A 55,455-nucleotide genomic window follows, 5' to 3' on the forward strand; every position below is an offset into this window, starting at 1 on the left:
CGCCCGCTGGGCAGGGGCCGCCACATCCTTCAAAGAGTCAGACCATCTGGTCCACGAAATCCATAGTGAAGAGCCCCATGCCGATCATGGCCGGGATGAGCCAGGCCCACTCGCGGATCCCGCGGGAGAGGACGGCGGTCAGGACGAGGGGTCCCAGGAACTCGATGGCCACGGCCGGGCCGAGGGGCACCGTGGAGATGCCCCAGTAGAAGAAGCCGTTCATTCCGGCCAGGGCGGCACCGAAGGCGGCGGTCGCGAGCCACTGTGAACGGGTCCACGAACGCACGCGCGGGCGCACCACGAGTAGCAACACGATGGCCGCGAGGCCGAGCCGCAGGGTGGTCATGCCCCACGCGCCCACGGCGGGGAAGAGCTGGTACGCGAGGGCGGCGCCGAATTGAAGCGAGAGGCAGGAGCCGAGGACGAGCAACGCGGCGGTGGCCGTGGCGCGTCTGGGGTCCCTGGCAGGGGGGAGCGGGGTCATAGCTTCAAGTTTGGTTGACCAAAACCATCCAGTCCACTTACGGTGCTTTCAGTTTTTCTGTTAGCTACGCTTAAGAATCGTGGCCCGCCCGGTCGCGTTCGACAGGAAGGCCGTCGTGTTTCAGCTCTCGCACCTCATCGCCCTGGCGGAGCTCCACCGCACGGGCACCGTCACGGCCGCCGCGCAGGCCCTCAATTTCACCTCGTCGGCCCTCTCCCAGCAGCTCGCGCGCCTCGAGGCCGAGGCCGGAGCCCCCGTGCTCGAGCGCGTCGGCCGCGGGGTGCGGCTCACCCCCGAGGGGCTCGTGCTGGTGCGCCACGCCCAACAGATCCAGGCCGAGCTGGAGCTCGCCCGCGCCGAGGTCGCCGCCGTGCGCGGCGAGGTGGCCGGCGTCCTGCGGGTGGCGTCCTTCCAGACCCTGCTCCTCGACGTGGTGCCCCGCACCGTACAGGCGCTTGCGGAGAGCCACCCCGCCCTGCGCATCGACCTGGTCCACCGCGAGGTCCTGCCAGCCATCCACGGCCTGTTGGCCCACGAATTCGACCTCATCGTCGGCGAGGAGTTTCCCGGCGCGCCGGCGGCGGTCGTGGACGGGACCTCCCGCGAGGACTTTCTCCTCGACCCCCTCCGGCTGGCGGTGGCTCCGGCCGAGGCCGAGGCGCTCGACGGCGCCCGTCTCGCCGAGCTCGCCGCTCACCGCTGGGTCCTCGACCCGGCGGGCAGCCCCATGGGGCAGTGGGCCCGCTCGCACTGCCGCGACGCCGGCTTCGAGCCGGTCTCCGGCTTCGAGGTGACGGATCCGCTCCTGCAGGTCCAGCTCGCCAGGACGGGCCTCTCGCCGGCGTTCCTGCCCGGGCTCGTGGGCGCCGAGCACCTCAATGGCGTCTCGCTCCTCGAGCTACCCGGCCGCCCCCACCGCCGGCTCTACTCGCTCGTGCGCCAAGCCTCGGCCGAGGCGCCGGCCATCCTCGCCTTCCGCACGGCCATGCACGCCTCGGCGCGGCAGCTGCGCCCGCCCGTCGCCGTGGGCGCGGTCCTGGGCTGAGTGCCCGACGGCGCCCGGCCCGCCGGGCCGGCTCAGTCGTCGTCGGGCAGGTCACCCGCGGCGGGCGAGCCCGCCGTGTGTTCCGGGCCGTGCTCTGGCCCCAGGCGGGAGCCGTCGCGGCGCTGCAGCGTCGTGACGTGCTCGAAGCTCGGGCGGCCGGGCAACACGGGTCCCTGGCCGTCCAGCTCCACACGCAGCATGGGGTTCTCCTGGGTGAGCGAGTACTCCGTGCCGCGCACCTCGAAGCTCACGGGAGCGCCCTCTCCGGGGTCGGCGATGCTGGCCTCCAGGCTCTCGGCCGTGAGCGTGAAGCGCACACGCGTGCCGCGCCAGGTCAGGCAGAAGCTCAGCGAGGGCCAGGAGGCCGGCAGGCGGGGGTCGAAGCTCCACGAGCCCTGATCGTCCCGCAGGCCGCCGAAGCCGTTGACGAGCGCCGCCCACACGCCGCCCGTGCTGGCCACGTGGACGCCGTCCGAGGTGTTGCCGTGGAGGTTGTCCAGGTCCACGTGCAGGGCGTGCTCGAAGTACTCGAGGGCGAGCTCGGCGTAGCCCACCTCGGCGGCCACGATGGACTGCACCGTGGCGGAGAGCGTGGAGTCGCCCGTGGTCAGCGGGTCGTAGTACTCGAAGTCGGCGCGCTTCTGCCCGGCCGTGAAGCGCGAGGAGTGAAGCCACAGGGCCAACACGGAGTCGGCCTGCTTGAGCACCTGGAAGCGGTAGAGCACGAGGGGGTGGAAGTGCAGCAGGAGCGGGTGCTTCTCGCGCGGCGTGCCGGGGACGTCCCAGACCTCCTTGTCGAGGAAGTCCGCGTCCTGCGCGTGCACGCCGAGCGACTCGTCGAAGCCGATGTGCATGCCCTGCGCCGCGCCGAGCCACGCCTCGGGTTCGCCGGGCAGGATGCCGAGTTCCGCCACGAGCGCCGCGTGGGCCGCCGGTTCCTCGCGTTCGAGGAGCGCGAGCGCCTTGGCGGCGACCTCGAGGTTAAAGGCGGCGGAGACGTTCGTGTAGAGGTTGTCGTTCACGAGCGCCGTGTACTCGTCCGGTCCTGTGACGCCGTGCAGGTGGAAGGCCCGGCCGGCCGCGTTGGAGCGCCAGAAGCCAAGCGACATCCAGAGCCGGGCGGTCTCCACGAGGATCTGCGCGCCGCCGCGCGTGAGGAAGCCACGGTCCTTCGTGGCCATGAGGTAGTGGAAGACGGCCGAGGAAATGTCGGCGTTGATGTGGTACTGCGCCGTGCCGGCGGGGAAGTAGGCGCTCGCCTCGTCGCCGTTGATGGTGCGCCAGGCGAAGAGCGCCCCCTCCTCGTTGAGGACGCGCGCCCGCTCGCGGGCCTTGGGGAGCATGGTCACGCGCGCCCGGAGGGCGTTCCTGGCCCACTGCGGGGTGGTGTAGTTCAGGAAGGGGACCACGAACACCTCGGTGTCCCAGAAGTAGTGGCCGGAATAGCCGTTGCCGGAGACGCCCTTGGCGGAGATCCCCAGGCCGTCGGCGCGCGCGGCGGCCTGGGCCAGCTGCCAGAGGTTCCAGCGCACGGCGCGCTGGAGGCCGGGCTGGGTGGGGGAGAGTACGACGTCGCTGCGGTCCCAGAAGCGCTCGGCCCACCCTTGCTGGGCGGTCACGATGCGGTCGTAACCGAGGGAGAGCGCGGTGCCCACCGAGCGCTGAGCGCGCTCGATCATCTCCTCGACGGGCTGGCGCCGGCTCGAGTGGTACGTGACGTACTTGCTCACCCGCAGGGCCTCGCCTGGCTCCAGGTCGACGTTCACGCTCGTGTAAGCGCCCTCGCCGTTGCTGTGCGTCACCTCGCCGCGCTCGCTCGCGCCCTCGGGAAAACGCACCACGTGGGCCGTTCCCACTCCGAGGGTCATGCCGGAGTCCTTCACCCGGAACCCCAGGGTGTAGGTGCCCTCGCCCGCGCGGGACCGGACGGGTTGGAGGGCGTCTGTCGCCACGGCGTCGGACTTGCGCGGATCGTCGATGGGGGCGGTGGCGGCGTCCGACTCCTCCGGGGTGGGGACCTGGTCGCCTCCGTGCGGGGCCGCCACCCCGGAGACGAGGTGGATCGTGGCCCGCGAGTCAAGGGGGCGGACCTGGTAGTCGAGGACAGCCAGGTGGCGCTCCTCGAAGGAGACGAGCTGGCGCACGCGGACCTCCACGCGGGAGCCCTGCGCCGTCCGCCAGACGACGTGGGAGGTGAGCGTGCCGTCGCGGAAGTCGAGGCGCGTGTGCGAGTGGTCAACCTCGGTGCGGCCGAGCTCGAGGGCCTCCTCGTCCACGTAGAGGCGGAAGGCCCGGGCGTCGGGTGCCGCGATCATGCTTTGCCCGGCCTCGGCCTGCCCGTAGGAGTTCTCTGGGTAGGTGATGGGCCAGGTTTCGTGGAGGCCGTTGACAAACGTTCCCTCGCCCGGGGCCACGGCACCAGGGCCCTGCCAGCGCAGGCCGACGAAGCCGTTGCCGAGGGAGTAGACGGTGGCGTCCTCCTCGGTGGGGGCTGCCTCCCCGGCCGTGGTCAGGGACCAGGCGTCCTCGGGGGCTCCGGAGAGGTCGAGGTCGATGTCGCCGAGGTCGTCGACGGCCGCCGTGGCGCCGGCGTCGAGGAGGGCCTGCCGCGGCTGGTCGCGGGCCACGCCCAGGACGAGGCCAAAGCCGCCCGCCGCGCCGGAGGCGACGCCGCTGAGCGCGTCCTCCACGACCGCGCACTGCGAGGGAAGCCAGCCCAGTTCGGCCGCGGCGGCGAGGTAGGTGTCGGGGGCCGGCTTGCCCGGCAGGGAACGGCGGGCGGCCGCCTCGCCGTCCAGCACGAGCGAGAAGCGGTGGGAGAGCCCAGCGGCGCGCAGCACGGCCGGGGCGTTGCGCGAGGAGGAGACCACGGCCACCTCGAGGCCGGCATCGACCACGGCGTCGAGGAAGGCGACGCTGCCGGGATACGGGGCCACGCCGTCGCGCTCGAGGATGGTGGTGAAGGCGCGGTTCTTGACGTTGCCGATCGCGCACACGGTGTCCCAGCCCGGCGCATCCTCCGGCGTGCCGAGCGGAAGTGACAGCCCCCTGTCATCCAGGACGGAGGCGACGCCGTCGTAGCGCGGCTTGCCGTCGACGAGGCGCAGGTAGTCGTCCCCGCTCAGGGCGTCGTCGCGGCCGATCGCCGCGAAGAAGCCCACGAAGGTCTCGCGCCAGGCCGCCTGGTGCACCTCGGCCGTGGGCGTCAGGACGCCGTCGAGATCGAAGAGCACGGCGCGCAGGTCGCGCCAACGCTCGGGGGCCACGCCTGACAGGGCGGTGGTGGGGGAGTGGCTCACGGATCCTCCGATACACGGCTTCATCGGCGCACGGCGCCGGGGACAGGGAGGCGACGCTGCCTTCCCTCCACGCTAGGGAGGCCCGGTGGAGCGGGTCAAGGGTTCCGCCTTGGCGTCGGCGGCTCGTGGTGGAGGCCGGTGCCGGGTGCGCCGCCCGCCCGCCCGCGCCGGGAGCGCGAACCGACCCCGGCCCCGCCACGCCCGTAGACTGGGGACCATGCTCGATTGGGACACCGCCTCGCCGGCGGTCAAGGCCACCCTGCTCGGTGCCGTGTCGTGTTTTGGCGCCGGCATCCTGCTGGCCATCATCGGCGTGGCCACCAACCTGAAGTGGCTGATGTTTTTCGCGATCGGCCTCCTGGCCCTCGGCGTCATCTGCCATCTGGTCGGCTTCGGCGTGCGGATGGCGGATCAGCGCCGCCGCCTGCGCGAGGCCGCAGCTCGCGACGCGGCGAAGGCCGCGAAGAAAGGGAAGAAGTGAGCGTCAACGCAGCCCTGCAGGGCACCAGCTATCCGCCAGCCCCGGCCTACGCCGTGGGGCGGGAGAAGATTCGGGAGTTCGCGCTCGCCGTCAAGGCCACGCACCCCGTGCATCTTGACGTGGACGCGGCGCGCGCCGCCGGCCACGCCGACCTGGTGGCCCCGCCGACCTTCGCCGTGGTGATCGCGCAGAAGGCCGAGGCGGCCTACATCCAGGACCCCGCCTCCGGCATCGACTTCTCCCGCGTGGTGCACGCCGACGAGCGCTTCACGCACCACCGCCCCATCGTGGCCGGCGACGAGATCACCGCGACCGTCACGGTGGACCGCGCCCGCGCCGCCGGGACCGGCGGCATGGTCACCACCCGCACCGAGCTCGTCGACGCGGCGGGCGAGCCCGTCACGACCGTCCTCTCCACCCTGCTGGTCCGAGGCGAGGAGTAAAGCCATGGCCGTCACCTTCACCGACCTCAGCGTGGGCCAGGAGCTCGCCTCCACCACGCTGCGCCTGAACCGCGCCGACCTCGTGCGCTACGCCGGGGCCTCGGGCGACCTGAACCCCATCCACTGGAACGATCGCTTCGCCACCGACGTGGGCCTGCCGGGAGTCATCGCCCACGGCATGCTCACGATGGGTGCGGCCGTGCAGCTCGTGACCGAGTGGATCGGCGACCCCACGGCGATCCTCGACTACCAGACGCGCTTCGCCGCGATGGTGCCCGTCCCGGACCCGGCCGGCAGCAACCCGGCCGAGGCCGAGGGCGCCGAACTCTCCATCGTCGCGACGGTCGGCAAGCTGGACGAGGCGGCCTCCACGGCCCGCGTCGACCTGACCGTCACCCTGGGCGAGGAGAAGGTCCTCACGAAGGCCCAGGCGCTCGTGCGTGTGGCTGCCGCGTGAGCGAGACCAACCTTTCCGCTCTGACCACGCTCGGCGTGGGCGGCCCCGCCGGGACGCTCGTCGCCGGCACCACGCGCGAGGAGATCGTCGAGGCCGTCCGCACGGCGGACGCCAACGGCTCCGAGCTGCTCATCCTGAGCGGCGGATCCAACCTCTTGGTGGACGACGCCGGGTGGGCGGGTACGGTGCTCGGCATCGGCACGCACGGGATCACCGTGGAGGACGGCGCCACGGCCGCCGGGGCGCGCCTCGTCACGGTCGAGGCCGGCCACCACTGGGACGACGTGGTGGCGCACACCGTCGGGGCCGGCCTCTCCGGCCTGGAGGCGCTGTCCGGCATCCCGGGCCTGGCCGGGGCCACCCCCGTACAGAACGTCGGTGCCTACGGCTCCGACGTGGCGCAGAGCCTCGTCCGCGTGGACGTCTACGACCGAGAGGCCCAGCAGCTCAAGGAGTTCGGCGTGGGCGATCTGCGCCTGGGCTACCGCGACTCGCTGATCAAGCGCTCCACGGTCAACGGCTCCCCGCGCTACGTGGTGCTCGGCGCGACCTTTGCCCTTTACGAGGACGAGGGCCGCCCCGTGGCCTATCAGCAGCTCGCCGGCGCCCTCGGCGTGAGCGTGGGGGACCGCGTCCCCGCCGCCCGCGTCCGCGAGGCCGTCCTGGAGCTGCGTGCCTCCAAGGGCATGGTGCTTGACCGCAAGGACCCGGACACCCGCTCGGCGGGCTCCTTCTTCACGAACCCCATCGTGGACGAGGCCGTCGCCGCTACGCTCCCGGAGGACGCCCCGCGCTACGCGGGCCAGGGCGAGGGCAAGATCAAGCTGTCCGCCGCCTGGCTCATCGACCACGCCGGCTTCCACAAGGGCTACGGCCTGCCTGGGACCCCGGGCGAGTCGGTGGCCGGCGGGCGCGCCTCGCTCTCCACGAAGCACGCCCTCGCGCTGACCAACCGCGGCAACGCGAGCAGCGCCGACCTGCTGGCCCTGGCCCGCCACGTGCAGGCCGGCGTCCGCGACGCCTGGGGTCTCACCCTGGAGCACGAGCCGCTGCTCATCAACTGCTCCCTCTGACGCTCCGCCCTGGCCGGTTTTCATCCGCTCCTTGGTTCTGCACCCGCTCCGGCGGGGTGCAGAACCAGGGAGCGGAGGCATTTTGGGGCCCGCGGGGCCATTGCGCGCGTCGCCGGGCGGGCACAGGATGAACCATGACGCAGATCCCGAACCCCAAAGACGTCACCCCGGCCGAAGGAGCCGCCATCGCGGCCCTGCGTGAGGCCCAGGACAGATCGGCCGCCGCGCGGGCCGAGGGCGCCCCGGAAGCGCGCCTCGACGAGCTTTCGCGCCAGGAGGAGCTGGCCCTGCAGGAGCTTCAGCGCCTGCGCGGGCTCAACCCCGGCACCGACTAGGCACCGGCGGAGCCCCGTCGCGCGCTAGCGCCCCAGCGTGCCGCCATGCGCCCCAGCGCGCACGGGTGGGCCGGAGCACCCATGACAAAAAGGCGGGTGGCCGGGTCTCAAGACCCGGCCACCCGCCGTCGTGCATCAAGCGGTGGGAAACCCCTAGAGGCGACCCAGCGCGATGAGCAGCATGCGGCGCAGCGGCTCGGCCGCGCCCCACAGCAGCTGGTCGCCCACCGTGAAGGCGGAGAGGTACTGCGGGCCCATCTCGAGCTTGCGCAGGCGGCCCACGGGGACCGTGAGCGTGCCGGAGGCCGCCACCGGGGTCAGATCCCGCATTGAATCCTCCTTGGTGTTCGGCACCACCTTTGACCACTCGTTGTCCTCGTCGAGGATGCGGGAGATCTCCTCGATGGAGAGGTCCTCGGTGAGCTTGATGGTCAGCGCCTGCGAGTGCGAGCGCATGGCGCCGATGCGCACGCAGAGGCCGTCCACCACGATGGAGTCCTCACCGGAGCGGCCGAGGATCTTGTTGGTCTCGACCCCGGCCTTCCACTCCTCCTTGGACTGGCCGTTGCCGAGGTCGGCGTCGATCCACGGGATGAGGTTGCCGGCCAGCGGCACGCCGAACTGGCTGGAATCCAGCGCATCACCGCGCTGGGCGGCCAGGATCTTGCGGTCGATCTCGAGGATCGCGGAGGCCGGATCGGCCAGCTCGGGCGCCACGGCGGCATTGAGGTCGCCGAACTGGGTCAGGAGCTCGCGCATGTGGCGCGCGCCGCCGCCGGAGGCCGCCTGGTAGGTCATGGACGTGGCCCATTCGACGAGCCCGTTCTTGAAGAGGCCGCCGAGGCCCATGAGCATGCAGGACACGGTGCAGTTGCCGCCGATGTAGTCCTTGATGCCGGAGGCCAGGCCGGCGTCGATGACATCGCGGTTGACGGGGTCAAGCACGATGATCGAGGAGTCCTTGACGCGCAGCGTGGAGGCCGCGTCGATCCACAGGCCGTCCCAGCCGCGCTCGCGCAGCTTGGGGTGCACGGCGGAGGTGTAGTCGCCGCCCTGCGCCGTGACGATGATCGGCAGCTTGGCCAGCTCATCGAGATCGTAGGCGTCCTTCAGGGCGGGGGCACCCGCGGCGAAGGAGGGCGCGGCGGCGCCGGCCTGGGACGTGGAGAAGAAGACGGGGTCGAGGTGGGCAAAGTCGCCCTCGTCCACCATGCGCTGCATGAGGACCGAGCCGACCATGCCCCGGTATCCGACAAAACCGACGGCCTGGGGAGTCATGCCCTCCATGCTACGGAGGCCCGGGCGCGGCGGCGCTGTCTGTGACGAAGGCCCCGCCCTCCCCTTGATGGGGTGGGCGGGGCCTTGATGCACGACGGCGGGTGGCCGGGGGAGGCGCTAGTCCTTGGCCTGGGTGCCGTCCTCGTTGCGCTCGGCGGGCTGCGTGGTGGGCTGCTCGGCGGCGGCGGCGCGTGCGGCCGCAGCGCACTCGCGGGCCTCGATCTCGAGGGCCTCGCGGGCGTTGAAGGCGTTGATCGCCTCCTCGTCGCTCATGGAGGCGTCGATGGTGCCCTCGAGTTCCTCGAGGAGGCGCTTGCGCTTGCCGATCATCCAGACGGCGCCCCACACGAAGAGCTGGGTCACGACCACGATGAGGATGATCCCCAGGATCTTGTTGCCGATGATGACGCTCCACACGCCCGCCGCGACGCTCACGAGGGCGAGCAGCGGCAGGAGCATGTAGCCGAAGAGGAAGAGCGTCTCGGGACGGCGGGTCAGGTCCTTCATGGTTCAGGCGGCCTTTCGTTTCCAGGCCTCGAAGCGGTAGCCGGGCCCGGAGGGGGAGGGGTGGAAGGTGTCTGGGGAGGGGGAGGCGGAGTGCAGCTCGTAGCCCGGGCCCAGCTCGGGCGCGCGGGTGTCGCCGTCCGGCACCTCGAGGTCGAGGACCGTCACGAGCACCACATCGGGCAGCTGCGCGGCCAGGGCCTGGGCGTAGACGGCGCCGCCGCCTGTGATCCAGGTCAGCTCGCCGCCCTCGCGCGTCGCCGCGTCCTCGAGCGCCTCGGCCAGCGTGGCGTGCGCCGTGGCGCCCTGGTCCGTGAGTGCCGCGGCGCGGGCCGGGTCGCCCGTGAGCACGAGGTTGCTGCGCCCGGGGAAGGGGCGGAAGCGGGCCGGGATGGACTCCCACGTGCCGCGGCCCATGATCACGGGGTGGCCCCACGTGCTGGCCTTGAAATGGGCAAGATCCTCCGGGGCGTGCCAGGGCATGTCGCCGTCGCGCCCGATCACGCCGTCGCGCGAACGGGCCCAGATGGCGCCGACGGCGCGCGGGGGCAGATCAGGCAGCTGAAGGTCCTGGCTCATCAGACGGCGATGGGGGCCTTGATGCCCGGGTGGTGCCGGTAGCCGACGACCTCGAAGTCCTCGAAGTCGTACTCGAAGAGGCTCTCCGGGGTGCGGGCGAGCTTGAGCGTGGGGAAGGGGTAGACCTCGCGCGAGAGCTGCTCCTTGGCCTGCTCCACGTGGTTGTCGTAGAGGTGCACGTCCCCGCCGGTCCACACGAACTCGCCGGCCTTGAGGCCCGTCTGCTCGGCGACCATGCGCGTGAGCAGGGCGTAGGAGGCGATGTTGAAGGGCACCCCGAGGAACAGGTCGGCGCTGCGCTGGTAGAGCTGGCAGGAGAGCGTGCCGTCGGCCACGTAGAACTGGAACATGGCGTGGCACGGGGGCAACGCCATCTCGTCGACCTCGGCCGGGTTCCAGGCCGAGACGATGTGGCGGCGCGAATCCGGGTTGGAGCGGATCTGCTCCACGACCTTGGCGATCTGGTCGATGTGCTCGCCCTCCGGCGTGGGCCACGAACGCCACTGCACGCCGTAGACCGGGCCCAGGTCGCCGTTCTGGTCAGCCCACTCGTCCCAGATGGACACGCCGCGTTCCTGCAACCAGCGCACGTTCGAGTCGCCGCGCAGGAACCACAGCAGCTCCAGCGCCACGGACTTGAAGTGCACACGCTTGGTGGTGATGAGCGGGAACTCCTCGTCCGCCAGCGAGAAGCGCAACTGACGGCCGAACACGCTGCGCGTGCCCGTCCCCGTGCGATCGCTCTTGTGCGTTCCGTTTTCGAGGACGTCGCGCAGGAGGTCCTCGTACTGGGTGTTCACGCTCATGCGCACCAGTCTAGGCGTCGGCCGGGGGCCGCCGCGCGAGGCGTGGTCAGCCCCGCCCGGCCCCGCCGTTCAGGCGGCGTGGCGCCCCTGCGGCGCCGCGCCGTCGTCGTCCTGCCCGGCCACGAGCCACTGATACTGCGAGAAGCGATCGAGGTATTGGGCCACGTAGGAGCACGTGGGGATGACGCGCTTGTCGAGGGCCCACACGCGTTCAAGCACGATCGTCACGAGCGCCCGCGCATAGCCGTGGCGCGAGAACTCCTCCTTGATGATCGTGTGCTGCAGATCCAGCACGCCGTCCTCCTCGACGTAGCCGAGGAAGCCGATGTACTCCTCGCCGTCGAAGAGCGAAAAGCGCCCCTGCTCGGCGTCCAGGAGCACGCGCAGCTTCTCGTGGGCGATGAGCGGTGTCTGCGACATGGGAGCCTCCTGATGAGCGGTCGGTGAGGGAAAACGAGCGTAGCGCGCCGGGCGCGCGGGCGTCAGTCGTCGAAGGGCTCGTGGATCTCCACGGAGACGATCTTGTCCGAGCGGTCGAGCGGGCGCTGCACCACGATGACGGCGCCGGGGCGCAGGTACGGATCGCGCGTGGGCAGCGCGACGGCGGCCCCCGCCGTTGAACGCGAACGCAGCACGGAGAGCAACACGGGCAGCACCGGGCGGTGCGTGCACACGAGCGTGGCCTTCGCCTTCCCCAGCTGCTTCTCCAACACCTTGGCTGCCTTGGCCGGCTGCCGCGCCGCCGCGTGCTCCGTGAGCGCCGGGGCCGTGCGGATCTGCAGCTCGCGCAGGGCGGCGTAGGGGCGCACGGTCTGCAGGCAGCGCAGCCACGGGCTGCTGACCACGCGCTCGGGGCGCCAGGCCATGAGCATGGCGGCGAGGGCCGAGGCCTGGCGCTTGCCGGAGGTTGCGAGCGGGCGCTCGCCCTCCTCGCGGGTCCAGCCGGCGCGCGGCTTGGCCTTGGCGTGCCGGGCCAGCACGAGCGGCACGGTGTCCAAGCGGCCGGCCGCGAAGGCCTCCTCGAGGGCGTCGAGCGGGACGCGGTCCACCGCATTGCTGAGCAGGGCGCGGGCGTCCGCCACGCTGAGCCACTCGAGCGAGTCCACCTCGCCGCCGTCGGCCACGGCCTCGGAGGAGACCTTGGCCGCCCAGTAGAAAACGACCTTGGTGCCCTTGGCCACCTCGTAGCTCACCGCGGGCAACGGGATGCCGAGCGAGATGCGCAGCCCCACCTCCTCGCGGACCTCGCGCACGGCGCATTCGGCCACGGACTCGCCGAGGTCCAGCTTGCCCTTGGGGAAGGAGTAGTCGTCGTACTTGGGGCGGTGGATGACCAGCACCTCGAGCCGCCCCTTGCGGCGGCGCCACGGAAGGGCGCCGCCGGCCACGACGGCAAAGGTCACCTTGGCGAGTTCCGGCTCGTCGCAGGAACGCACCGGGAGTACTGCATCCGTGCTCATGCGCGGTGCGACCCCGTGGAGCGCTCGCGGGAGCGCAGCAGGTACTCCTGGATGTCCAGCAGCGGCTCGCCCTCCGGCCCGTGGGCGTGACGCGTCCAGGCGCCCTCGGCGTCGAGGTGCCAGGACGAGGTGCCCTCGTCGAGGTAGCGATCCATGAGGGTCACGAGATCGCTCTTCTCCTCGGGGTCGCTGAGGGAGACGAGGGCCTCCACGCGGCGGTCGAGGTTGCGGTGCATCATGTCGGCCGAGCCGATGTACACGGCGGCGTCCCCGCCGTTGCCGAAGCAGAACACGCGCGAGTGCTCAAGGAAGCGTCCAAGGATGGAGCGCACCCGGATGTTCTCGCTCAGGCCGGGCACGCCCGGGCGGATGGCGCAGATGCCGCGCACGATGACGTCGACCTTCACGCCGGCCTGCGAGGCGCGGTAGAGGGCGTCGATGATCGCCTCGTCCACCATCGAGTTGACCTTGATGATGACGCGGCCGGGCAGGCCGGCGCGCACGTGGGCGATCTCCCGCTCGATCAGGTCGATGAGGCCGGAGCGCAGCGAGCGCGGCGCCACGAGCAGGCGCTTGAAGGTCGTCTTGGGCGCGTAGCCGGAGAGCTGGTTGAAGAGCTTCGAGACGTCCTCGCCGACCTGCGGATCGCAGGTCAGCAGGCCCAGGTCCTCGTAGTAACGGGCCGTGCGCGGGTGGTAGTTGCCCGTGCCGATGTGCACGTAGCGGCGCAGGGTGTCGCCCTCGCGGCGCACCACGAGCGAGAGCTTCGAGTGCGTCTTGAGGCCAACGATGCCGTAGACCACGTGCACGCCGGCCTGCTCGAGCTTGCGGGCCCAGGAGATGTTGGCCTGCTCGTCGAAGCGGGCCTTGATCTCCACGAGGGCCAGGACCTGCTTGCCCGCCTCGGCGGCGTCGATCAGGGCGTCCACGATGGGGGAGTCGCCCGAGGTGCGGTACAGCGTCTGCTTGATCGCCTGCACCTTGGGGTCGGCCGCCGCCTGCTCCAGAAATGCCTGCACGCTCGTGGAGAAGGAGTCGTAGGGGTGGTGCAGCAGGATGTCGCGGCGGCGCACGGCGGCAAAGACGTTCGCGGCCTTGGAGGTCTCGGACTCGTTGAGGTAGCGCGAGGTGCGGGCCAGGTGCTTGGGGTAGTGCAGCGCCGGGCGATCGATCGAGGCGATCGCTCCGAGGCCGCGCAGATCCAGCGGGGAGGGGAGCGAGAAGACCTCGTCCTCCTCGACACCGAGCTCGCGGACCAGCAGCTGGTACACCGACGAGGAGATATCGTCGGCGATCTCGAGGCGGACCGGCGGGCCGAAGCGGCGGCGCAGCAGCTCCTTCTCGAGGGCCTGTAGGAGGTTCTCGGCGTCGTCCTCCTCGACCTCGAGGTCCTCGTTGCGGGTCACGCGGAAGGTGTGGTGCTCCACGACCTCCATGCCGGGGAAGAGCAGGTCGAGGTGCTCGGCGATGACGTCTTCGAGCGAGATGAAGCGCGCGGGGCTCTCGGCGCTGTGGCCGGCGCGCGGTCCGTCCACCGACACGAGGCGCGGCAGCACGTCCGGCACCTTGACCCTCGCGAAGAGCTGCTTGCCCGTGAGCGGATTGCGCACCAGGACGGCGAGGTTGAGGGAGAGGCCCGAGATGTACGGGAAGGGGTGCGCGGGGTCCACGGCCAGCGGCGTCAGGATCGGGAAGACCTGGTCGCGGAACCACGTGTGCAGGCGCTCCTGCGTGGCGGCATCGAGCTGATCCCAGCGCAGGAGGGAGATGTTCTCCTCGGCCAGGCGCGGGCGCACGAGCTCGGAGAAGGCGGCGGCGTGGCGGACCTGAAGCTCGTGGGCGCGCTGCAGGATCTGCTCGAGCTGATCCAGCGGGTTCACGCCGGCGGCGCTCGGCACGGCGATGCCGGCCGCGATGCGGCGCTTCAGGCCGGCCACGCGGACCATGAAGAACTCGTCGAGGTTGGAGGCGAAAATGGAGAGGAAGTTGACCCGCTCCAGCAGGTACAGCTCGGGGTCCTCGGCGAGCTCGAGGACGCGCGCGTTGAAGTCGAGCCAGCTCATCTCCCGATCGAGGAAGCGATCGAGGGAGAAACCGCCCTCCGGCTCGGCCGCCGGCGCGAACTCTGGGAGCTCGATGCGGTCGACGGTGGCCTTGGACGGGGTGACGTCGCGGTCGCCATAGTCTGGCGACGACGGGGTCTGGGTGGCTTCCACGTGGCCTCTCCTTGAGGTGGTGCGTCTGGCGCGGTTCGTGATGAAAGCATGGCTGACCACGTCGTCGGCTGTGCTGTCTCTCACCTTAGTCACAAGGGCATGCGCCTCACAGAACCTACGGCTCGACGTCGGGGCGCGGCTTGGCGTACATGACGTCGCCGTCCCAGCGTTCAAAGCCGAGCGAACGGTACAGGCGCACGGCTGCCTCGTTGTCGGCGTCGACGTAGAGCATGACCGAGCCCAGGCCGGCGTCGGCCAGGTACCGCAGGCCGGCGAGGGTGACGGCGCGGCCGAGGCCGCGACCCTGGGAGGCCGGGGAGATCCCGACGACGTAGACCTCGCCCACGGCGGGATGCTGGGCGCCCCTGGCATCGGTGGAGGCGGGGTGCACCTTGGTCCAGTGGAAGCCGAGCAGCGTGCCATCGGCGTCCTCGGCGAGGAGGAATCCGGCCGGGTCGAACCAGGGGGAGCGCTCGCGCTCGCGCAGATCGGCGAGGGTGAGGGCGCCCTGTTCGGGGTGGTGGGCAAAGGCCGCGGCGTTGAGCGCGAGCCAGGCTTCCTCGTCGGCGTCCGGCTCGAAGGCGCGCAGCCGCACGCCCTCCGGCAGCGTCGGCGCGGGCCACGCGGTGCTCTTGGCCCGCAGCCGCCAGAGCTGGCGGACCGGGGCGTAGCCGTGGAGCGCGGCGAGGCTGGCCGCCGCCTCCGAGTCGCCGTGGGACCACGCCGTGAGCTCCTCGTCCCCGTTCGCCTCGGCGACGGCGGCGGCGAGCTGGTCACCCACGCCGTGGCCGCGTTCCTCAGGGCGCACCACGAGCTCGAGCACGGACGGCTGGCCCGGGCCGCGCGTGATGATGGCGGCGCCGATGATCTCGTCGTCGTCGTGCTCTGGGCCCGCGCTCAAGAGCGCAATGTGACCCGAGATGACGGCGGCATCGTCCCCGCTGCGCAGGGCGCTCCAGGTTTGATCGTTAAACGGGGGAGTCCCGTCCGCCTCCTCGGCGGCGGCCGCCAGCTGGCCAAGGGCCGACATCGTGGCGGGGGTGGGGCGGCCGCTGAAGCGGCGCAGGTTCCACTCGGGGCGGGGGTCGGTGCTCATGCCACCACGGTAGACGGGCCGGTGCCGCTGGGCGAGACCGGGAAGCGGACCGGTGCGCTCAGGCGCTCGCGGTTCCCTCGCCGTCGGCGCTGAAGCGGTAGCCAACATTGCGCACCGTGCCGATGAGCTGCTCGTGATCGGGGCCGAGCTTGGCGCGCAGGCGGCGCACGTGGACGTCGACGGTGCGGGTGCCTCCGAAGTAGTCGTAGCCCCAGACCTCCTGCAGCAGGATCTCGCGCGTGAACACGCGGCCCGGGTGAGCTGCGAGGTGCTTGAGGAGCTCGAACTCCTTGAAGGTGAGGTTCAGGGGCCGGCCTGCGACCTTGGCCGTGTACGAGTCCTCGTCGATGACGACGCCGTGGACCTTGATGCGCGCCGGCGCCGGCTCGGGTTCGGCGCTGCGCCGGGCCGCGAGGCGCAGGCGCGCCTCGACCTCGGCGGGGCCGGCGGTCGCGAGGATGACGTCGTCCGCGCCCCAGGCGGGGCCGACGACGGCCATGCCGCCCTCGGTCAGGGCCAACAAGACGGGGGTGCTCAGGCGCAGGGCGCGGGCCGATTGGCACAGGGCGCGGGCGCCGACCAGATCGCTGCGGGCGTCCACGAGCAAGACGTCGGCCTGGGCGCCGCGGACGAGCGAGGCGTTCTCGGCCGGGGCGGCGACGACCTCGTGCCCCAGCAGCTGGAGGGAGGGCAACACGGAGTCCGGTTCGGATGCAGCCGTCAACAGCAGGACCTGGGCCACCTGTCGCCTCCTCATGAGAAAGGGTGTTCTTGCGCCGCGAGAACCGGTGTGTCTGGGGTATCTCAGGCGCTGGTCAGTCTACGCACGCCCATGTGACGGGCATGTTGCGTGCGCAACATGCGACGACGGTGGTCCGCCTCGGGCGCGCGGCCGGGCGCATGCGGCAGGATGAGGGGGTGCGTATCCCCAGCCTGCTCTTGACCATGGTGGCCGCCGCGGCCGTGCTGCTGGTGCCGACCGTGGTGCCAGCCGAGGCCGCCACCGCGGCGTCCGCCGTCGCGCTCGGGCTCCTCGTGGGCATCGTGGCCGGAGCGTGGCCGCGCGTCACGGGGCTGCGCCCGGCGCTGGCCTCCTCCGCCGTGCTGGCGCTCAGCGGCGGCGCCGCGCTCGCCACCTCCCTCGCCCTCCCGCTGGACGTCGCGCTCGCGTGGTGGCCCGCGTGCCTGGCGGTGGGTCTCCTCCTGACCTTTGTGGTGCAGCTCCTGCGCGGGCACGAGGCCCAGGGCAAGGTCGGCGCGCTCTCCGCCGGCGCGGCCGGCCTGCTCGTCGTCGTGTCCTCCGCCGGCTGGGGCGTGTGGTTGCGCCAGGCCGGCTCGCTCTCTGAGGTGTCGGTCGGCGCCCTCTGGGCCGCGGGCGGAAGCGTCCTCGCCCTGGGCCTCGTCGCCGCCGCGCTCCTGCGCTCCGTGACGAACGGCTGGGGGGCCGAGAGCCCCGCCGCGCCGGGCGAGGCGCGCCGCCTGGGCCGCCTGGCATGGATCGCAGCGGGGCTCGCGTGTGTGCTGGCCGCCGGCCTGCCCGCCGCCCTGATCTCGCAACTCGTGGCGTAGGCCCGCGACACCGACGCGGCGGCGTCGCTCAGAGCGGCTAGTATGGGCCGCATGCATGGTGAATTCATGGGTCTCGAAATCTTCTTCTACTGCCTGCTGGGCGTCGCTGGCCTGGCCATGGCGGGCTTTGCCGGTCTGGTGATCGCAAAGCTGTTCAAGGGCCAGAAGTAGGTCCTGCGCCGTGCCGATGGAACTTCCCGTCGACCTGACGCCCGAACTCGTGCCCCTCTCTTGGCTGCTCGGCAGCTGGGAGGGCTACGGCATGCTGGGCGAGGGCGAAGACGGAGATCAGCACATCTTCCAGCGCGCCACCTTCACTGACACCGGCCTGCCGGTCGTGGAGTACCGCGCCGAGACGTGGCTGGCCGATCCGGACGGCACGGTCATCCGCCCCCTCAGCGTGGAGAACGGCTTCTGGCAGCTGCACCGCCCCCTCACGGAGGCGGACGGCGGTCCCGGCCTCATCCCGGGCGATGTCGTGCCCGCGCTGCGCAACGCCGACGCCGTCGAGGAGCTGCGCAACGAAGCGGACGGCTTCGATCTGCAGGTGAGCATCTCGCACCCGCGCGGCGTCTCGGAGCTGTACCTGGGGCACATTAAGGGCCCGCAGATCACGCTCGCCACCGACTACGTGCTGCGCGGCGAGCACTCCCGCGAGTACGCCTCCGCCACGCGCATCTTCGGCCTCGTGGGCGGAGATCTGCTGTGGCGCTGGGACGTCTCCACGGGCGAGGGCCTCAAGGCTCACGCCTCGGCGGCGCTCAAGCGCCTCCCCGAACGCAAGGGCCGCCATCACGGCGGCGACGTCGTGCCCCCTCTCGAGGGCACGGACACCCCGGCCACCGAGCCGCAGGCGGACGAGCAGGACCAGGGTCCCGCCGCCTCCTGAACCTCCTCAAAGGAGCACAGCATGACCGAGGGCTTCGAGCCCCACGAGCAGGCCGCCGCGGAAGAACCGTCGGCGGCTTTGCCGTCCCCGGAGCGTTCCCCGCTGCTCGAGCTGCCCGGCGCCGTTGAGGCGGCCGGCACGGGCGTGGCGGATCACTACGGATCCCCGCTCATCGAGGGCCGCGAGCTGGATGCCGGCCGCGCCTTCGTCGACCTCTCGCACTGGGGCGTCGTCACGGTGAGCGGCCCCGATCGCCGCTCGTGGCTGCATTCGCTCACCTCGCAGGCCCTCGACCGCCTGGCGCCCGGTGCTCCGACCCGCACGCTCTTCCTCGATCTGCAGGGGCGCATCGAGTTCGACGCCCGCGTCGTTGACGACGGCGAAAGCACCTTCCTGCTCGTGGAGCCGGGCTTCGCCGAACCGCTGCGTGAGTGGCTTCACAAGATGCGCTTCATGCTGCGCGTCGAGGTCGCCGACGCGAGTGCGGCGTGGGCCGTGCTTGGCTCCAACGCCGATCTGCCCGTCGCCGTTCAGGGCGCGGGCCCGCGCTGGATCGATCCGTGGCCGGACGTCCAGGCCGGCGGGTACCCGTACGCCGTGTTCGAAGGCCACCCCGGCTCCGAGAACGACTGGCGCCTCGACCTCATCCCGCGGGCCGCGCTCGGCGCGGTGGCGCGGGAGCTCCTGGCGGCCGGCTGGCGCGCCGCCGGGCTGATGGCAGCGGAGCAGCTGCGCATCGCGGCGTGGGAACCGAGCCAGGCGGCCGAGGTCGACTCGCGCAGCATCCCGCACGAGTTGGATCTCCTGCGCACCGCCGTGCACCTGGCCAAGGGCTGCTACAAGGGCCAGGAGACCGTGGCCCGCACGCACAACCTGGGCCACCCGCCGCGGCGCCTCGTGTTCCTCGACCTGGACGGCATGGAGCACACGGTGCCGGCCGCCGGCGCCGAGGTGCAGCTCGACGGGCGCAAGGTCGGCACCATCACCTCCTCCGCCCTGCACCACGAGGCCGGGCCCATCGCCCTGGCGATCGTCCGGCGCAACACCGATCCGGCGGCCCTGCTCACCGTCGTGGACGGGGAGACGCGGTACGCCGCGGCGCAGACCACCATCGTCGTGCCGGACGCCGGAAGCGTCGTCGGACGCCCCGAGGGGATCCGCCGGCTCTGAGGCCCGGCCCGCCGTGCGGGCCGGGCCTCAGAGTGAACGACGGCGTGGGGCAGGTTTCGCACGAAACCCGCCCCACGCCGTCGTGCTGTGTCTTTCCCGCCTAGCCGAAGAGGATGGCGGCCTCGTCGTAGCGGTGCTGCGGCACGGTCTTGAGCGACTGGAGGGCGGCCTCGAGCGGGACGCGCTCGATGTCGGTGCCCTTGAGGGCCACCATGCGGCCCCACTCGCCGTCGGCCACGAGGTCGGCGGCGCCCATGCCCATGCGCGTCGCGAGGACGCGGTCGAAGGCCGTGGGCGTGCCGCCGCGCTGGATGTGCCCCAGCGTCGTGGCGCGCGTCTCGATGCCCGTCATCTCCTCGATGATGGGCGCGAGCCGGTCGCCGATGCCGCCCAGGCGCGGGCGGCCGTGGCGGTCGAGGCCGAGCGGCGTGTGCACCTCGTCGGCGTCCTCCGGGACGAAGCCCTCGGCCACCACCACGAGCGGCGCGCGGCCGCGATCCTCAGCGTCGCCCACCCACTCGGCGATCTGGGCCATGCTGACCTTCTGCTCGGGGATGAGGACGGCGTGCGCGCCGGCGGCCATGCCGGTGTGCAGCGCGATCCAGCCGGCGTGCCGGCCCATGACCTCGGCCACCATGCAGCGGTGATGCGACTCGCCCGTGGTGCGCAGGCGATCGATGGCCTCGGTGCCGATCTGCACCGCCGTGTCGAAGCCGAAGGTGTAGTCGGTGCCGCCGAGGTCGTTGTCGATCGTCTTGGGCACGCCAACGATCGGCAGGCCCTCGTCGGCGAGGCGCTTGGCACCGGCGAGCGTGCCCTCGCCGCCGATGGCGACGAGCGCGTCGAGGCCGTGGCGCTCGAGCGCGGCGGCGACGCCGGCCGCCCCGCCGCCCTCGGCGTTGTACGGATGGGTGCGGCTCGTCCCGAGAATCGTGCCGCCTTGCTTGGCGATGCCTCGAACCACGTGGCGGCTCAGGTCCACCGTGAGGTCCTCGAGGACGCCCTTCCAGCCGTCGAGGAAGCCCACGTATTCCTGATCGTGGGACTTGATTCCGTTGAGGACGGCGCCGCGGATGACTGCGTTGAGTCCGGGGCAATCGCCGCCGCTGGTCATGATGCCAACGCGCATGGCTACTGGCTCCTGTGTCGTGCGAAAACGTGCAGGGCACGACGTCGGGCCCAGGGGGTTTGTTCAGTGTATCCCGGCTCACACGCCGCGGGCGCCTGTCTTTCGCCGCGCCCGCGGGCGGCTAGCGGCCGCGGAACGAACGCACGATGCGCTGCAGCGGGAGGGAATTGTCCACCCACGGAACGATGAGCCACAGCACCAGGTAGGCGCCGATGCCCAGCACGGGCAGCAGGAACGAGACGAGCGTGACGAGCCGGACGATGTTGGCGTCCCAGCCGAAACGGTCGGCCAGGCCGGCGCAGACGCCGCCGACCCAGCGGCGGGGCCCGCGGCGGAAGGGGATGGCGCGCAGCGCGCGGTAGACGGTCTCCATGAGGCTCCTGGAAGGTGGGGCGCGGGGCCTCGGAAGCGACCCCACACGTGCTGACACCAGCATGCACGAGGGGCGGGTCACGTCCGCGGCGTTTCGCCGCGGGCGTGACCCGCCCCTCGACGGCCCTCGGGCCGGGGTGCAGGTGATCAGGAGAGCAGCTGGCGGATGCGCTCCACGCCCTCCGCGAGGTCCTCGTCGCCCAGGGCGTAGGAGAGGCGCAGGAAGCCGGAGGGGCCGAAGGCCTCGCCCGGGACCACGGCGACCTCGGCGCGCTCCAGGATGAAGTCGGCCAGCTCGGCGGAGGTCTGCGGCGTCACGCCGGCGTACTCCTTGCCGAGGGCACCGCGCACGTCGACGTAGGCGTAGAACGCGCCCTTGGGGGTAGGGCACTGGAAGCCGGGCACGGCGTTCAGTCCGGCCACCATGGCCTTGCGGCGGCGGTCGAAGGCGACCTTCATCTCGTCCACGGCGTCCAGGGGGCCGGCCACGGCGGCCAGCGCGGCCATCTGGGCCACGTTGGAGACGTTGCCGGTGGAGTGGGACTGCAGGTTGGACGCGGCCTTGATGACGTCGGCGGGGGCGATCATCCATCCCACGCGCCAGCCGGTCATGGCGTAGGTCTTGGCCACACCGTTCAGGATGACGACCTTCTCGAGACCGGGCGTGGCGGAAGCGATCGAGGTGAAGACGGCCTCGTCGTAGGTCAGGTGCTCGTAGATCTCGTCGGTGATGACCCAGAGGTCGTGCTCCAGGGCCCAGGCGCCGATCGCGGCGGTCTCCTCGGGCGAGTAGACGGCGCCCGTCGGGTTGGAGGGGGAGACAAACAGGAGCGCCTTGGTGCGCTCGGTGCGGGCCGCCTCGAGCTGCTCGAGGGTGACCTTGTAGCCCTGCTCCGGGCCGGCGAAGACGTCCACCGTGGTGCCGCCGGCCAGCGCGATCGCCTCGGGGTAGGTGGTCCAGTACGGCGCGGGCACGATGACCTCGTCGCCGGCGTCGATGAGCGTCTGGAAGGCGTTGTACACGGCCTGCTTGCCGCCGTTGGTCACGAGGACCTGATCCACCGACACGTCGATGCCGGAGTCGCGCTTGGTCTTGGCCACGATGGCCTCGCGCAGGGCAGGCTGGCCGTTGGTGGGGGAGTAGCGGTGGAAGCGCGGGTCGCGCGCGGCCTCGACGGCGGCCTCGATGACGTAGGCGGGGGTCGGGAAGTCCGGCTCGCCCGCGCCAAACCCGACCACGGGGCGGCCGGCGGCCTTCAGGGCCTTGGCCTTGGAGTCCACGGCGAGGGTCGCCGAAGGGGCGATGGCGGCGATGCGGGAGGAGATGCGTGACATGACGTCGTCAGATCCTTCTTCGGTTCTGTGGGGGCGCTTCGGGTGGGCGTTGCGCTCGCGTGCGCGACGCCTGCACCTCAATCCTAGGCACGCCGCGCCCGCGAGGGCGCGGCGTGGTCGCGATTGAGACGCTCCTGAACCCCGAGACAGGCGGGGGAGCGGTCCCGGTTCGACGTGGGGCCCCGGGAGCATGTAGACTCTTTACTCGTGTCACCCCGACGCCCCAGGGCTTCAGGGAAGACAACAAAGGGTAGTGGCGCAATTGGTAGCGCAGCGGTCTCCAAAACCGCAGGTTGCAGGTTCGAGTCCTGTCTGCCCTGCTCTCGGGAGCAACATCTCGAAACGAAGAACGGCGTGGATCGAATAGCCCCGAAGGGCTAGGGTCCGCGCCGCTTCGACATGACGGACACGGAGGGGCGCAGGTGACCGACACCACGGTGAAGGGCTCCGGAGCGAGCAAGAAGAAGCGCGGCTTCTTCAGTGCCATCGGCCTGTTTCTGGCCCAGGTGGTCCAGGAACTCAAGAAGGTCGTGTCGCCGACCCGCCGCGAGCTGGTGAACTACTGGCTCGTGGTGCTGGCCTTCGTGGTCATCGTCATGATCGTCGTCGGCCTGCTGGACACTCTGTTCGGCCAGCTGTCGATGTGGACCTTCACCCGGCCTGCGGAGCAGTAGTTCGGCCCCTTGCGGCCCGAGCTAGCTCGGGCCGCGTGGCCACCACACCCTCTGAAGTACCGATCACGAAAGCAGGAAGTTCGCGTGTCCGAGCAGGAACTCGAAGCCCAGAACGTCGAGGAGTCGCTCGAGAGCACCCTCGAGGTGCCCGCGGAGTCCGACGCCGAGCAGGCGACGGACGCTTTTGTCGTCTCCGAGGGTGAGGTCGCCGAGGTCGAGGAGACCGAGTCCGACGAGGACCCCAACGCCGCGATCCTGGCCGAGTTCCGCACCAAGCTGCGCCGCCTGCCCGGTGACTGGTACGTCATCCACTCGTACGCCGGTTACGAGAACCGTGTGAAGGTGAACCTGGAGACCCGCATCCAGACCCTGAACATGGAGGATTTCATCTACGAAATCCAGGTCCCCATGGAAGACGTCGTGGAGATCAAGAACACGACCCGCAAGACCGTGCGTCGCGTTCGCATCCCCGGCTACGTGCTGGTGCGCATGGAGCTCACCGATGAGTCGTGGGGCGTCGTTCGCCACACCCCCGGCGTCACCGGCTTCGTTGGCAACGCCCACGATCCCGTGCCGCTGAGCCTGGACGAGGTCTACTCCATGCTGGAGCACACCATCGTCCCCGCCGCCGAGGCCGAGAAGTCCGGCAAGGAAGCCAAGGTCCCGGTCACCGACGTGAAGGTCGACTTCGAGGTCGGCGAGTCCGTCATCGTCAACGACGGCCCGTTCGAGACGCTGCCGGCGACCATTTCCGAGATCAAGCTCGAGGCCCGCCAGCTCGTGGTCCTCGTCTCGATCTTCGAGCGCGAGACGCCCGTGACACTCTCGTTCTCCCAGGTCACCAAGATCTCGTAGTTTTTTTAGTCTTCGCCCCTCATGACCCGCTTTGTTGTGGGGGCGCGATTCAGGCCGCCGCGCCACGGCGGCCACACTCCCGGTCCACGCTCCTGTGGGTGGGGAAGAAGCAAGAAGGGAAGGACCATTCATGGCCCCCAAGAAGAAGGTCTCCGGCCTCATCAAGCTGCAGATCCAGGCAGGCGCCGCTAACCCGGCCCCGCCGATCGGCCCCGCGCTCGGCCAGCACGGCGTCAACATCATGGAGTTCTGCAAGGCCTACAACGCTGCGACCGAGTCGCAGCGCGGCAACGTCATCCCGGTGGAGATCACCGTGTACGAGGATCGCTCGTTCACGTTCATCACCAAGACGCCGCCGGCCGCCGAGCTCATCAAGAAGGCCGCTGGTGTCCCCAAGGGCTCCGGCGTGCCGCACACGCAGAAGGTCGGCTCGCTGACCCAGGCGCAGGTTGAGGAGATCGCCACCACCAAGATGGAGGATCTCAACGCCAACGATCTGGCCGCCGCCTCCAAGATCATCGCCGGTACCGCCCGCTCCATGGGCATCACCGTCCAGGGCTGAGAGCCCTGAAACCGGTTTCCCCAAGCCTTGGGGGAGCCACTACTTGTCCGGCGCAGTAGCGCCAGACGGTGGAAGGGTCGCGCGACCCGCATGACCACGACTGCATAAGGAGACAAACGCAGATGGCAAAGCGCAGCAAAGCATACGAGGCAGCCGCCGCCAAGATCGAGGCCGGCAAGCTGTACGCCCCGGTCGAGGCGATCGCCCTCGCCCGCGAGACAGGTTCGGCCAAGACCGACTCGACCATCGAGGTGGCCTTCCGCCTCGGCGTCGATCCCCGTAAGGCCGACCAGATGGTCCGCGGCACGGTGAACCTGCCCAACGGCACCGGCAAGACCGCCCGCGTGGTCGTCTTCGCCAACGGTGACAAGGCCGAGGCCGCCCGCGAGGCCGGCGCCGACTTCGTCGGTTCGGACGAGCTCATCGAGAAGATCCAGGGTGGCTGGACCGACTTCGACGCCGCCGTCGCGACGCCGGACCTCATGGGCAAGGTGGGCCGCCTGGGTAAGATCCTGGGCCCCCGTAACCTGATGCCGAACCCGAAGACCGGCACGGTGACCATGGACGTCGCCAAGGCCGTCAACGACATCAAGGGTGGCAAGATCGACTTCCGCGTCGACAAGCACTCGAACCTGAACTTCATCATCGGCAAGGCTTCCTTCTCGACCGAGGCTCTGGCTCAGAACTACGCCGCAGCCCTGGACGAGGTCCTCCGCCTGAAGCCGTCGGCTTCGAAGGGCCGCTACATCCAGAAGGCCACCATGGCCACCACCTTCGGCCCCGGCATCGCCGTGGATCCGAACGTGACCCGCGTGATCTCTGCCTGAGACCACTAGCTCCTCGTGAGCGAACGAAGGCCCCGGCGCGTGCGCCGGGGCCTTCGTGTTTCCCCGCTGCGGCCGCCCCGACTCCTGTCCCAAGGACGGAAGACGTCGGGGCGTAGAGTTACGCAAAGGTCTAGCCAAAGAATCCGAATTTCAGGAGTTGCCCTGCCGCTTTCGCCTGCTATGCTGAGCTCGAACGTGGTGCCAGGTTGCATGACAGGGCGACCGGCACCGCGCGGCTTCACCTGATGCCCCCAAGACCCGGTGGAGCCACTGCCGCCGGTCGGTCCCCCCAAGGACCGGTGGCCAGAGGCCCCCTTCCACCCCCAATGGGAAGGGGGCCTCGTCATGTCCTCGGGCCCTCGGTGCCGGCGCGTGTCTCAGCTCACCCCGCCCCCGATTTGGACGCGCCGCCCAGCGCCTGTAGTCTTGGAAGGTACCGAAGACCGTCGGTCGTGCCGCTGCCAGTGGCACTGAAGGTTCCCGCTCGCGGGACGGCCCACGCAGGTGACGAACTCTTGACGCGTTGTTTTCAGCGCGAACACGAGCCCCGTACCTGCGTACGGGGCTCGTCTCGTTTCCGGGGGCTTGACCGACCTCACCCCGGAAGGAGGGTTATGGCTACGTCGCAGAAGGAGATTTCCGTCGAGGAAATCACCGCCGACTTCAAGGAGTCGTCCGCCGCTGTCCTGACCGAATACCGTGGGCTCACCGTTGCGCAGCTCAAGACTCTCCGTCGTTCGCTTGGTGCCGACACCAAGTACACGGTTGTCAAGAACACCCTGACGGGCATTGCGGCCAAGGCTGCCGGCATCGACGCGTTCGATGGCCAGCTGACCGGACCCACCGCCATTGCCTTCATCAAGGGCGACGCCGTCGCGGCCGCTAAGGGCCTCACGGATTTCGCGAAGGACAACGACAAGCTCATCATCAAGGCTGGCTTCTTTGAGGGTCAGGCCATGGACGCGGCGGAGATCGCCGCGCTGGCCGCTCTCGAGTCCCGCGAGCTGCAGCTGGCCCGCGTGGCCGGTGTGCTGCAGGCCCCGGCTTCGGCCGCTGCCCGCATCATCGACGCGCTGCGCCTGAAGCTCGAGGAGGGTGCCCCGGCCGCTGTCGAGACGCCCGCCGAGGCCCCCGCCGCCGAGGAGGCCGCCCCGGCCGCCGAGGAAGCGACTCCCGAGGCCTGAGCCTCGAACCCACCAGAACACTTAGCCGTTGACCGCCTGAATGCGGGACGCGGCGCTTGAGAAAGGACGCCAACCATGGCGAAGCTCAGCACCGAAGAGCTCCTTGAGTCCTTCAAGGAGATGACCATCATCGAGCTCTCCGAGTTCGTGAAGCAGTTCGAGGAGACCTTCGAGGTCACCGCCGCCGCCGTCGCCGTTGCCGGCCCGGCCGCCGGTGCCGCCGCCGCCGAGGAGGAGAAGGACGAGTTCGACGTCATTCTCGAGTCCGCTGGCGACAAGAAGATCGGCGTCATCAAGGAGGTGCGCGCCCTGACCTCCCTCGGCCTGAAGGAGGCCAAGGAGCTCGTTGATGGCGCGCCGAAGGCCGTCCTCGAGGGCGCCAACAAGGAGACCGCGGAGAAGGCCAAGGAGGTCCTCGAGGCCGCCGGTGCCACAGTCACCCTCAAGTGATCTCGTCCGGGGTCTGCCCCGGATGTCTCACGCGTTCGAGCCCCGTTCCGCCTCTGGCGGGACGGGGCTCGTCCCGTTTCCGAGCGGGGCAACGCGGGACGGGAGCACCGCCCCGCGCAGCGGGCCCTGAGCTGGCGTGAAGGGCGCACCCAGCGCCCGACGACGCGGCGTGGCGGCCGGTGCACCCGGCTCGCCCTGAGCGGGTGGTGAGGCGGGCGCCCACGGCGCCGACGCGCCGTCGTGCCCTTCAATGCGCAAGGCCGCGCTCGCCCTGAGGGCGAGCGCGGCCTCGCGCGTGCGTGGCGAGTCCCGGCTTAGGCCTCGAAGAGCAGGGCCTCGCCCTGACCGCCGCCGCCGCACAGGCTCACGGCCGCCTTGCCGCCGCCGCGGCGCACCAGCTCCATCACCGCGGTGAGCGCCAGACGTGCGCCGGAGGCGCCGATGGGGTGGCCGAGCGCGATGGCGCCGCCGTGCAGATTGGTGCGCTCCCACGAGTAGTCGAGGTCCTTGAGGGACTGCACGCCCACGGCGGCGAAGGCCTCGTTGATCTCGATGAAGTCGAGCTCCTCGACGCTCCAGCCCTGGCGCTGCACGGCCTGCTTGATGGCGTGGGCCGGCTGGGACTGTAGCGAGTTATCCGGGCCGGCCACCTGGCCAGCCGCGCCGATCGTCGCGAGGATCTCGCGTCCGTTGGCCTCGGCCCACTCGCGTGAGGCAACGACGAGGGCCGCGGCGCCGTCGGAGAGCGGCGAGGAATTGCCGGCCGTGATGGTGCCCTCCTTGGCGAAGGCGGGGCGCAGGCCGGCGAGGGTCTCGACCGTGGTCTCGGGGCGCACGCCCTCGTCCGAGGAGACGACGGTGTCGCCCTTGCGGCCCTTGATCGTCACGGGGGCGATCTCCTCGGCGAGGAGGGCGGCCGAGGCCGCGGCGCGCTGATGCGAGTCGGCGGCGAGGGCGTCCTGCTCCTCGCGCGTCAGGCCGAGCGGGGCGTTGTGGTTCTCCGTGGAGATGCCCATCGTGATCTTCTCGAAGGCATCGGTCAGGCCGTCGTGGGCCACCGAGTCGACGGCGGTGAAGTCGCCGTAGCCCCAGCCCATGCGCGAACCGGGCAGCACGTGCGGGCCGTTGGTCATGGACTCCATGCCGCCGGCCACGACCACGTCCGCCTCGCCGAGGCGCACCATGCGGGCGGCCTGGGTGACGGAGAGCAGGCCGGAGAGGCAGACCTTGTTGAGCGTCTCGGCGGGGACGTCCCAGCCGATCCCCGCGGCGATGGCCGCCTGCTTGGCCGGGTTCTGTCCGCAACCGGCCTGCACCACCTGGCCCATGAAGACGTAGTCGACGGCGTCGGCCGCCACGCCTGAGCGCTCGAGGGCGCTGGCGATGGCGTGGGCGCCGAGGGCCGTGGCGCCGAGGGCGGCCTGCGCTCCCTTGAGCTTGGTGAACGGGGTGCGTGCGCCTCCGAGGACAACGGCGTCCCGGGGATGCGGTGCGGACATGATTCCTCCTGCTGTGCGCGGCTCTGCGGCGGCGCTGAGTCAGATCGGGCCGGGTGTGCCCAACGGGTTCAACCCTACCGGGGGCCATGAGGTGCGTCACACTCGGTTGCGGCGGCGGCGGCGGCCGGCCGGCGGCGCCGTGGCGGCCGCGGGGCCGCCCGAATCCGCGGCGGGCCGCGCCGCGCAAGCCGCCACGCGGCTACGCGCGGGGCAGAGTAGCGCAGATCACGCGCCGCGCCCGCCCGGGGGTATCGACATGCTTGCCATCCTGTCCTAGGATGGACCTTTGCGGCTTCCCAGTCCTCAGTCCGACCTTCATATAGCGGTGGGTCGGCTCCCGTTGTGGTGCCCGCGCTTGGCGCGGATAGAGGGGGAGCTGCTCACCGGAAACATGACGGTCTGTGGAAGGATCCCTCTTGGTCGCCTCGAGCACCTCTACGAACTCAACCGCTAGTTCGGCCCGTACCGCGGAAGCGGCCGGCCGCCTCTCCTTCGCCAAGATCCACGAACCCCTCGACGTCCCGGATCTGCTGGCACTGCAGACCGAATCGTTCGACTGGCTCGTGGGCAACGAGCGCTGGCAGGCGCGCGTGGCAGAAGCTGACGCGATCGGCGATAAGGGCGTGTCCCGCACGCCGGGCCTGGCAGAGATCTTTGAAGAGATCTCCCCGATCGAGGATTTCCAGGGCACCATGTCCCTGAGCTTCTCGGAGCCGGAGTTCGCCGACCCCAAGTACACCCTTGCTGAGTGCAAGGATCGCGACACCACCTACTCGGCCCCGCTGTACGTCAAGGCCGAGTTCATGAACAACATCACGGGCGAAATCAAGCAGCAGACCGTGTTCATGGGCGACTTCCCGCTCATGACCGAGAACGCGACGTTCGTCATCAACGGCACCGAGCGTGTCGTCGTGTCCCAGCTCGTCCGCTCGCCGGGCGCGTACTTCGACCGTACCCCGGACAAGACCTCGGATAAGGAGATCTTCTCCGCGAAGGTCATCCCGTCCCGCGGTGCCTGGTTCGAGCTCGAGATCGACAAGCGCGATCAGGTCGGCGTTCGCCTCGACCGCAAGCGCAAGCAGTCGGTCACGGTCCTGCTGAAGGCCCTGGGCTGGAGCGAGGGTCGCATCCTCGAGGAGTTCGGCGGCTACGAGTCGATCCGTGTCACCCTCGAGAAGGACACCGTCCAGACCGAGGACGAGGCGCTGCTGGATATCTACCGCAAGCTGCGCCCGGGAGAGCCGCCGACGGTCGAGGCCGCCAAGACCCTCCTCGAGAACCTGTACTTCAACCCCAAGCGCTACGACCTGGCGAAGGTGGGCCGTTACAAGCTCAACCGCAAGCTGGGCGTGGACGTGGCCATCGATGCTCTGGATGCCTCCGTGCTCTCCGAGCTCGACATCGTCGCCATGATCCACTACCTGTGCGCCATCCACGCCGGCGAGAAGACCATCAAGGGCTTCCGCAACGGCGAGGAGGCGGAGATCCGCGTTGAGGTCGACGACATCGACCACTTCGGTAACCGCCGCATCCGCGCCGTGGGCGAGCTCATCGAGAACCAGGTCCGCACGGGCCTCTCCCGCATGGAGCGCGTCGTCCGCGAGCGTATGACGACGCAGGACGTCGAGGCCATCACGCCGCAGACCCTGATCAACATCCGCCCCGTGGTGGCTGCGATCAAGGAGTTCTTCGGTACCTCGCAGCTCTCGCAGTTCATGGACCAGAACAACCCGCTGGCCGGCATCACGCACAAGCGTCGCCTGTCCGCGCTGGGCCCGGGCGGTCTCTCTCGCGACCGCGCCGGTATGGAGGTCCGTGACGTCCACCCGTCGCACTACGGCCGCATGTGCCCCATCGAGACCCCTGAAGGCCCGAACATCGGCCTGATCGGCTCGCTGGCAACCTACGGTCGCATCAACCCCTTCGGCTTCATCGAGACCCCGTACCGCAAGGTCGTTGACGGTGTCGTCACCGAGCAGGTTGACTACCTCACGGCCGATGAGGAGATGGACTTCCAGATCGCGCAGGCGAACGCCCCGCTGACGACGGATAACCACTTCGAAGAGGACCTGGTCCTGTGTCGTGAGCGCGGCGGCGGCGGCGAGCCCGTCCTGGCCGACCCGGCTCACATCGACTACATGGACGTCTCCCCGCGCCAGATGGTGTCGGCCGCTACGGCCCTCATCCCCTTCCTGGAGCACGACGACGCCAACCGCGCCCTCATGGGTGCGAACATGCAGCGCCAGGCCGTGCCGCTTCTGAAGACCGAGGCGCCCGTGGTCGGCACCGGCATGGAGAAGTTCCTTGCCGTTGACTCCGGCGACGCCGTCATGGCCAAGAGGCCCGGCGTCGTGACCGAGGTGTCCGCCGATCTCGTGACCGTCATGAACGACGACGGCACCGAGACGCACTACCCGATCATGAAGTTCGCCCGCTCCAACCAGGGCAACGGCTACAACCAGCACGTCGTGGTCACCGAGGGCGATCGCGTCGAGTTCCAGTCCCTCATCGCCGACGGTCCCGCGACCGACGGCGGCGAGCTGGCGCTCGGCAAGAACCTCCTCGTGGCGTTCATGCCGTGGCACGGCCTGAACTACGAGGATGCGATCATCCTCTCCGAGCGCATGGTCTCCGACGATGTCCTGACCTCGATCCACATCGAGGAGCACGAGGTCGACGCCCGCGACACCAAGCTTGGTGCCGAGGAAATCACCCGCGACATCCCGAACGTCTCCGAAGAGGTGCTCTCGCAGCTCGACGAGCGCGGCATCATCCACATCGGTGCCGAGGTCGAGGCCGGCGACATCCTCGTGGGTCGCGTGACCCCCAAGGGTGAGACCGAGCTGACCCCCGAGGAGCGCCTGCTGCGCGCCATCTTCGGCGAGAAGTCTCGCGAAGTGCGCGACACCTCCCTGAAGGTGCCCCACGGCGAGTCCGGCACCGTCATCGGCGTGCGCATCTTCGATCGCGACAACGACGACGAGCTGCCCCCGGGCGTCAACCAGCTGGTCCGCGTGTACGTGGCCCAGAAGCGCAAGATCACCGTGGGTGACAAGCTCTCCGGCCGTCACGGCAACAAGGGCGTCATCTCCAAGATCCTGCCGCTCGAGGACATGCCGTTCCTGGCCGATGGCACCCCGGTGGACATCATCCTGAACCCGCTCGGCGTCCCCGGTCGCATGAACGTGGGCCAGATCCTCGAGATCCACCTTGGTTGGGCTGCCAAGCAGGGTTGGAACATCGAGGGCGAGCCCGAGTGGATCAAGGAGCTTCCGAACCTCCCGCGCGTGACCGGCCCCACGAAGGTCGCCACCCCGGTGTTCGACGGCGCCCACGAGGACGAGATCCGCGGCATTCTTGACCACACCAACGAGACCCGTGACGGCGTGCGCCTGATCGGCAACTCGGGCAAGGCGCAGCTGTTCGACGGTCGCTCCGGCGAGCCGTTCCCGGACCCCGTGTCGGTCGGCTACATGTACATCCTGAAGCTGCACCACCTGGTGGACGACAAGATCCACGCGCGCTCCACGGGCCCGTACTCGATGATCACGCAGCAGCCGCTGGGCGGTAAGGCCCAGTTCGGCGGCCAGCGCTTCGGCGAGATGGAGGTGTGGGCGCTCGAGGCTTACGGCGCCGCTTACACCCTCCAGGAGCTCCTGACCGTGAAGTCGGATGACATCCACGGTCGCGTGAAGGTCTACGAGGCCATCGTCAAGGGCGAGAACATCCCCGCCCCGGGCGTGCCGGAGTCCTTCAAGGTGCTGCTCAAGGAAATGCAGTCGCTCTGCCTGAACGTCGAGGTTCTCTCCACCGAGGGCGAGAAGCTGGACATGCGCGACGCGGACGAGGAAGTCTTCCGCGCCGCCGAGGAGCTGGGTATCAACCTGTCCAACGTCGAGCCCAGCTCGGTCGACGAGGTCTGAGTAGCGCGGCGGTGACCGGGCACCCGCCCGGTCGCCGCCCCCTCAGCCCTCCTTTCCGTCGTCGAACAGCCGCGAGCCGGCTGCGAGCGACGACGACGACTTCCGAACTTCACTGAAAGAGAGCAAGGACCACATGTCCAACGATTCCTCCTTCGGCCTCATGCAAATCGGCCTCGCCACCGCGGATCAGATCCGCGAGTGGAGCTACGGCGAGGTCAAGAAGCCCGAGACCATCAACTACCGCACGCTCAAGCCCGAGAAGGACGGCCTCTTCGGCGAGCAGATCTTCGGCCCCACCCGTGACTGGGAGTGCGCCTGCGGTAAGTACAAGCGCGTGCGCTTCAAGGGCATCATCTGCGAGCGCTGCGGCGTCGAGGTGACCCGTTCCAAGGTCCGTCGTGACCGCATGGGCCACATCGAGCTCGCCGCTCCCGTGACCCACATCTGGTACTTCAAGGGCGTTCCCTCGCGCCTTGGCTACCTGCTGGATCTGGCCCCGAAGGACCTCGAGAAGGTCATCTACTTCGCCGCCTACATGATCACCAAGGTCGACGACGATCGTCGTCACGCCGAGCTGCCGAACCTGCAGGCTCAGCACGACCTGGCCATCAAGAAGATCGCCGACACCCGCGACGCCGACATCGCCGCCATCGGTCAGGACCTGGAGAAGGACCTGGCTCGCCTGGAGGACGAGGGCGCCAAGGCCGCCGAGAAGAAGAAGACCCGCGACGCTGCCGACAAGGTCATGGCCCAGGTGCGCAAGCGCGCCGACGCCGAGATCGAGCGCGCCACCGCCGTGTGGGAGCGCTTCAAGGGCATCAAGGTCGGCGACCTCGAGGGCGACGAGGGCCTGTTCCGCACCATGCGCGAGAAGTACGGCGTGTACTTCGAGGGTTGCATGGGCGCCGAGGCCATCCAGAAGCGCCTGCAGGACTTCGATCTTGCCGCCGAGTCCGAGAACCTGCGCGAGATCATCGCGACGGGCAAGGGCCAGCGCAAGACCCGCGCCCTGAAGCGCCTCAAGGTCGTCAACGCCTTCCTGTCGACGTCCAACTCGCCGACCGGCATGGTCCTGGACGCCGTTCCGGTGATCCCGCCGGAGCTGCGCCCCATGGTGCAGCTGGACGGTGGCCGCTTCGCGACCTCCGACCTCAACGATCTCTACCGTCGCGTGATCAACCGCAACAACCGCCTCAAGCGCCTGCTTGAGCTGGGTGCTCCGGAGATCATCGTCAACAACGAGAAGCGCATGCTGCAGGAGTCCGTTGACTCCCTGTTCGACAACGGTCGCCGCGGTCGCCCGCAGACCGGCCCGGGCAACCGCCCGCTGAAGTCGCTCTCCGACATGCTCAAGGGCAAGCAGGGCCGCTTCCGTCAGAACCTGCTCGGCAAGCGCGTTGACTACTCGGGCCGTTCGGTCATCGTGGTCGGCCCGCAGCTGAAGCTGCACCAGTGCGGTCTGCCCAAGCAGATGGCCCTGGAGCTCTTCAAGCCCTTCGTGATGAAGCGCCTGGTTGACCTCAACCACGCGCAGAACATCAAGTCCGCCAAGCGCATGGTGGAGCGTTTCCGCCCGCAGGTGTGGGACGTGCTGGAAGAGATCATCTCCGAGCACCCGGTGCTGCTGAACCGTGCACCTACCCTGCACCGCCTGGGCATCCAGGCCTTCGAGCCGCAGCTGATTGAGGGTAAGGCCCTCCAGCTGCACCCGCTCGTGTGTGCCGCGTTCAACGCCGACTTCGACGGCGACCAGATGGCCGTGCACCTGCCCCTGAGCCCCGAGGCCCAGGCGGAGGCGCGCATCCTGATGCTCTCCTCGAACAACATCCTGAAGCCCTCGGACGGCCGCCCGGTCGCCCTCCCGGCCCAGGACATGATCATCGGTCTGCACCACCTCACCACCAAGCGTGAGGGTGTGGCCGGCGAGGGTCGCGCGTTCTCGTCCCTGCCGGAGGCCCTCATGGCCTTCGACCGCGGCGAGCTCCACCTGAACGCCGTCGTCAAGATCCAGGTCGAGGGCTTCGTGCCCTCCGATGAGCAGCCGGCCCCCGAGGGCTGGGAGCCGGGCAACCTGGCGCTCATCGAGACCTCCCTCGGCCAGGTGCTCTTCAACGAGACCCTGCCGGAGGACTACCCCTGGTTCGAGGGTGTCGCCACCAAGGGCGCCCTGGGCGATCTGGTCAACGACCTCGCCGAGCGCTACCCTAAGGTCGTCACGGCCGCCACGCTGGACAACCTGAAGAACTACGGCTTCACCTGGGGCACGCGCTCCGGCGTGACCGTGGCGATCTCGGACGTCACCTCGAACATGGACAAGCCGGCCATCCTGGCTCCCTACGAGGTGCGCGCCCTGAAGGTGCAGCAGCAGTACGACAACGGCCTCATCGCCGATGACGAGCGCCGCTCCGAGCTGATCGACATTTGGACCCAGGCCACCGATGAGGTTGCCGAGGCCATGAAGAACGGCATGGAGCGCCTGAACACCATTAACCGCATGGTGACCTCCGGTGCCCGTGGTAACTGGCTGCAGCTGCGCCAGATCGCCGGTATCCGTGGTCTGGTGTCAAACCCGCAGGGCGAGATCATCCCGCGTCCGATCAAGTCCTCCTACCGTGAGGGCCTGTCCGTTCTCGAGTACTTCATCGCCACCCACGGCGCCCGTAAGGGCCTCGCGGATACGGCGCTGAAGACCGCCAACTCGGGTTACCTGACCCGTCGTCTGGTGGACGTCTCGCAGGACGTCATCGTGCGCGAGGACGACTGCGGCACCACCCGCGGCCTCGTCGTGCCGATCGCCTCCCACGAGGGCGGCGAGCGTCACCTGCACGAGACCGTCGAGAACTCGGCGTACACCCGCACGCTGGCCCAGGACGTCGTCGACGCCAACGGCGAGATCCTCGCCACGGCCGGCGAGGACGTGGGCGATGTGCTCATCGCCAAGCTGTACGAGGCCGGCGTGGACGAGGTGCGCGTGCGCTCAGTGCTCACGTGTGAGTCCGCCGTCGGCACCTGCGCGCTCTGCTACGGCCGTTCGCTGGCCTCCGGCAAGCTCGTGGACATCGGCGAGGCCGTGGGCATCATCGCCGCACAGTCCATCGGTGAGCCCGGCACGCAGCTGACCATGCGTACGTTCCACTCGGGTGGTGTGGCCTCCTCCGGCGATATCACCCAGGGTCTGCCCCGTATCCAGGAGCTCTTCGAGGCCCGTACCCCGAAGGGTCTGGCCCCGATCTCCGAGGTCGCCGGCCGGGTCAGCATCGAGGATGGCGAGCGCAGCCTGCGCGTCGTCGTGACCCCCGATGATGGCTCCGAGGAAGAGGCCTACCCGGTCCTGCGCCGTTCGCGTCTGCTGGTCGGCGATGGCGAGCACATCGAGGTCGGCACGCAGCTGGCCGCGGGTGCCATCGACCCCAAGCAGGTCCTGCGCGTGCTCGGCCCCCGCGAGGCCCAGAAGTTCCTGGTCCGCGAGGTGCAGTACGTGTACCAGTCCCAGGGTGTGGGCATCCACGACAAGCACGTCGAGGTCATCGTCCGCCAGATGCTTCGCCGCATCACGGTCATCGACCAGGGCGACACCACGCTGCTGCCGGGTGAGCTGACGGACCGCGCCACGTTCCAGAACGCCAACCGCAAGGCCGTCTCCGAGGGTCTGCGTCCGGCGTCCGGTCGTGACGAGCTCATGGGTATCACCAAGGCCTCCCTGGCCACCGACTCGTGGCTCTCGGCCGCCTCCTTCCAGGAGACGACCCGAGTCCTCACGCAGGCGGCCATGGAGGGCAAGAGCGACCCGCTGCTCGGCCTGAAGGAGAACGTGATCATCGGCAAGCTGATCCCGGCCGGCACCGGCCTGGATCGCTACACGCAGGTGAACGTGGAGCCCACGGAGGAGGCCAAGGCGTCCTTCTACTCGGGCCCCTCCGCCTTCACGGGCTTCGACTACGCCGGCGTCGATGGGCTGGGTGGCGACTTCACCGCCATGTCCATGGACGACTACGGCTTCGGCGGAGACTTCCGCTGATCCGCTAGCCGGACACGCAAGGGCCCGCCTTCCCGTCAGGGGAGGCGGGCCCTTCCGCGTCCCCGGTCCCGCTCCGTCGTGCCGGGTGAGCGCCACAGCGGTGGGGGAGGGGCGCCCAGGGGCCGGTAGTGTCCCGGCGGAGGGGGCCAGGCGGGCCAGGAAACGGCCCGACGGCGGGCGCCCGCCGGTGTGGGGAGGCCCACCTTGGGACTTGCCTGATCTCCTGCTAGAGTGTTAACGAGAGTTTTTTGTTGTGGCGAAGTGGACCCAGTCCGTGCCGCGCGCAGGTTGCGCGGCGTACGCCACACTTTCGCACGCCTACGGTCGTTTTGTCCGGTCCGCGCGAGGAAAACGACCACGTCGAGTGCGCTGGTGATCCCCACTGGCTAGCGTTCGGCATCCACTTCAACATTGGAGGACACGAAAGTGCCTACTATTCAGCAGCTGGTCCGTAAGGGCCGGACGCCGAAGGTCTCCAAGACCAAGGCGCCCGCGCTCAAGGGCAACCCCATGCGTCGTGGCGTGTGCACCCGTGTGTACACCACCACCCCGAAGAAGCCGAACTCCGCCCTGCGTAAGGTCGCCCGCGTGCGCCTCGCCGGTGGCGTTGAGGTCACCGCTTACATCCCGGGTGTGGGCCACAACCTGCAGGAGCACTCCATCGTGCTGGTCCGCGGCGGTCGCGTGAAGGACCTCCCGGGTGTCCGTTACAAGATCGTCCGCGGCGCCCTCGACACCCAGGGTGTCAAGGATCGCGGCCAGGCTCGTTCCCGCTACGGCGCCAAGAAGGAGAAGAAGTAATGCCTCGCAAGGGTCCCGCGCCGAAGCGCCCCATCGTTCTCGATCCGGTCTACGGCTCCCAGCTGGTCACCCAGCTGATCAACAAGGTGCTGCAGGACGGCAAGAAGTCCACCGCCGAGCGCATCGTCTACGGTGCTCTTGAGGGCGCTCAGGCCAAGACGGGCACCGACCCGGTGGCCACGCTCAAGAAGGCCATGGACAACATCAAGCCGGCCCTCGAGGTCCGCTCCCGCCGCGTCGGTGGCGCCACCTACCAGGTGCCCGTCGAGGTCAAGCCGGGCCGTTCCACGGCCCTGGCCCTGCGCTGGCTCGTTGGCTTCTCGAAGGCCCGCCGCGAGAAGACCATGACCGAGCGTCTCATGAACGAGATCCTTGACGCCTCGAACGGCCTGGGTGCTGCGGTCAAGCGCCGCGAGGACACCCACAAGATGGCCGAGTCGAACAAGGCCTTCGCTCACTACCGCTGGTAAGAACGCCCCGTCGGGGCCCGGGGTAACCCGGGCCCCGGCGGTCCTCATCCAAAGGAGACACCGTGGCACTCGACGTGCTCACCGACCTGAACAAGGTCCGCAACATCGGCATCATGGCGCACATCGATGCCGGCAAGACCACCACCACGGAGCGCATCCTCTTTTACACGGGTGTGAACCACAAGCTGGGCGAGACGCACGACGGTGCCTCGACGACCGACTGGATGGAGCAGGAGAAGGAGCGCGGCATCACCATCACGTCCGCGGCCGTCTCTGCTTACTGGAACGGTAACCAGATCAACATCATCGACACCCCCGGTCACGTTGACTTCACGGTCGAGGTCGAGCGCTCCCTGCGCGTGCTCGACGGCGCCGTTGCCGTCTTCGATGGCAAGGAGGGCGTGGAGCCCCAGTCCGAGACCGTGTGGCGCCAGGCCGACAAGTACGACGTCCCGCGCATCTGCTTCGTCAACAAGATGGACAAGATGGGCGCCGACTTCTACTTCACGGTGGACACCATCATCAACCGCCTGGGTGCCACCCCGCTGGTGATGCAGCTGCCGATCGGCTCGGAGTCCGAGTTCACCGGTGTCGTTGACCTGCTGACCATGAAGGCCTTCGTGTGGCCGGGCGACGCCAAGGGCGACGTCACCATGGGCGCCAACTACGAGACCCAGGAGATCCCCGCGGACCTCCAGGACAAGGCCGTGGAGTACCGCGCCAAGCTCGTTGAGCAGGTCGCCGAGTCCTCGGACGAGCTCATGGAGAAGTACCTCGAGGGCGAGGAGCTCTCCCTCGAGGAGCTGAAGGCCGGCATCCGCAAGCTGACGATCACGTCCGCTGCTTACCCGGTGTTCTGCGGCTCCGCGTTCAAGAACCGTGGCGTGCAGCCCATGCTGGACGCGGTCATCGACTTCCTGCCGTCCCCGCTTGACGTGCCGGCCATGGTCGGTCACGACCCGAAGAACGAGGAGATCGAGCTGGTGCGCAAGCCCAGCGAGGACGAGCCGTTCTCCGCTCTGGCGTTCAAGATCGCCGCTCACCCGTTCTTCGGTCAGCTGACCTTCGTGCGCGTGTACTCGGGCCACCTCGATTCCGGTGCCCAGGTGCTCAACTCCACGAAGCAGAAGAAGGAGCGCGTTGGCAAGCTCTTCCAGATGCACGCCAACAAGGAGCAGCCCGTCGAGGAGCTGCACGCCGGCCACATCTACGCCGTGATCGGCCTCAAGGACACGACGACCGGTGACACCCTGTGCGATCCGGCCAACCCGATCGTCCTCGAGTCGATGACGTTCCCGGAGCCGGTCATCTTCGTGGCCATCGAGCCCAAGACCAAGGGTGACCAGGAGAAGCTCTCCACGGCCATCCAGAAGCTCTCCGCTGAGGACCCGACCTTCACGGTCTCCCTCAACGAGGACACCGGCCAGACCGAAATCGGCGGCATGGGCGAGCTCCACCTGGACATCCTGGTGGACCGCATGCGCCGCGAGTTCCGCGTCGAGGCCAACGTTGGCAAGCCGCAGGTTGCTTACCGCGAGACCATCAAGAAGAAGGCCGAGAAGGTCGACTTCACGCACAAGAAGCAGACGGGTGGCTCCGGCCAGTTCGCCAAGGTGCAGGTCACGTTCGAGCCCCTGGACACGGCCGAGGGCGAGCTCTACGAGTTCGTCAACGCCGTCACCGGTGGCCGCATCCCGCGCGAGTACATCCCCTCCGTGGATCAGGGCATCCAGTCCGCCATGCAGCTCGGCGTCCTCGCCGGCTACCCCATGGTGGGCGTCAAGGCCACCCTGATTGACGGCGCGTACCACGACGTTGACTCCTCCGAAATGGCGTTCAAGGTCGCCGGCTCGCAGGTGTTCAAGGAGGGTGCCCGTCGCGCGAACCCCGTGCTGCTCGAGCCCCTCATGAACGTTGAGGTGCGCACCCCCGAGGAGTACATGGGCGACGTCATCGGCGACCTGAACTCCCGTCGCGGTTCCATCCAGTCCATGGAGGATGCCGCAGGCGTGAAGGTCATCAAGGCCGCCGTGCCGCTCTCCGAGATGTTCGGCTACATCGGTGACCTGCGTTCCAAGACGCAGGGCCGTGCCGTGTACTCGATGGAGTTCAGCGCGTACGCCGAGGTCCCGAAGGCTGTTGCCGACGAGATCATCCAGAAGTCCCGCGGCGAGTAAGCCGGGCGGATCCGGGGCGGGAGCCCTTCCCCTCACGGGCTGAGGGGCTCCCGTCTCACCGGGCATCGCTGTTATGGCGGTGTCCGGACGAGAACCGGTTCGCCCGAAGCGCACCGGAGATTTCAACATCTTACGTAGCCATCAGTAGACTGGTTTCGAGTCTTGCCCGCTTACCTTGCGGGCAGATAACCACTGCTGAAGAACAGTTCTAGGAGGAACAGTGGCGAAGGCAAAGTTCGAGCGCAGCAAGCCGCACGTCAACGTTGGCACCATCGGTCACGTCGACCACGGCAAGACCACGCTGACTGCCGCCATCTCGAAGGTGCTTGCTGACAAGTACCCGGACGTGAACGAGCAGCGCGACTTCTCGGCGATCGACTCCGCCCCGGAGGAGCGCCAGCGCGGCATCACGATCAACATCTCCCACATCGAGTACCAGACGGACAAGCGCCACTACGCGCACGTCGATGCTCCGGGTCACGCCGACTACATCAAGAACATGATCACCGGCGCCGCTCAGATGGATGGTGCCATCCTCGTTGTGGCCGCCACCGACGGCCCGATGGCTCAGACCCGCGAGCACGTGCTGCTGGCCCGCCAGGTTGGCGTTCCGGCCCTGCTGGTGGCCCTGAACAAGTCCGACATGGTCGACGACGAGGAGCTGCTTGACCTCGTCGAGATGGAGGTCCGCGAGCTGCTGTCCTCCCAGGAGTTCGACGGCGACAACGCTCCCGTCGTGCGCGTCTCGGCGCTGAAGGCTCTCGAGGGCGACCCGGAGTGGGTCAAGTCCGTCGAGGACCTCATGGAGGCCGTTGACACCTTCATCCCGGACCCGGTCCGCGACAAGGACAAGCCGTTCCTGATGCCGATCGAGGACGTCTTCACGATCACCGGTCGTGGCACCGTCGTCACGGGCCGCGCCGAGCGTGGCACCCTGAAGATCAACTCCGAGGTCGAGATCGTGGGTCTGCGCGACCTGCAGAAGACCACGGTCACGGGCATCGAGATGTTCCACAAGCAGCTCGACGAGGCCTGGGCCGGCGAGAACTGTGGCCTGCTGCTTCGCGGCATCAAGCGCGAGGACGTGGAGCGCGGTCAGGTCGTCGTGGCCCCCGGTTCCGTGACCCCGCACACCGAGTTCGAGGGCACCGCCTACATCCTGTCCAAGGATGAGGGTGGCCGCCACAACCCGTTCTACTCGAACTACCGCCCGCAGTTCTACTTCCGCACCACCGACGTCACCGGCGTCATCACGCTGCCCGAGGGCACCGAGATGGTCATGCCGGGCGACACCACGGAGATGAAGGTTGATCTGATTCAGCCCATCGCCATGGAAGAGGGCCTCGGCTTCGCCATCCGCGAGGGTGGCCGCACGGTCGGCTCGGGCCGCGTCACCAAGATCATCAAGTGACTTTGAGTCTCTGATGGGCTTGGCTCGCAAGGGCTGATCCGGGAAGGGGGCCCCGCACCATTCGGTGCGGGGCCCCCTTTCTTTGTGCACTTGTGTCGGGCGCCTGGCTTGGGCGCGCCCCTCGCCGGCGTTGCCGGCGGGGGTGGGGCGGGCGGGGTGCGGGGCACCTCACACCGACCCGGATTGGCGTTGCCTAGCAGAATCTGACAGACTAGAGGGGTTGTCGTGTTCTCTCGGCTCGTCGCCGCGGTCCTGCAGGGGCCGAACGGGCGGGTTGGAGCCGCGACAAACCGATCCCTGATGCATGAGTGTGGGGTCGTGTGCTCAGCGAGTGCGCGACACGCCCGAGTGCGGGGGTCGGAGCCTCGGCGGGGCGAGGAACCCTGGTTCAACCAGGATTCGGTCCGTCGAACGGCGTGCTAGGAGTTCAGAGGTTTTGAGCTCCCGTTCGGCACCAACACATTCATAGTGCTACCGAAAGAAAGAGGCCCAAGCCATGGCGGGACAGAAGATCCGCATCCGGCTGAAGTCGTACGACCACGAGGTCATCGACACGTCCGCCCGCAAGATCGTTGACACGGTCACTCGCGCTGGCGCCACCGTGGTCGGCCCCGTGCCGCTGCCGACGGAGAAGAACGTTTACTGCGTCATCCGTTCGCCCCACAAGTACAAGGACAGCCGCGAGCACTTCGAGATGCGCACTCACAAGCGCCTCATCGACATCGTGGACCCGACTCCGAAGGCCGTGGATTCGCTGATGCGTCTCGACCTGCCGGCGGACGTCAACATCGAAATCAAGCTCTGAGAGGGAGGTGCTGAGAGACTATGACCGCATCCCGTAATGTGAAGGGCCTGCTGGGCACGAAGCTCGGCATGACCCAGGTCTGGGACAGCAATAACAACCTGATCCCCGTCACGGTCGTCAAGGCCGACGCGAACGTCGTCACCCAGCTGCGCACCCAGGAGAAGGACGGCTACGTCGCTCTCCAGATCGCCGCCGGTCAGATCGACCCGCGTAAGGTCACCCAGCCGGTTGCCGGCCACTTCAAGGCCGCCGGCGTCACGCCGCGCCGCCACGTGGTCGAGCTGCGCACCGCCGACGCCGCCGAGTACAACCTCGGCCAGGAACTGTCGGTTGAACTGTTCGAGGCCGGCCAGAAGGTCGACGTCGTCGGCACTTCTAAGGGCAAGGGCTTCGCCGGTGTCATGAAGCGTCACGGCTTCTCCGGCGTTGGCGCCTCGCACGGTGCCCACAAGAACCACCGCAAGCCGGGCTCGATCGGCGAGGCCTCGACCCCGTCGCGCGTGTTCAAGGGCCAGCGCATGGCCGGCCGCATGGGTGCCGTCCGCCACACGACCCTGAACCTCACGGTTCACGGTGTGGACGCGGAGAACAACCTCCTGCTCATCAAGGGTGCCGTTCCCGGCGCTCGTGGCCAGGTCGTCCTGGTCCGCTCTGCCGTGAAGGGAGCCTGATCACTATGGCTACGAAGGCAATCAAGGTGGATCTCCCCTCGGAGATCTTTGACGTTCAGACCAACGTGCCGCTGCTGCACCAGGTCGTCGTGGCTCAGCTTGCCGCCGCCCGCCAGGGCACGCACAAGACGAAGAACCGCGGCGAGGTCTCCGGCGCCGGTCGCAAGCCGTTCAAGCAGAAGGGCACCGGCCGCGCCCGTCAGGGTTCGATCCGCGCTCCTCACATGACCGGTGGCGGCGTTGTCCACGGCCCGCAGCCGCGCGACTACTCGCAGCGCACCCCCAAGAAGATGAAGGCTGCCGCCCTGCGTGGCGCCCTCTCGGATCGCGCCCGCAACGGCCGCATCCACGTCGTCGAGTCCCTGGTTTCCGGCGAGAAGCCGTCCACCAAGGACGCCAAGGCGACCCTGCGTTCGCTCTCCGAGCGCAAGAACCTGCTCGTGGTTCTCGACCGCGCCAACGACATTGCCGCTCTTTCGGTGCGCAATCTCGATGATGTGCACGCCCTCTACGTCGACCAGCTGAACACGTACGACGTGCTCGTTGCTGACGATGTGGTGTTCACCAAGGCTGCGTTCGATGCCCTGGTCAACAAGGAGGACGCCAAGTGAGCTCCGCGATCAACAAGTCCCTGCACGACGTTCTCGTCGCGCCGGTCGTGTCCGAGAAGTCTTACAACCTGATCGACGAGGGTCGCTACACGTTCATCGTGGACCCCCGCTCGAACAAGACGGAGATCAAGGCCGCCGTGGAGTCCATCTACGGCGTCAAGGTCGCTTCGGTCAACACCATCAATCGCCCGGGCAAGCGCGTTCGCACGCGCTTCGGTTTCGGTGCGCGCAAGGACACCAAGCGCGCCATCGTCACCCTCAAGGGCGATGCCACCATCGATATCTTCGGCGGTCCGCTCGCCTGAGCGGAGACCACTTTAACGAGGAACTAAAACATGGGTATCCGTAAGTACAAGCCGACAACCCCGGGCCTGCGCGGCTCGTCGGTTGCCGACTTCTCCGAGATCACGCGATCCACTCCGGAGAAGTCCCTGCTTCGCCCGCTGACCAAGTCCGGCGGACGTAACAACACCGGTCGTATCACGACCCGTCACAAGGGTGGTGGCCACAAGCGCCAGTACCGCGTGATCGACTTCCGTCGTCACGACAAGGACGGCGTGCCGGCCAAGGTCGCTCACATCGAGTACGACCCCAACCGCACCGCGCGCATCGCGCTCCTGCACTACATCGACGGCACGAAGCGCTACATCATCGCGCCGAACAAGCTGGCGCAGGGCGATCGCGTTGAGTCGGGCCCCACGGCTGACATCAAGCCGGGCAACAACCTCCCGCTGCGCAACATCCCCGTGGGCACCGTGATCCACGCTGTGGAGCTGCGTCCGGGCGGCGGCGCCAAGATCGCCCGCTCCGCTGGCGCTTCGATCCAGCTGGTGGCCCGCGAGGGTCGCTTTGCCCAGCTGCGTCTGCCCTCCGGCGAAATCCGCAACGTCGACGTCCGCTGCCGCGCGACGATCGGCGAGGTCGGCAACGCCGAGCAGTCGAACATCAACTGGGGCAAGGCCGGCCGTATGCGCTGGAAGGGCGTCCGCCCGACCGTGCGTGGTGTCGCGATGAACCCCGTCGATCACCCGCATGGTGGTGGCGAGGGCAAGACCTCCGGTGGCCGTCACCCGGTCAACCCGAACGGCAAGCCCGAGGGTCGCACCCGTCGCCCCAACAAGGAAAGCGACAAGCTCATCGTGCGTCGTCGTCGTACCGGCAAGAACAAGCGATAAGGAGCTCAGAACATGCCACGCAGCCTGAAGAAGGGCCCCTTCGTTGATCAGCACCTCTACGTGAAGGTGCTGGCCGAGAACGAGAAGGGCACCAAGAACGTCATCAAGACGTGGTCCCGCCGCTCGATGATCGTGCCCGACATGCTCGGTCACACCATCGCGGTGCACGACGGTCGCAAGCACGTCCCGGTGTTCGTCACCGAGTCGATGGTCGGCCACAAGCTCGGTGAGTTCGCGCCCACGCGTACGTTCCGCAGCCACGTGAAGGACGACAAGAAGGGCAAGCGCCGCTGACCCCCGGGTTAGCGAGTCGCTTAGCTCCTCTTCAAGACGGAAGAAGGAAAGCAATGGAAGCCAAGGCTATTGCGCGCCACCTGCGCGTGACGCCGATGAAGGCCCGGCGCGTCGTCAACCTCGTTCGTGGTAAGCAGACGAACGAGGCGCTGGCCATCCTGAAGTTTGCCCCGCAGGCAGCTTCGGAGCCGGTGTACAAGGTCGTCGCCTCCGCCATCGCCAACGCCCGCGTCGCCGCGGACCGTGCCGGCGAGGCGTTCAACGAGGACGATCTGTACATCGCCGAGGCCTTTGTCGATGAGGGTCCGACCATGAAGCGGTTCCAGCCGCGTGCCCAGGGCCGCGCGTTCCGCATCAACAAGCGCACCAGCCACGTCACCGTGGTCGTCGCGACGCCTGAGAAGGGTGGGGAGAAGTAAATGGGTCAGAAGATCAACCCGAACGGCTTCCGACTCGGTATCACCACCGACCACAAGTCGCACTGGTTCGCCGATTCGAACAAGCCGGGTCAGCGTTACGCCGACTTCGTGAAGGAAGACGTCCGCATCCGCGAGCTCATGACCAAGGGCATGGATCGCGCGGGCATCGCCAAGGTGGAGATCGAGCGTACGCGTGACCGCGTCCGCGTCGACATCCACACCGCCCGCCCGGGCATCGTCATCGGTCGCCGCGGCGCCGAGGCCGATCGCCTGCGCACCGAGCTGGAGAAGCTCACGGGCAAGCAGGTGCAGCTGAACATCCTCGAGGTCAAGAACCCCGAGATCGAGGCTGCTCTGGTTGCTCAGGGCATCGCCGAGCAGCTGGCCTCCCGTGTCGCGTTCCGTCGCGCCATGAAGAAGGCCATGCAGTCGGCCATGCGCGCCGGTGCCAAGGGCATCCGCGTGCAGTGCTCCGGCCGTCTCGGCGGCGCCGAGATGTCCCGCAAGGAGTTCTACCGCGAGGGCCGTGTGCCCCTGCACACGCTCCGCGCCAACATCGATTTCGGCACCTTCGAGGCCAAGACGACCTTCGGTCGCATTGGCGTCAAGGTCTGGATCTACAAGGGCGACGTGACCGACAAGGAGCTCGCGGCACAGCAGGCCGCCGCTCCCCAGCGCGGTGGCCGTCGTGACGACCGCCGCGGTGGTGGCGAGCGTCGCGGTGGTGGCGAGCGCCGCCGTCGTAACGACCAGGGCGCCCCGGCCTCTGAGGCCGCTGCGGCTCCGGAAGGGGGACAGGCCTGATGCTGATCCCGCGTCGAGTCAAGTACCGCAAGCAGCACCACCCGAAGCGTTCGGGCATGGCCAAGGGCGGCACCACGGTGTCGTTCGGTGAGTGGGGCATTCAGGCCCTGACGCCGGCCTACGTCACGAACCGTCAGATCGAGGCCGCGCGTATCGCGATGACCCGTCACATCAAGCGTGGCGGCAAGGTCTGGATCAACATCTACCCGGATCGTCCGCTGACGAAGAAGCCGGCCGAAACCCGCATGGGTTCCGGTAAGGGCTCCCCGGAGTGGTGGGTTGCCAACGTCAAGCCCGGACGTGTGCTCTTCGAGCTCTCGGGTGTCAATGAGGAAGTTGCTCGCGAGGCCCTCCGCCTGGCGATCCACAAGCTTCCGCTGAAGGCGCGCGTTGTGCGCCGTGAGGGTGGTGAATGATCCATGGCCATCGGTTCGAAGGAACTCTCGGTCGAGAACCTCGAGGGGTTCGATAACGCTCGCCTGGGCGAGGAGCTGAAGAACGCCAAGAAGGAGCTCTTCAACCTCCGCTTCCAGTCGGCCACGGGTCAGCTCGAGCAGCACGGTCGCATCGCGGTCGTCAAGCGCGACATCGCCCGCATCTACACGATCCTGCGTGAGCGCGAGCTCGGCATTCGTGAAGAGGTCGTTGCCAAGGTCGAGGAGACCAAGAAGGCAACCAAGAAGAAGTCCGCCAAGAAGGCCGAGGAGACTCCGGCCGAGGACGCCGAGTAATGAGCGAGAAGGAGAACGCCGTGGCTGAGCAGGCTGAAGCCCGCAACGACCGCAAGACCCTTCGCGGTTACGTGGTGTCCGACAAGATGCAGAAGACCATCGTGGTTGACGTGGAGTCCCGCGTGAAGCACGCGCTCTACGGCAAGGTCATGCGTCGCAACAAGAAGATCAAGGCTCACGACGAGCTGAACGCCGCCGGCATCGGCGACCTCGTTCTGATCGCCGAGACCCGCCCGCTGTCGGCCCAGAAGAACTGGCGCCTGGTGGAGATCATCGAGAAGGCCAAGTGATCTAGGCCTCTTCTGAGGTCTTGCCGCAAGGCTCGAAGGACCCGAAGTCCCCGAAAAATCGGAGGATTTCGGGTCCTTCGTCTTTGTGCGATAGACTTAAGGGTCCGTGCGTTCCGCGCGAGGAGACTATCCACCTCCACTCGCGGGACCAGGCGTGCAACTGGGGTAACCCAAGCACGTGTGCACGGCCCCCAGCCATACCGCCTCGGCCTTGGTTCCTCCGCGTGAGCGGCGTGAGTTCTTTTGCAGCTCGCGCGTGGATCCAGGGGTAAGCGAAAAGGGTGGGGGAGTCCATCAACCCGTTCCGCAAGGCTCCGAGTACGGAGAACCAGCGAGACGACAGGAGATATAAGTGATTCAGCAGGAGTCGCGACTCAAGGTTGCTGACAACACTGGTGCGAAGGAAATCCTGACCATCCGTGTTCTCGGTGGCTCTAAGCGTCGCTACGCAGGCATTGGTGACGTCATCGTCGCCACCGTCAAGGATGCGATCCCGGGCGGCAATGTCAAGAAGGGTGACGTCGTCAAGGCGGTCGTCGTCCGCACCGTGAAGGAGCGCCGTCGTGCCGACGGTTCCTACATCAAGTTCGACGAGAACGCTGCGGTGATCCTCAAGAACGAGAACGAGCCGCGCGGCACGCGCATCTTCGGCCCCGTGGGCCGCGAGCTGCGCGACAAGCGCTTCATGAAGATCGTCTCGCTGGCCCCGGAGGTGCTCTGATCATGGGTGCAAAGATCAAGAAGGGTGACCTGGTTCAGGTCATCACCGGCGCCTCCGCCAAGCGCGGCGGCGACCTCGGCAAGCAGGGCAAGGTCCTGGCCGTGTTCCCCGAGCAGAACCGCGTGCTGGTGGAGGGCGTCAACGTCATCACCAAGCACACCAAGGTCGGCCAGACCGAGCGTGGTTCCAAGACCGGCGGCATCGAGCACGTTGAGGCCCCGCTTCACGTCTCCAACGTTGCCGTGGTCGATCCCGAGACGAAGAAGCCGACCCGCGTTGGCTTCCGCCTCGAGACCGTGACCCGTGACGGCGTCGAGAAGACCGTGCGCGTTCGCTACGCCAAGGCTTCCGGAAAGGCCCTGTGATGACTGAGACCACCGTGAAGATCACGCCGCGTCTGAAGACGAAGTACAAGGACGAGATCCGCGCTGCGCTGCAGGAGCAGTTCTCCTACGAGAACGTCATGCAGATCCCCGGCCTCGTGAAGGTCGTCGTCAACATGGGTGTTGGCGAGGCTGCCAAGGACTCGAAGGTCATCGAGGGCGCCGTGCGCGACCTCACCGCCATCACCGGCCAGAAGCCGATGGTGACGAAGGCCCGCAAGTCCATCGCCCAGTTCAAGCTGCGCGAGGGCATGCCGATCGGCACCCACGCCACGCTGCGCAACGACCGCATGTGGGAGTTCGTCGACCGTCTGGTCACGCTGGCCCTGCCCCGTATCCGCGACTTCCGCGGCCTGAACGGCAAGCAGTTCGACGGCAACGGCAACTACACCTTCGGTCTGACCGAGCAGGTCATGTTCCACGAGATCGACCAGGATTCCATCGACCGCACGCGCGGCATGGACATCACGGTCGTCACGACGGCCAGGACCGACGAAGAGGGTCGCGCGCTGCTGAAGGCGCTCGGCTTCCCCTTCAAGGCTGACAACTAATCCAACTACGTCGTAGGTCCCCGCTCGTTCGGGGAAACCACGTCGAGGAAGGGCACTAGCCCACATGACAATGACTGATCCCGTTGCAGACATGCTCACGCGCCTGCGCAACGCGAACTCCGCTCACCACGAGGACGTCACCATGCCGTCCTCCAAGCTGAAGGTCCGCATCGCCGAGATCCTGAAGGCCCAGGGTTACATCCAGGACTTCAAGGAAGATGCGGCCGAGGTCGGCAAGAAGCTGACCATCGACCTCAAGTTTGGTCCGAATCGCGAGCGTGCCATCGCCGGCATCCGCCGCATCTCCAAGCCGGGTCTGCGCGTCTACGCGAAGTCGACGCAGCTTCCCCGCGTGCTTGGCGGCCTTGGCATCGCCATCCTGTCCACGTCTTCCGGTCTGCTGACGGACCGCCAGGCTCACTCCAAGGGTGTCGGCGGCGAAGTCGTCGCCTACGTCTGGTAAGGGAAGGGAGTAACACACCATGTCCCGTATTGGACGTCTCCCCATCACGGTTCCGGCCGGCGTCGACATCAAGGTCGATGGCCAGGACGTGACCGTCAAGGGCCCCAAGGGCGAGCTGACGCACGTCGTCGCTCAGCCCATCCAGGTTGGCCTCGAGGACGGCACCCTCACGGTGTCGCGCCCCGATGACCAGCGCACCTCCCGCTCGCTGCACGGCCTGACCCGCACCCTGATCAACAACATGATCATCGGTGTCACCGAGGGCTACGCGAAGAAGCTCGAGATCTCCGGCACCGGCTACCGCGTGCTGGCGAAGGGCTCCGATCTGGAGTTCTCCCTCGGCTACTCGCACACCATCACGGTGCAGCCGCCGGCCGGCATCACGTTCACCGTCGAGGGCGCGAACAAGCTGACCGTCTCCGGCATTGACAAGCAGCAGGTGGGCGAGGTCGCCGCCAACATCCGCAAGCTCCGCAAGCCCGATCCGTACAAGGCCAAGGGCATCAAGTACGAGGGCGAAATCATTCGCCGCAAGGTCGGAAAGGCAGGTAAGTGACCATGGCTCTCGCTATCAAGGGAAAGAGCAAGGCCGCCAAGCGCGGTCGTCGTCACCTGCGTGTTCGCAAGCGCATCACGGGCACCTCGCTGCGCCCGCGCCTGGTTGTCAACCGCTCCGCGCGCCACATGGTTGCGCAGATCGTGGACGACAGCCGCGGCGTGACCGTTGCGTCCGCCACGACCATGGAGGCCGACCTGCGCGGCTTCGATGGCGACAAGACCGCCAAGGCCAAGCGCGTGGGCGAGCTCGTCGCCGAGCGCGCCAAGGCTGCCGGCGTTGAGGCCGTGGTCTTCGACCGCGGTGGCAACAAGTACCACGGCCGCGTGGCCGCGGTTGCCGATGGCGCTCGTGAAGGTGGGCTGGCACTGTGAGCGAAGAGATCAACCAGAAGGACACTCAGGTGAGCGAATCCGCCACGCAGGCCCCCGAGGCCGGTGCCGAGCAGGCTGCCAACGACCGCCGCGGCGGCCGTGGCGGCAACGACCGCAACCGTGGCGAGGGCCGCGGTCGCGGTGATGGCCGCGGTCGCGGTCGCGACAACAAGGGCCGTGGCCAGGACGAGGACAAGGACAAGTTCCTTGAGCGCGTCGTCACGATCAACCGCGTCTCCAAGGTCGTCAAGGGCGGCCGTCGCTTCAGCTTCACCGCGCTCGTCGTGGTGGGCGATGGCAACGGTCTCGTTGGTGTCGGCTACGGCAAGGCCAAGGAGGTGCCCGCGGCCATCGCCAAGGGTGTCGAAGAGGCCAAGAAGTCGTTCTTCCGCGTTCCGCGCGTTGGCACGACCATTCCTCACCGCGTGACTGGCGAGGCCGCTGCCGGTGTCGTGCTGCTCATCCCGGCGTCTGAGGGTACCGGCGTGATCGCCGGCGGCCCGATCCGCGCCGTGCTCGAGTGCGCCGGCATCCACGACGTGCTCTCCAAGTCCATGGGGTCCACGAACCAGATCAACATGGTCCACGGCACCATCGAGGCCCTCAAGGCCCTCGAGGAGCCCCAGGCCGTTGCTGCTCGCCGTGGTCTGCCCCTGGACGAGGTGGCCCCGGCCGCCATGCTGCGCAAGCTCCAGAACCAGAAGGCAGGTGCATGAGCATGTCGAAGAACCTGCTCCCCAGCGATGCCAAGCTCGTCATTACCCTCAAGAAGGGTGTTGTCGGCACCAAGCAGAACCAGCGCGACACCGTCCGCTCGCTCGGCCTGAAGCGTATCGGCCACACGGTCGAGCGCACGGCTGACGCGGTCACCGTCGGTATGGTCAACACGGTCAAGCACCTGGTGACCGTCGAGGAGGCTAAGTAAACATGGCTGAGAACAACGAGAGCGCGCTGAAGATTCACCACCTGCGTCCTGCTCCCGGCGCCAAGACCGCCAAGACCCGCGTGGGTCGTGGCGAGGCGTCCAAGGGCAAGACCGCCGGCCGCGGCACCAAGGGCACCAAGGCCCGTTACCAGGTCCGCGCCGGCTTCGCCGGTGGCCAGCTGCCCCTGCAGATGCGCCTGCCGAAGCTTCGCGGCTTCACCAACCCGTTCCGCGTTGAGTTCCAGGTTGTGAACCTGGACCGCATCTCGGAGCTGTTCCCGGAGGGTGGCGAGGTCTCCATCGAGTCGCTCGTCGCCAAGGGCGCCGTCCGCAAGAACCAGCCCGTCAAGGTGCTGGGTCAGGGCGAGCTCACCGTCAAGGTGGACGTGAAGGTCAACGCCTTCTCCCAGTCCGCCCTGGACAAGATCGCCGCCGCCGGCGGGTCGACCGAGACCATCTGAGCGGCACGCGGCACGTCCGCGTGATCACTTGAGGTAGGCCCCCGGTCCGCAGCCATGTGGCTGTGGATCGGGGGCCTTCCCACCTTCTGCCGCGCCTCACTTGTGTCCCCAAATGCGGGGATTGGCGTGCGCGGACGCTAGACTCAATTCGCCCTCGGTCGTTACTTGGGCCACTTCCGTCACTTCCCTTATGAAGGAGACTGCGTGTTCAGCGCCATCGCCCGGGTGTTTAAGACCCCGGACCTGCGGCGAAAGCTGCTCTTCACCCTGGGCATCATCGTCATCTACCGCATCGGTGTGTACATCCCCTCACCCGGTGTGGACTACACCGCGGTGAAGCAGTGCATGGCGCTGGGCGGCACCAGCGGTGGCCTGTATGACTTCGTCAACATGTTCTCCGGTGGCGCGCTACTGCAGGTCTCCGTGCTGGCGATGGGCATCATGCCGTACATCACGGCCTCCATCATCATCCAGCTCCTGCGCGTGGTGGTTCCGCGCTTCGAGGAGCTGCACAAGGACGGCCAGGCCGGCCAGGCCAAGCTGACGCAGTACACGCGCTACCTCACCATCGCGCTGGGCCTGCTGCAGGCCACCACGCTGGTGACGACGGCCAAGTCCGGCGCGCTGTTCAACAACTGCCAGTACGAGATCATCCCGGGCGATTCGATCTGGACGATCCTGCTGCTCATCGTGGTCCTCACGGCCGGCACCATGTTCATCATGTGGCTCGGCGAGCTGGTCACAGAGAAGGGCGTCGGCAACGGCATGTCCCTGCTGATCTTCGTCTCGATCGCCGCGGGCTTCCCCGGTTCCATGATGAACATCCTGCAGAACAAGGGCTGGTGGACCTTCATCCTGGTCATCCTGATCGGCCTCGTGATCCTGGCCCTCGTGGTGTTCGTGGAGCAGTCCCAGCGCCGCGTCCCGGTGCAGTACGCTAAGCGCACCATCGGCCGCCGCACCGTGGGTGGCACGTCCACCTACATCCCGATCAAGGTCAACATGGCCGGCGTCATCCCGGTCATCTTCGCCTCCTCGCTCCTGGCGCTGCCGATGATGATCGTGCAGTTCAACCAGCCCCCGGCCGGCCAGAACTTCGCCCCTTGGGTCGAGTGGATCAACAACAACCTCGTCTCCACCTCCGCGCCGCTGCACGTGCTGCTCTACGTGCTGCTGGTGTTCGGCTTCACCTACTTCTACGTGTCCATCACGTTCAACCCCACCGAGGTGGCGGATGACATGAAGAAGTACGGCGGATTTGTCCCCGGCATCCGCGCGGGCGAGCCCACGGCCAAGTACCTCGGCTTCGTGAGCTCCCGCATCACCTTCGCGGGCGCCATCTACCTGGCCGTCGTCGCCATGATCCCGATCGTGGCCCTGACGCTGGTCGGTGCAAACCAGAACTTCCCGTTCGGCGGCACCTCGCTCCTCATCATGGTGGGCGTGGGTCTCGAGACGGTGAAGCAGATCAATGCTCAGATGCAACAGCGACACTATGAAGGACTACTGCGATGACTCGTCTCCTCATCGTCGGCCCCCCCGGGTCCGGCAAGGGTACCCAGGCAGCCCGCATCACCGATTCGCTCGGCGTTGTGGCGATCTCCACGGGTGACATCTTTCGTGCCAACGTGAAGGAGATGACGCCCCTCGGCGTCGAGGCCAAGCAGTACATGGATGCCGGCGACTACGTTCCGGACTCCGTGACCAACGCGATGGTCCGCGACCGCCTGGCGCAGTCCGACGTCGCCGAGGGCTTCCTCCTGGACGGCTACCCGCGCACGGTGGCCCAGGTCGCCGAGCTGGACGACATCCTGGCCTCCAACGGCCAGAACCTCGACGCCGTGGTCCTGCTGACCGCCGATGAGGACGAGCTCGTGGCCCGCCTCCTGAAGCGCGCGCAAATCGAGGGCCGCGCGGACGACACCGAGGACGTCATCCGCCACCGCCTCTCCGTCTACCGCGAGCAGACGCAGGACGTCGTCGCCGCCTACCGCGAGCGCGGCCTGGTCCGCGAGGTCGATGGCCTCGGCGAGCTCGAGGACGTCACCTCCCGCATCCTGACCGCCCTGCGCCAGGACGCCTGACACATCACCCCGCCTGATCGCGCAGGCGAGCGCCAGCCCCCGCCAGAGACCTCTGCGCGGGGGCTGATGCGTGGGTGCGGGGCCGCCGCCCCGCGTCCACGTCACGCACAGCCAAGAAAGGGGGCCCGAGCATGGGCCTTGAACGCATCGAATACAAGAAGCCGGCCGAGCTGCAGCGCATGCGCGCCGCCGGCCTGGTCCTCGCCGAGGCCCTGGACACCACCGTGGCCGCCGCCGCCCCCGGCATGAGCACCAAGGAACTGGACGAGGTCTTCGCCGCGGTGCTGGCCAAGCACGGCGCCACGTCCAACTTCCTTGGCTACTACGACTTCCCGGCCACGATCTGCACCTCGGTCAACGAGGAGGTCGTGCACGGCATCCCCGGCGCGCGCATCCTGCAGGACGGCGACGTCCTGAAGATCGACGGCGGCGCAGTCGTGGAGGGCTGGCACGCCGACTCGGCGCGCACCGTCATCCTCGGCACGGCCGATCCGGAGGACCAGCGCCTCTCCGACATCACGGAGGAGGCCATGTGGGCCGGCATCGCTGCCCTCGCCTCCGCCCGCCACATCGGCGAGGTCGGCGACGCCATCGACGATTTCGTCACGGAGCAGCCCGGAGCCCCGCTCGGCATCCTCGAGGACTACGTGGGCCACGGCATCGGCTCGGCCATGCACATGGCCCCCGACGTGCTCAACTACCGTTCAGGGCACAAGGGGGCCCGCATCAAGCCGGGCATGGCCTTCGCCATCGAGCCCATGCTCGTGCGCGGCAACATCGAGACCGTCACGCTCGAGGACGACTGGACCGTCGTCACGACCGACGGCTCGCGCGCGAGCCAGTGGGAGCACACCGTGCTCGTGCACCAGCGCGGCATCTGGGTTTCCACGGCGGTGGACGGGGGAGCGGAGCGTCTCGCGCGCTACGGCGTGACCCCCTCGCCGCTGGCCTGAACCAGCGCAACCCCGTGATCGCGGCGGGGCCGGGCTCCCAGCCCGGCCCCGCCGCGTCGTCGTGCAGTGAACGACGGCGCCGGGCCGGCGCCCGCCGGTAGCCGTGCCTCCCGGCGGGAGGGCCGGAGCGCCCCGCGCGGCGGTGTGAGCAGGTACACGCGACGCGGGGATTTCGCAAGCGGCCCGCCATGGACTACTCTTGATCGTTGGTTGTCTGTTGTCGTGCGCGCATCCGCGGGTATCGACGCTCAGGCCACCACGTCACCAAACACAACCGGGCGCAGCTGCGTTCCGGACCGACGTTAGCGGAGGACATGGCCAAGAAAGAAGGCGTCATCGAACTGGAGGGTTCCGTCACGGAAGCCCTGCCGAACGCGATGTTCCGCGTGAAGCTCCAGAACGAGCACGTCGTGCTCGCCACGATCTCCGGGAAGATGCGACAGCACTACATTCGCATCCTCCCCGAGGACCGGGTCGTCGTCGAACTGACGCCGTACGACCTGAACCGTGGGCGCATCGTCTACCGCTACAAGTGATCGGTGGCCGGGCGACGGACGTGCCGTGAGGGGCGCCCTGAAGCAGGCCATGAGGTGACACTCAACCGACCAGTCCAACACGAAGGAATCGAACCGTGAAGGTCAATCCGAGCGTGAAGCCCATCTGCGACAAGTGCAAGGTCATTCGTCGCAACGGGCGCGTCATGGTGATTTGCGAGAACCCGCGTCACAAGCAGCGCCAGGGCTGATTCCCTCCTCTTCTTTCTCAGAAGAGGGAATCTCAGCTACACGCCACACATGTACTAGGCAGTCCAGCACCGCTCACCGCAGTGAGAACCCCCGGGCCAAGGAGGCTGGGGCCGGATCCACACCGGATCCGGATGATGAGGCTGCTCCACACCTCCTGATATCGATAGGAAGACAACCAACTATGGCTCGTCTCGCTGGTGTCGACATCCCGCGCGAAAAGCGCGTGGTCATCGCACTCACTTACATCTACGGCGTGGGTCAGACCCGCTCCGAGGAGACCCTCGCGGCCACGGGTATCGACCCGTCCATCCGCGTGAAGGACCTCACCGACGATCAGCTCGTCCAGCTGCGCGATTACATCGAGGGCAACTACAAGGTTGAGGGTGACCTCCGCCGCGAGGTCGCCGCCGACATCCGCCGCAAGGTTGAGATCGGCTCCTACCAGGGCATTCGCCACCGCAAGGGCCTGCCCGTCCACGGCCAGCGCACCAAGACCAACGCTCGTACCCGCAAGGGCCCGAAGCAGACCGTCGCCGGCAAGAAGAAGGCCCGCTGATCCTCAGCGGG

At 68.3% G+C, this 55,455-nt stretch carries 61 protein-coding genes, 1 tRNA gene and 1 pseudogene; 48 read left to right on the forward strand and 15 right to left on the reverse strand.

Annotated elements, in window-relative coordinates; translation table 11 throughout:
* Positions 1–37 precede the first annotated feature (37 nt).
* The gene (locus tag DWB68_RS01730) at positions 38–484 is read right to left on the reverse strand and encodes an EamA family transporter (RefSeq protein WP_119423423.1); all 447 of its coding nucleotides are present in this window, start codon (positions 482–484) and stop codon (positions 38–40) included.
* 115 nt (positions 485–599) lie between these two features.
* On the opposite strand from DWB68_RS01730, the gene DWB68_RS01735 reads away from it, so the two are divergent.
* On the forward strand, positions 600–1,529 hold the full coding sequence (locus tag DWB68_RS01735) for a LysR family transcriptional regulator (protein WP_119423568.1): 930 nt from the start codon (positions 600–602) through the stop codon (positions 1,527–1,529).
* 32 nt (positions 1,530–1,561) lie between these two features.
* On the opposite strand, the gene DWB68_RS01740 is transcribed toward DWB68_RS01735, so the two are convergent.
* Complete coding sequence (locus DWB68_RS01740) at positions 1,562–4,828, reverse strand: HAD-IA family hydrolase (protein WP_233548559.1); 3,267 nt, start codon at positions 4,826–4,828, stop codon at positions 1,562–1,564.
* Positions 4,829–5,045: 217 nt separating this feature from the next.
* Between DWB68_RS01740 and DWB68_RS01745 the strand changes: the two genes are divergently transcribed.
* From DWB68_RS01745 to DWB68_RS01765, 5 genes are all read left to right on the forward strand, one after another.
* Positions 5,046–5,309 (forward strand): hypothetical protein, encoded by a 264-nt coding sequence (locus tag DWB68_RS01745; protein ID WP_119423424.1) that lies wholly within the window; start codon positions 5,046–5,048, stop codon positions 5,307–5,309.
* Positions 5,306–5,752, forward strand: a complete 447-nt coding sequence (locus tag DWB68_RS01750) for an FAS1-like dehydratase domain-containing protein (RefSeq protein ID WP_119423425.1) — start codon at positions 5,306–5,308, stop codon at positions 5,750–5,752. Before DWB68_RS01745 ends, DWB68_RS01750 begins: the two co-directional genes overlap by 4 nt.
* Positions 5,753–5,756: 4 nt before the next feature.
* Positions 5,757–6,209, forward strand: a complete 453-nt coding sequence (locus DWB68_RS01755) for a MaoC family dehydratase (protein WP_119423426.1) — start codon at positions 5,757–5,759, stop codon at positions 6,207–6,209.
* Complete coding sequence (locus DWB68_RS01760) at positions 6,206–7,282, forward strand: UDP-N-acetylmuramate dehydrogenase (RefSeq protein WP_119423427.1); 1,077 nt, start codon at positions 6,206–6,208, stop codon at positions 7,280–7,282. The genes DWB68_RS01755 and DWB68_RS01760 overlap by 4 nt, the downstream gene beginning before the upstream one ends.
* Before the next feature lie 134 nt (positions 7,283–7,416).
* Positions 7,417–7,617: a hypothetical protein gene (locus DWB68_RS01765; RefSeq protein ID WP_119423428.1), complete on the forward strand. Its 201-nt coding sequence runs from the start codon at positions 7,417–7,419 to the stop codon at positions 7,615–7,617.
* 153 nt (positions 7,618–7,770) lie between these two features.
* Here DWB68_RS01765 and asd read toward each other — a convergent pair whose 3' ends face one another.
* The 9 genes from asd to DWB68_RS01810 all read right to left on the reverse strand — a co-directional run bounded on the left by asd (position 7,771) and on the right by DWB68_RS01810 (position 16,298).
* Entirely contained in the window at positions 7,771–8,904 is a 1,134-nt protein-coding gene (gene asd, locus DWB68_RS01770) for an aspartate-semialdehyde dehydrogenase (protein ID WP_407645629.1), read from the reverse strand.
* Between the two features lie 108 nt (positions 8,905–9,012).
* Entirely contained in the window at positions 9,013–9,402 is a 390-nt protein-coding gene (locus DWB68_RS17105) for an NF038396 family protein (protein WP_325048536.1), read from the reverse strand.
* Between the two features lie 3 nt (positions 9,403–9,405).
* A complete protein-coding gene (locus DWB68_RS01780; RefSeq protein WP_119423430.1) occupies positions 9,406–9,978 on the reverse strand; it encodes a dihydrofolate reductase in 573 nt (190 codons plus the stop codon).
* Positions 9,978–10,784, reverse strand: coding sequence for a thymidylate synthase (locus DWB68_RS01785; RefSeq protein ID WP_119423431.1), 807 nt, complete (start codon positions 10,782–10,784; stop codon positions 9,978–9,980). The genes DWB68_RS01780 and DWB68_RS01785 overlap by 1 nt, the downstream gene beginning before the upstream one ends.
* 69 nt (positions 10,785–10,853) lie before the next feature.
* Positions 10,854–11,204: a GNAT family N-acetyltransferase gene (locus DWB68_RS01790; RefSeq protein ID WP_119423432.1), complete on the reverse strand. Its 351-nt coding sequence runs from the start codon at positions 11,202–11,204 to the stop codon at positions 10,854–10,856.
* Positions 11,205–11,266: 62 nt separating this feature from the next.
* The gene (locus DWB68_RS01795; protein ID WP_119423433.1) at positions 11,267–12,244 is read right to left on the reverse strand and encodes an NUDIX hydrolase; all 978 of its coding nucleotides are present in this window, start codon (positions 12,242–12,244) and stop codon (positions 11,267–11,269) included.
* Positions 12,241–14,460 carry an RNA degradosome polyphosphate kinase gene (locus DWB68_RS01800; protein ID WP_119423434.1) on the reverse strand — a complete coding sequence of 740 codons (2,220 nt, stop codon included), beginning with the start codon at positions 14,458–14,460 and terminating at the stop codon, positions 12,241–12,243. The genes DWB68_RS01795 and DWB68_RS01800 overlap by 4 nt, the downstream gene beginning before the upstream one ends.
* A 115-nt stretch (positions 14,461–14,575) precedes the next feature.
* The gene (mshD, locus tag DWB68_RS01805) at positions 14,576–15,556 is read right to left on the reverse strand and encodes a mycothiol synthase (protein WP_119423435.1); all 981 of its coding nucleotides are present in this window, start codon (positions 15,554–15,556) and stop codon (positions 14,576–14,578) included.
* Between the two features lie 58 nt (positions 15,557–15,614).
* Entirely contained in the window at positions 15,615–16,298 is a 684-nt protein-coding gene (locus DWB68_RS01810) for a winged helix-turn-helix transcriptional regulator (protein ID WP_119423436.1), read from the reverse strand.
* 176 nt (positions 16,299–16,474) lie between these two features.
* Between DWB68_RS01810 and DWB68_RS01815 the strand changes: the two genes are divergently transcribed.
* From DWB68_RS01815 to ygfZ, 3 genes and pseudogenes are all read left to right on the forward strand, one after another.
* Positions 16,475–17,125 (forward strand): hypothetical protein, encoded by a 651-nt coding sequence (locus tag DWB68_RS01815; RefSeq protein ID WP_119423437.1) that lies wholly within the window; start codon positions 16,475–16,477, stop codon positions 17,123–17,125.
* A gap of 181 nt (positions 17,126–17,306) precedes the next feature.
* A pseudogene (locus tag DWB68_RS01820) lies at positions 17,307–17,897 on the forward strand (FABP family protein); the annotation flags it as partial.
* 138 nt (positions 17,898–18,035) lie between these two features.
* Positions 18,036–19,184, forward strand: coding sequence for a CAF17-like 4Fe-4S cluster assembly/insertion protein YgfZ (gene ygfZ, locus DWB68_RS01825; protein ID WP_119423439.1), 1,149 nt, complete (start codon positions 18,036–18,038; stop codon positions 19,182–19,184).
* Positions 19,185–19,284: 100 nt separating this feature from the next.
* On the opposite strand, the gene DWB68_RS01830 is transcribed toward ygfZ, so the two are convergent.
* The 3 genes from DWB68_RS01830 to DWB68_RS01840 all read right to left on the reverse strand — a co-directional run bounded on the left by DWB68_RS01830 (position 19,285) and on the right by DWB68_RS01840 (position 22,020).
* A complete protein-coding gene (locus DWB68_RS01830) occupies positions 19,285–20,313 on the reverse strand; it encodes a 6-phosphofructokinase (RefSeq protein ID WP_119423440.1) in 1,029 nt (342 codons plus the stop codon).
* 121 nt (positions 20,314–20,434) lie between these two features.
* Positions 20,435–20,686 carry a PspC domain-containing protein gene (locus DWB68_RS01835; RefSeq protein ID WP_119423441.1) on the reverse strand — a complete coding sequence of 84 codons (252 nt, stop codon included), beginning with the start codon at positions 20,684–20,686 and terminating at the stop codon, positions 20,435–20,437.
* A gap of 146 nt (positions 20,687–20,832) precedes the next feature.
* The gene (locus DWB68_RS01840; RefSeq protein WP_119423442.1) at positions 20,833–22,020 is read right to left on the reverse strand and encodes a pyridoxal phosphate-dependent aminotransferase; all 1,188 of its coding nucleotides are present in this window, start codon (positions 22,018–22,020) and stop codon (positions 20,833–20,835) included.
* 247 nt (positions 22,021–22,267) lie between these two features.
* Here DWB68_RS01840 and DWB68_RS01845 point away from each other — a divergent pair.
* The 7 genes from DWB68_RS01845 to rplL all read left to right on the forward strand — a co-directional run bounded on the left by DWB68_RS01845 (position 22,268) and on the right by rplL (position 26,572).
* Positions 22,268–22,340: transfer RNA gene (locus DWB68_RS01845), tRNA-Trp, on the forward strand.
* A gap of 102 nt (positions 22,341–22,442) precedes the next feature.
* On the forward strand, positions 22,443–22,694 hold the full coding sequence (secE, locus tag DWB68_RS01850) for a preprotein translocase subunit SecE (protein ID WP_119423443.1): 252 nt from the start codon (positions 22,443–22,445) through the stop codon (positions 22,692–22,694).
* Positions 22,695–22,778: 84 nt separating this feature from the next.
* Positions 22,779–23,549, forward strand: a complete 771-nt coding sequence (gene nusG, locus DWB68_RS01855; RefSeq protein ID WP_119423444.1) for a transcription termination/antitermination protein NusG — start codon at positions 22,779–22,781, stop codon at positions 23,547–23,549.
* A gap of 130 nt (positions 23,550–23,679) precedes the next feature.
* Positions 23,680–24,111: a 50S ribosomal protein L11 gene (gene rplK, locus DWB68_RS01860; RefSeq protein WP_119423445.1), complete on the forward strand. Its 432-nt coding sequence runs from the start codon at positions 23,680–23,682 to the stop codon at positions 24,109–24,111.
* 122 nt (positions 24,112–24,233) lie between these two features.
* Entirely contained in the window at positions 24,234–24,938 is a 705-nt protein-coding gene (gene rplA, locus DWB68_RS01865; RefSeq protein WP_119423446.1) for a 50S ribosomal protein L1, read from the forward strand.
* Positions 24,939–25,552: 614 nt separating this feature from the next.
* A complete protein-coding gene (gene rplJ / locus DWB68_RS01870; protein WP_119423447.1) occupies positions 25,553–26,122 on the forward strand; it encodes a 50S ribosomal protein L10 in 570 nt (189 codons plus the stop codon).
* A gap of 75 nt (positions 26,123–26,197) precedes the next feature.
* On the forward strand, positions 26,198–26,572 hold the full coding sequence (gene rplL / locus DWB68_RS01875; protein WP_119423448.1) for a 50S ribosomal protein L7/L12: 375 nt from the start codon (positions 26,198–26,200) through the stop codon (positions 26,570–26,572).
* Between the two features lie 314 nt (positions 26,573–26,886).
* Here the strand turns inward: rplL and DWB68_RS01880 are convergent, their stop codons facing one another.
* The gene (locus DWB68_RS01880; RefSeq protein ID WP_119423449.1) at positions 26,887–28,071 is read right to left on the reverse strand and encodes an acetyl-CoA C-acetyltransferase; all 1,185 of its coding nucleotides are present in this window, start codon (positions 28,069–28,071) and stop codon (positions 26,887–26,889) included.
* Positions 28,072–28,487: 416 nt separating this feature from the next.
* Here DWB68_RS01880 and rpoB point away from each other — a divergent pair, with 416 nt between their 5' ends.
* The 32 genes from rpoB to rpsM all read left to right on the forward strand — a co-directional run bounded on the left by rpoB (position 28,488) and on the right by rpsM (position 55,444).
* The gene (rpoB, locus tag DWB68_RS01885; RefSeq protein WP_119423450.1) at positions 28,488–31,994 is read left to right on the forward strand and encodes a DNA-directed RNA polymerase subunit beta; all 3,507 of its coding nucleotides are present in this window, start codon (positions 28,488–28,490) and stop codon (positions 31,992–31,994) included.
* A 133-nt stretch (positions 31,995–32,127) separates the two neighbouring features.
* Positions 32,128–36,012 carry a DNA-directed RNA polymerase subunit beta' gene (locus tag DWB68_RS01890; RefSeq protein WP_119423451.1) on the forward strand — a complete coding sequence of 1,295 codons (3,885 nt, stop codon included), beginning with the start codon at positions 32,128–32,130 and terminating at the stop codon, positions 36,010–36,012.
* A gap of 426 nt (positions 36,013–36,438) precedes the next feature.
* Entirely contained in the window at positions 36,439–36,813 is a 375-nt protein-coding gene (gene rpsL, locus DWB68_RS01895) for a 30S ribosomal protein S12 (protein WP_119423452.1), read from the forward strand.
* On the forward strand, positions 36,813–37,283 hold the full coding sequence (rpsG, locus tag DWB68_RS01900; protein WP_119423453.1) for a 30S ribosomal protein S7: 471 nt from the start codon (positions 36,813–36,815) through the stop codon (positions 37,281–37,283). The genes rpsL and rpsG overlap by 1 nt, the downstream gene beginning before the upstream one ends.
* A 62-nt stretch (positions 37,284–37,345) precedes the next feature.
* Entirely contained in the window at positions 37,346–39,460 is a 2,115-nt protein-coding gene (gene fusA, locus DWB68_RS01905; RefSeq protein WP_119423454.1) for an elongation factor G, read from the forward strand.
* Between the two features lie 220 nt (positions 39,461–39,680).
* The gene (tuf, locus tag DWB68_RS01910) at positions 39,681–40,871 is read left to right on the forward strand and encodes an elongation factor Tu (RefSeq protein WP_119423455.1); all 1,191 of its coding nucleotides are present in this window, start codon (positions 39,681–39,683) and stop codon (positions 40,869–40,871) included.
* Positions 40,872–41,367: 496 nt separating this feature from the next.
* Positions 41,368–41,676 (forward strand): 30S ribosomal protein S10, encoded by a 309-nt coding sequence (gene rpsJ / locus DWB68_RS01915; RefSeq protein WP_119423456.1) that lies wholly within the window; start codon positions 41,368–41,370, stop codon positions 41,674–41,676.
* Positions 41,677–41,696: 20 nt separating this feature from the next.
* Complete coding sequence (gene rplC, locus DWB68_RS01920; RefSeq protein ID WP_119423457.1) at positions 41,697–42,347, forward strand: 50S ribosomal protein L3; 651 nt, start codon at positions 41,697–41,699, stop codon at positions 42,345–42,347.
* A gap of 5 nt (positions 42,348–42,352) precedes the next feature.
* Positions 42,353–42,958: a 50S ribosomal protein L4 gene (gene rplD, locus DWB68_RS01925; protein ID WP_119423458.1), complete on the forward strand. Its 606-nt coding sequence runs from the start codon at positions 42,353–42,355 to the stop codon at positions 42,956–42,958.
* Positions 42,955–43,263 (forward strand): 50S ribosomal protein L23, encoded by a 309-nt coding sequence (gene rplW / locus DWB68_RS01930; protein ID WP_119423459.1) that lies wholly within the window; start codon positions 42,955–42,957, stop codon positions 43,261–43,263. Before rplD ends, rplW begins: the two co-directional genes overlap by 4 nt.
* Positions 43,264–43,293: 30 nt before the next feature.
* A complete protein-coding gene (rplB, locus tag DWB68_RS01935) occupies positions 43,294–44,133 on the forward strand; it encodes a 50S ribosomal protein L2 (RefSeq protein WP_119423460.1) in 840 nt (279 codons plus the stop codon).
* A 12-nt stretch (positions 44,134–44,145) separates the two neighbouring features.
* Positions 44,146–44,427, forward strand: coding sequence for a 30S ribosomal protein S19 (rpsS, locus tag DWB68_RS01940; RefSeq protein ID WP_119423461.1), 282 nt, complete (start codon positions 44,146–44,148; stop codon positions 44,425–44,427).
* Positions 44,428–44,480: 53 nt separating this feature from the next.
* Positions 44,481–44,846, forward strand: a complete 366-nt coding sequence (gene rplV, locus DWB68_RS01945) for a 50S ribosomal protein L22 (RefSeq protein ID WP_119423462.1) — start codon at positions 44,481–44,483, stop codon at positions 44,844–44,846.
* A complete protein-coding gene (gene rpsC / locus DWB68_RS01950; protein ID WP_119423463.1) occupies positions 44,847–45,650 on the forward strand; it encodes a 30S ribosomal protein S3 in 804 nt (267 codons plus the stop codon).
* On the forward strand, positions 45,650–46,066 hold the full coding sequence (gene rplP, locus DWB68_RS01955) for a 50S ribosomal protein L16 (protein ID WP_119423464.1): 417 nt from the start codon (positions 45,650–45,652) through the stop codon (positions 46,064–46,066). The genes rpsC and rplP overlap by 1 nt, the downstream gene beginning before the upstream one ends.
* Positions 46,067–46,069: 3 nt before the next feature.
* Positions 46,070–46,381 carry a 50S ribosomal protein L29 gene (gene rpmC / locus DWB68_RS01960; protein WP_119423465.1) on the forward strand — a complete coding sequence of 104 codons (312 nt, stop codon included), beginning with the start codon at positions 46,070–46,072 and terminating at the stop codon, positions 46,379–46,381.
* Positions 46,381–46,671: a 30S ribosomal protein S17 gene (rpsQ, locus tag DWB68_RS01965; RefSeq protein WP_119423466.1), complete on the forward strand. Its 291-nt coding sequence runs from the start codon at positions 46,381–46,383 to the stop codon at positions 46,669–46,671. The genes rpmC and rpsQ overlap by 1 nt, the downstream gene beginning before the upstream one ends.
* Positions 46,672–47,023: 352 nt before the next feature.
* The gene (rplN, locus tag DWB68_RS01970) at positions 47,024–47,392 is read left to right on the forward strand and encodes a 50S ribosomal protein L14 (RefSeq protein ID WP_119423467.1); all 369 of its coding nucleotides are present in this window, start codon (positions 47,024–47,026) and stop codon (positions 47,390–47,392) included.
* A gap of 2 nt (positions 47,393–47,394) precedes the next feature.
* Entirely contained in the window at positions 47,395–47,757 is a 363-nt protein-coding gene (gene rplX, locus DWB68_RS01975; RefSeq protein WP_119423468.1) for a 50S ribosomal protein L24, read from the forward strand.
* Complete coding sequence (rplE, locus tag DWB68_RS01980; RefSeq protein ID WP_119423469.1) at positions 47,757–48,326, forward strand: 50S ribosomal protein L5; 570 nt, start codon at positions 47,757–47,759, stop codon at positions 48,324–48,326. Before rplX ends, rplE begins: the two co-directional genes overlap by 1 nt.
* Positions 48,327–48,390: 64 nt before the next feature.
* On the forward strand, positions 48,391–48,789 hold the full coding sequence (gene rpsH / locus DWB68_RS01985; protein ID WP_119423470.1) for a 30S ribosomal protein S8: 399 nt from the start codon (positions 48,391–48,393) through the stop codon (positions 48,787–48,789).
* Positions 48,790–48,808: 19 nt separating this feature from the next.
* Entirely contained in the window at positions 48,809–49,345 is a 537-nt protein-coding gene (rplF, locus tag DWB68_RS01990; RefSeq protein ID WP_119423471.1) for a 50S ribosomal protein L6, read from the forward strand.
* Between the two features lie 2 nt (positions 49,346–49,347).
* Positions 49,348–49,719: a 50S ribosomal protein L18 gene (gene rplR, locus DWB68_RS01995; RefSeq protein WP_119423570.1), complete on the forward strand. Its 372-nt coding sequence runs from the start codon at positions 49,348–49,350 to the stop codon at positions 49,717–49,719.
* On the forward strand, positions 49,716–50,435 hold the full coding sequence (gene rpsE / locus DWB68_RS02000) for a 30S ribosomal protein S5 (RefSeq protein WP_119423472.1): 720 nt from the start codon (positions 49,716–49,718) through the stop codon (positions 50,433–50,435). The genes rplR and rpsE overlap by 4 nt, the downstream gene beginning before the upstream one ends.
* Positions 50,436–50,437: 2 nt before the next feature.
* A complete protein-coding gene (rpmD, locus tag DWB68_RS02005; RefSeq protein WP_119423473.1) occupies positions 50,438–50,644 on the forward strand; it encodes a 50S ribosomal protein L30 in 207 nt (68 codons plus the stop codon).
* A 2-nt stretch (positions 50,645–50,646) separates the two neighbouring features.
* Entirely contained in the window at positions 50,647–51,105 is a 459-nt protein-coding gene (gene rplO, locus DWB68_RS02010) for a 50S ribosomal protein L15 (RefSeq protein ID WP_119423474.1), read from the forward strand.
* 204 nt (positions 51,106–51,309) lie between these two features.
* Positions 51,310–52,620, forward strand: coding sequence for a preprotein translocase subunit SecY (gene secY / locus DWB68_RS02015; protein ID WP_119423475.1), 1,311 nt, complete (start codon positions 51,310–51,312; stop codon positions 52,618–52,620).
* Positions 52,617–53,189, forward strand: a complete 573-nt coding sequence (locus DWB68_RS02020) for an adenylate kinase (RefSeq protein WP_119423476.1) — start codon at positions 52,617–52,619, stop codon at positions 53,187–53,189. The genes secY and DWB68_RS02020 overlap by 4 nt, the downstream gene beginning before the upstream one ends.
* A gap of 131 nt (positions 53,190–53,320) precedes the next feature.
* The gene (gene map, locus DWB68_RS02025; RefSeq protein ID WP_119423477.1) at positions 53,321–54,142 is read left to right on the forward strand and encodes a type I methionyl aminopeptidase; all 822 of its coding nucleotides are present in this window, start codon (positions 53,321–53,323) and stop codon (positions 54,140–54,142) included.
* Between the two features lie 314 nt (positions 54,143–54,456).
* Positions 54,457–54,678: a translation initiation factor IF-1 gene (gene infA, locus DWB68_RS02030; protein ID WP_119423478.1), complete on the forward strand. Its 222-nt coding sequence runs from the start codon at positions 54,457–54,459 to the stop codon at positions 54,676–54,678.
* 95 nt (positions 54,679–54,773) lie between these two features.
* Positions 54,774–54,887, forward strand: coding sequence for a 50S ribosomal protein L36 (rpmJ, locus tag DWB68_RS02035; RefSeq protein ID WP_071894985.1), 114 nt, complete (start codon positions 54,774–54,776; stop codon positions 54,885–54,887).
* A gap of 182 nt (positions 54,888–55,069) precedes the next feature.
* A complete protein-coding gene (gene rpsM, locus DWB68_RS02040; protein WP_119423479.1) occupies positions 55,070–55,444 on the forward strand; it encodes a 30S ribosomal protein S13 in 375 nt (124 codons plus the stop codon).
* Positions 55,445–55,455: the final 11 nt, after the last annotated feature.

This window comes from Galactobacter valiniphilus, assembly GCF_003575975.1.
Classification (GTDB): Bacteria; Actinomycetota; Actinomycetes; order Actinomycetales; family Micrococcaceae; genus Galactobacter; species Galactobacter valiniphilus.

Excerpts from the sequence above, each read along its gene's own strand:
- DWB68_RS01730 (WP_119423423.1), bottom strand. The coding sequence starts at position 484 with ATGACCCCGCTCCCCCCTGCCAGGGACCCCAGACGCGCCACGGCCACC.
- DWB68_RS01745 (WP_119423424.1), top strand. The coding sequence starts at position 5,046 with ATGCTCGATTGGGACACCGCCTCGCCGGCGGTCAAGGCCACCCTGCTC.
- DWB68_RS01755 (WP_119423426.1), top strand. The coding sequence starts at position 5,757 with ATGGCCGTCACCTTCACCGACCTCAGCGTGGGCCAGGAGCTCGCCTCC.
- DWB68_RS01765 (WP_119423428.1), top strand. The coding sequence starts at position 7,417 with ATGACGCAGATCCCGAACCCCAAAGACGTCACCCCGGCCGAAGGAGCC.
- asd (WP_407645629.1), bottom strand. The coding sequence starts at position 8,904 with ATGGAGGGCATGACTCCCCAGGCCGTCGGTTTTGTCGGATACCGGGGC.
- DWB68_RS17105 (WP_325048536.1), bottom strand. The coding sequence starts at position 9,402 with ATGAAGGACCTGACCCGCCGTCCCGAGACGCTCTTCCTCTTCGGCTAC.
- DWB68_RS01780 (WP_119423430.1), bottom strand. The coding sequence starts at position 9,978 with ATGAGCCAGGACCTTCAGCTGCCTGATCTGCCCCCGCGCGCCGTCGGC.
- DWB68_RS01785 (WP_119423431.1), bottom strand. The coding sequence starts at position 10,784 with ATGAGCGTGAACACCCAGTACGAGGACCTCCTGCGCGACGTCCTCGAA.
- DWB68_RS01790 (WP_119423432.1), bottom strand. The coding sequence starts at position 11,204 with ATGTCGCAGACACCGCTCATCGCCCACGAGAAGCTGCGCGTGCTCCTG.
- DWB68_RS01795 (WP_119423433.1), bottom strand. The coding sequence starts at position 12,244 with ATGAGCACGGATGCAGTACTCCCGGTGCGTTCCTGCGACGAGCCGGAA.
- mshD (WP_119423435.1), bottom strand. The coding sequence starts at position 15,556 with ATGAGCACCGACCCCCGCCCCGAGTGGAACCTGCGCCGCTTCAGCGGC.
- ygfZ (WP_119423439.1), top strand. The coding sequence starts at position 18,036 with ATGACCGAGGGCTTCGAGCCCCACGAGCAGGCCGCCGCGGAAGAACCG.
- DWB68_RS01830 (WP_119423440.1), bottom strand. The coding sequence starts at position 20,313 with ATGCGCGTTGGCATCATGACCAGCGGCGGCGATTGCCCCGGACTCAAC.
- DWB68_RS01835 (WP_119423441.1), bottom strand. The coding sequence starts at position 20,686 with ATGGAGACCGTCTACCGCGCGCTGCGCGCCATCCCCTTCCGCCGCGGG.
- DWB68_RS01840 (WP_119423442.1), bottom strand. The coding sequence starts at position 22,020 with ATGTCACGCATCTCCTCCCGCATCGCCGCCATCGCCCCTTCGGCGACC.
- rplK (WP_119423445.1), top strand. The coding sequence starts at position 23,680 with ATGGCCCCCAAGAAGAAGGTCTCCGGCCTCATCAAGCTGCAGATCCAG.
- rplA (WP_119423446.1), top strand. The coding sequence starts at position 24,234 with ATGGCAAAGCGCAGCAAAGCATACGAGGCAGCCGCCGCCAAGATCGAG.
- rplJ (WP_119423447.1), top strand. The coding sequence starts at position 25,553 with ATGGCTACGTCGCAGAAGGAGATTTCCGTCGAGGAAATCACCGCCGAC.
- rplL (WP_119423448.1), top strand. The coding sequence starts at position 26,198 with ATGGCGAAGCTCAGCACCGAAGAGCTCCTTGAGTCCTTCAAGGAGATG.
- DWB68_RS01880 (WP_119423449.1), bottom strand. The coding sequence starts at position 28,071 with ATGTCCGCACCGCATCCCCGGGACGCCGTTGTCCTCGGAGGCGCACGC.
- DWB68_RS01890 (WP_119423451.1), top strand. The coding sequence starts at position 32,128 with ATGTCCAACGATTCCTCCTTCGGCCTCATGCAAATCGGCCTCGCCACC.
- rpsG (WP_119423453.1), top strand. The coding sequence starts at position 36,813 with ATGCCTCGCAAGGGTCCCGCGCCGAAGCGCCCCATCGTTCTCGATCCG.
- rpsJ (WP_119423456.1), top strand. The coding sequence starts at position 41,368 with ATGGCGGGACAGAAGATCCGCATCCGGCTGAAGTCGTACGACCACGAG.
- rplC (WP_119423457.1), top strand. The coding sequence starts at position 41,697 with ATGACCGCATCCCGTAATGTGAAGGGCCTGCTGGGCACGAAGCTCGGC.
- rplD (WP_119423458.1), top strand. The coding sequence starts at position 42,353 with ATGGCTACGAAGGCAATCAAGGTGGATCTCCCCTCGGAGATCTTTGAC.
- rplB (WP_119423460.1), top strand. The coding sequence starts at position 43,294 with ATGGGTATCCGTAAGTACAAGCCGACAACCCCGGGCCTGCGCGGCTCG.
- rpsS (WP_119423461.1), top strand. The coding sequence starts at position 44,146 with ATGCCACGCAGCCTGAAGAAGGGCCCCTTCGTTGATCAGCACCTCTAC.
- rplV (WP_119423462.1), top strand. The coding sequence starts at position 44,481 with ATGGAAGCCAAGGCTATTGCGCGCCACCTGCGCGTGACGCCGATGAAG.
- rpsC (WP_119423463.1), top strand. The coding sequence starts at position 44,847 with ATGGGTCAGAAGATCAACCCGAACGGCTTCCGACTCGGTATCACCACC.
- rplP (WP_119423464.1), top strand. The coding sequence starts at position 45,650 with ATGCTGATCCCGCGTCGAGTCAAGTACCGCAAGCAGCACCACCCGAAG.
- rpmC (WP_119423465.1), top strand. The coding sequence starts at position 46,070 with ATGGCCATCGGTTCGAAGGAACTCTCGGTCGAGAACCTCGAGGGGTTC.
- rpsQ (WP_119423466.1), top strand. The coding sequence starts at position 46,381 with ATGAGCGAGAAGGAGAACGCCGTGGCTGAGCAGGCTGAAGCCCGCAAC.
- rplX (WP_119423468.1), top strand. The coding sequence starts at position 47,395 with ATGGGTGCAAAGATCAAGAAGGGTGACCTGGTTCAGGTCATCACCGGC.
- rplE (WP_119423469.1), top strand. The coding sequence starts at position 47,757 with ATGACTGAGACCACCGTGAAGATCACGCCGCGTCTGAAGACGAAGTAC.
- rpsH (WP_119423470.1), top strand. The coding sequence starts at position 48,391 with ATGACAATGACTGATCCCGTTGCAGACATGCTCACGCGCCTGCGCAAC.
- rplF (WP_119423471.1), top strand. The coding sequence starts at position 48,809 with ATGTCCCGTATTGGACGTCTCCCCATCACGGTTCCGGCCGGCGTCGAC.
- rplR (WP_119423570.1), top strand. The coding sequence starts at position 49,348 with ATGGCTCTCGCTATCAAGGGAAAGAGCAAGGCCGCCAAGCGCGGTCGT.
- rpmD (WP_119423473.1), top strand. The coding sequence starts at position 50,438 with ATGTCGAAGAACCTGCTCCCCAGCGATGCCAAGCTCGTCATTACCCTC.
- rplO (WP_119423474.1), top strand. The coding sequence starts at position 50,647 with ATGGCTGAGAACAACGAGAGCGCGCTGAAGATTCACCACCTGCGTCCT.
- DWB68_RS02020 (WP_119423476.1), top strand. The coding sequence starts at position 52,617 with ATGACTCGTCTCCTCATCGTCGGCCCCCCCGGGTCCGGCAAGGGTACC.
- map (WP_119423477.1), top strand. The coding sequence starts at position 53,321 with ATGGGCCTTGAACGCATCGAATACAAGAAGCCGGCCGAGCTGCAGCGC.
- infA (WP_119423478.1), top strand. The coding sequence starts at position 54,457 with ATGGCCAAGAAAGAAGGCGTCATCGAACTGGAGGGTTCCGTCACGGAA.
- rpsM (WP_119423479.1), top strand. The coding sequence starts at position 55,070 with ATGGCTCGTCTCGCTGGTGTCGACATCCCGCGCGAAAAGCGCGTGGTC.